Source organism: Pseudoalteromonas sp. SG45-5 (assembly GCF_014164085.1).
Taxonomy (GTDB): Bacteria; Pseudomonadota; Gammaproteobacteria; order Enterobacterales; family Alteromonadaceae; genus Pseudoalteromonas; species Pseudoalteromonas aliena.
In genome coordinates this window covers 1-42,685 of record NZ_JACJEM010000045.1, presented here as the reverse complement: position 1 = coordinate 42,685, position 42,685 = coordinate 1, and the positions used below count along the sequence as shown (strand labels likewise).

General features: G+C 38.9%; 30 protein-coding genes and 2 pseudogenes. 27 read left to right on the top strand and 5 right to left on the bottom strand.

Translation table 11 applies throughout. The features are described from left to right. Window positions 1-200 precede the first annotated feature (200 nt). The gene (locus tag H5119_RS14645) at window positions 201-746 is read left to right on the top strand and encodes a TIGR00645 family protein (RefSeq protein WP_182702788.1); all 546 of its coding nucleotides are present in this window, start codon (window positions 201-203) and stop codon (window positions 744-746) included. A gap of 54 nt (window positions 747-800) precedes the next feature. Here H5119_RS14645 and H5119_RS14640 read toward each other — a convergent pair whose 3' ends face one another. Further along, window positions 801-2,423 (bottom strand): alpha-glucosidase family protein, encoded by a 1,623-nt coding sequence (locus tag H5119_RS14640; RefSeq protein WP_138584547.1) that lies wholly within the window; start codon window positions 2,421-2,423, stop codon window positions 801-803. Window positions 2,424-3,087: 664 nt separating this feature from the next. Between H5119_RS14640 and H5119_RS14635 the strand changes: the two genes are divergently transcribed. The 11 genes and pseudogenes from H5119_RS14635 (at window position 3,088) to H5119_RS14590 (ending at window position 19,298) form a co-directional block, all read left to right on the top strand. Beyond that, a complete protein-coding gene (locus H5119_RS14635) occupies window positions 3,088-5,871 on the top strand; it encodes a TonB-dependent receptor (protein ID WP_182702787.1) in 2,784 nt (927 codons plus the stop codon). 109 nt (window positions 5,872-5,980) lie between these two features. Further along, complete coding sequence (locus tag H5119_RS14630; protein ID WP_182702786.1) at window positions 5,981-7,477, top strand: tryptophan halogenase family protein; 1,497 nt, start codon at window positions 5,981-5,983, stop codon at window positions 7,475-7,477. Then, complete coding sequence (locus H5119_RS14625) at window positions 7,477-9,321, top strand: glycoside hydrolase family 13 protein (protein ID WP_182702789.1); 1,845 nt, start codon at window positions 7,477-7,479, stop codon at window positions 9,319-9,321. The genes H5119_RS14630 and H5119_RS14625 overlap by 1 nt, the downstream gene beginning before the upstream one ends. Window positions 9,322-9,414: 93 nt before the next feature. Beyond that, window positions 9,415-11,274 carry an alpha-amylase family glycosyl hydrolase gene (locus H5119_RS14620; RefSeq protein WP_182702785.1) on the top strand — a complete coding sequence of 620 codons (1,860 nt, stop codon included), beginning with the start codon at window positions 9,415-9,417 and terminating at the stop codon, window positions 11,272-11,274. Then, window positions 11,267-12,763 carry an MFS transporter gene (locus H5119_RS14615; RefSeq protein ID WP_182702784.1) on the top strand — a complete coding sequence of 499 codons (1,497 nt, stop codon included), beginning with the start codon at window positions 11,267-11,269 and terminating at the stop codon, window positions 12,761-12,763. Before H5119_RS14620 ends, H5119_RS14615 begins: the two co-directional genes overlap by 8 nt. Window positions 12,764-12,772: 9 nt before the next feature. Beyond that, the gene (locus tag H5119_RS14610; RefSeq protein ID WP_182702783.1) at window positions 12,773-15,181 is read left to right on the top strand and encodes a glycoside hydrolase family 15 protein; all 2,409 of its coding nucleotides are present in this window, start codon (window positions 12,773-12,775) and stop codon (window positions 15,179-15,181) included. Window positions 15,182-15,437: 256 nt separating this feature from the next. Next, window positions 15,438-15,875: a GNAT family N-acetyltransferase gene (locus tag H5119_RS14605; protein ID WP_182702782.1), complete on the top strand. Its 438-nt coding sequence runs from the start codon at window positions 15,438-15,440 to the stop codon at window positions 15,873-15,875. 224 nt (window positions 15,876-16,099) lie between these two features. Further along, the gene (locus H5119_RS14600; RefSeq protein ID WP_182702781.1) at window positions 16,100-16,468 is read left to right on the top strand and encodes a GNAT family N-acetyltransferase; all 369 of its coding nucleotides are present in this window, start codon (window positions 16,100-16,102) and stop codon (window positions 16,466-16,468) included. A 278-nt stretch (window positions 16,469-16,746) separates the two neighbouring features. Further along, window positions 16,747-16,950 (top strand): annotated as a pseudogene (locus H5119_RS20785) (GNAT family N-acetyltransferase); the annotation flags it as partial. A gap of 1,355 nt (window positions 16,951-18,305) precedes the next feature. After that, window positions 18,306-18,722 (top strand): GFA family protein, encoded by a 417-nt coding sequence (locus H5119_RS14595; RefSeq protein ID WP_182702780.1) that lies wholly within the window; start codon window positions 18,306-18,308, stop codon window positions 18,720-18,722. A gap of 204 nt (window positions 18,723-18,926) precedes the next feature. Then, entirely contained in the window at window positions 18,927-19,298 is a 372-nt protein-coding gene (locus H5119_RS14590; protein WP_259399628.1) for a GNAT family N-acetyltransferase, read from the top strand. Between the two features lie 49 nt (window positions 19,299-19,347). On the opposite strand, the gene H5119_RS14585 is transcribed toward H5119_RS14590, so the two are convergent. After that, complete coding sequence (locus H5119_RS14585) at window positions 19,348-20,364, bottom strand: LacI family DNA-binding transcriptional regulator (protein WP_077537995.1); 1,017 nt, start codon at window positions 20,362-20,364, stop codon at window positions 19,348-19,350. A 296-nt stretch (window positions 20,365-20,660) separates the two neighbouring features. Here H5119_RS14585 and glk point away from each other — a divergent pair, with 296 nt between their 5' ends. The 6 genes from glk to H5119_RS14555 all read left to right on the top strand — a co-directional run bounded on the left by glk (window position 20,661) and on the right by H5119_RS14555 (window position 27,891). Beyond that, window positions 20,661-21,653 (top strand): glucokinase, encoded by a 993-nt coding sequence (gene glk / locus H5119_RS14580; RefSeq protein ID WP_182702778.1) that lies wholly within the window; start codon window positions 20,661-20,663, stop codon window positions 21,651-21,653. 38 nt (window positions 21,654-21,691) lie between these two features. Continuing rightward, window positions 21,692-22,708, top strand: a complete 1,017-nt coding sequence (locus tag H5119_RS14575) for a LacI family DNA-binding transcriptional regulator (protein ID WP_182702777.1) — start codon at window positions 21,692-21,694, stop codon at window positions 22,706-22,708. Between the two features lie 330 nt (window positions 22,709-23,038). Then, complete coding sequence (gene edd / locus H5119_RS14570) at window positions 23,039-24,889, top strand: phosphogluconate dehydratase (protein ID WP_182702776.1); 1,851 nt, start codon at window positions 23,039-23,041, stop codon at window positions 24,887-24,889. Window positions 24,890-24,922: 33 nt separating this feature from the next. Further along, window positions 24,923-25,543 (top strand): bifunctional 4-hydroxy-2-oxoglutarate aldolase/2-dehydro-3-deoxy-phosphogluconate aldolase, encoded by a 621-nt coding sequence (eda, locus tag H5119_RS14565; protein WP_182702775.1) that lies wholly within the window; start codon window positions 24,923-24,925, stop codon window positions 25,541-25,543. 9 nt (window positions 25,544-25,552) lie between these two features. After that, complete coding sequence (gene gap / locus H5119_RS14560; RefSeq protein ID WP_182702774.1) at window positions 25,553-26,557, top strand: type I glyceraldehyde-3-phosphate dehydrogenase; 1,005 nt, start codon at window positions 25,553-25,555, stop codon at window positions 26,555-26,557. A gap of 209 nt (window positions 26,558-26,766) precedes the next feature. Next, on the top strand, window positions 26,767-27,891 hold the full coding sequence (locus tag H5119_RS14555; protein ID WP_138585962.1) for a sterol desaturase family protein: 1,125 nt from the start codon (window positions 26,767-26,769) through the stop codon (window positions 27,889-27,891). 86 nt (window positions 27,892-27,977) lie between these two features. On the opposite strand, the gene H5119_RS14550 is transcribed toward H5119_RS14555, so the two are convergent. The 3 genes from H5119_RS14550 to H5119_RS14540 all read right to left on the bottom strand — a co-directional run bounded on the left by H5119_RS14550 (window position 27,978) and on the right by H5119_RS14540 (window position 34,036). Then, window positions 27,978-28,691 carry a YebC/PmpR family DNA-binding transcriptional regulator gene (locus H5119_RS14550; RefSeq protein WP_182702773.1) on the bottom strand — a complete coding sequence of 238 codons (714 nt, stop codon included), beginning with the start codon at window positions 28,689-28,691 and terminating at the stop codon, window positions 27,978-27,980. Window positions 28,692-28,842: 151 nt separating this feature from the next. Then, window positions 28,843-31,881, bottom strand: coding sequence for a TonB-dependent receptor (locus tag H5119_RS14545; protein ID WP_182702772.1), 3,039 nt, complete (start codon window positions 31,879-31,881; stop codon window positions 28,843-28,845). Window positions 31,882-32,254: 373 nt separating this feature from the next. Continuing rightward, a complete protein-coding gene (locus H5119_RS14540; protein WP_182702771.1) occupies window positions 32,255-34,036 on the bottom strand; it encodes an ABC transporter ATP-binding protein/permease in 1,782 nt (593 codons plus the stop codon). A gap of 103 nt (window positions 34,037-34,139) precedes the next feature. On the opposite strand from H5119_RS14540, the gene H5119_RS14535 reads away from it, so the two are divergent. The 9 genes and pseudogenes from H5119_RS14535 to H5119_RS14495 all read left to right on the top strand — a co-directional run. Further along, window positions 34,140-34,601, top strand: coding sequence for a hypothetical protein (locus H5119_RS14535; RefSeq protein ID WP_182702770.1), 462 nt, complete (start codon window positions 34,140-34,142; stop codon window positions 34,599-34,601). Window positions 34,602-34,709: 108 nt separating this feature from the next. Next, entirely contained in the window at window positions 34,710-36,548 is a 1,839-nt protein-coding gene (secD, locus tag H5119_RS14530) for a protein translocase subunit SecD (RefSeq protein ID WP_182702769.1), read from the top strand. Beyond that, window positions 36,541-37,476 (top strand): protein translocase subunit SecF, encoded by a 936-nt coding sequence (secF, locus tag H5119_RS14525; RefSeq protein ID WP_182702768.1) that lies wholly within the window; start codon window positions 36,541-36,543, stop codon window positions 37,474-37,476. Before secD ends, secF begins: the two co-directional genes overlap by 8 nt. Before the next feature lie 181 nt (window positions 37,477-37,657). After that, window positions 37,658-38,134 carry a GreA/GreB family elongation factor gene (locus H5119_RS14520; RefSeq protein WP_182702767.1) on the top strand — a complete coding sequence of 159 codons (477 nt, stop codon included), beginning with the start codon at window positions 37,658-37,660 and terminating at the stop codon, window positions 38,132-38,134. A 32-nt stretch (window positions 38,135-38,166) separates the two neighbouring features. Continuing rightward, a pseudogene (locus H5119_RS14515) lies at window positions 38,167-38,694 on the top strand (transposase); the annotation flags it as partial. A 506-nt stretch (window positions 38,695-39,200) separates the two neighbouring features. Continuing rightward, the gene (locus tag H5119_RS14510) at window positions 39,201-39,452 is read left to right on the top strand and encodes a Rho-binding antiterminator (protein WP_182702766.1); all 252 of its coding nucleotides are present in this window, start codon (window positions 39,201-39,203) and stop codon (window positions 39,450-39,452) included. A gap of 265 nt (window positions 39,453-39,717) precedes the next feature. Further along, on the top strand, window positions 39,718-40,254 hold the full coding sequence (locus H5119_RS14505; RefSeq protein WP_182702765.1) for an Eco29kI family restriction endonuclease: 537 nt from the start codon (window positions 39,718-39,720) through the stop codon (window positions 40,252-40,254). A 149-nt stretch (window positions 40,255-40,403) separates the two neighbouring features. Continuing rightward, entirely contained in the window at window positions 40,404-41,552 is a 1,149-nt protein-coding gene (locus H5119_RS14500; RefSeq protein ID WP_182702764.1) for a DNA cytosine methyltransferase, read from the top strand. A gap of 357 nt (window positions 41,553-41,909) precedes the next feature. Next, window positions 41,910-42,685 (top strand): transposase (locus tag H5119_RS14495; protein WP_182702763.1); only part of this gene is annotated, 776 nt, incomplete at its 3' end.

Sequence of the window (42,685 nt, the reverse complement as noted above, 5' to 3'; positions counted from 1 at the left end):
AGAGATTTTCAGTGAAAACAAGGCGAACTTACGCGTCAATAGCTGGCCTATTGCAAGTAAATTCAACGTAGTTAGCGCTGAAAATAGCTGCTCGAGATAGATTTATTATCCAGAGTTCAGGTTACATAGCTATTTGTACATCTATTTGTGTTGAATTGCTATATAGGCTAAGGTCGCTTTTTTTATAAAAAGATGAACCAATGTCACTACACACACCAGATACAAAGCCGCGTCATACAAATAAAGTAGAGCACGCATTAGAATCCTTTATTTTTAAAGGGCGTTGGTTACTCGCGCCGTTTTTTGTCGGTTTATTATTTGCTGTTGTACTACTTTTGATAAAGTTTTTTAAACAGCTTTATTTAATGGGTCTAGCAACGTTTACATCTACTAACCAAGAGCTTCTCGTTGGTATTTTAACGCTAGTGGATACCGCGTTATTAGCTGGGTTACTTTTAATCATTATTTTTAGTGGTTACGAAAACTTTGTCTCTAAGCTCAATATAGACAATCATGAAGACAGACCTTCGTGGATGGGAAAGGTGGGCTTTTCAGGTTTAAAAATGAAATTGATCAGTGCCATTGTTGCTATTTCAGCTGTTGAACTGCTAAAAGTATTTATTAACTCAGGCGCGCATCCAAACGATGAATTACTATGGAAGGTGATTATTCATGTAACGTTTGTGATGTCGGGTGTTTTATTTGCATTAACAGATTACCTGAACAGTAAAACGCAAAGCCATTAGTACTAATACAAAAAAGCCCAAGTTTATGCTTTGGGCTTTTTTGCGGCTAACTAATTAGCACTTAGCGTAATAACAAGCGTAAGGCTCAAGAGTTAGTAGATTATTGCTAAGCTTAGCATTATGGTGGCTAAGCTCTGTGTATTGTGTAACAACTGATACTGGCATATTGATGCTTGCTTGCTGCGAACTTAAGTTAAATACACACAACATTTTTTGCGAGCCCAGTGTTCTATAAAAGGCAAGTGCAGGCTCAGGTGTTTCAATAAACTCAATATCACCTTCAAGTAAAACGGCTTGGTTTTTGCGCCAAGTCATAAACTCACGATATGCATTTAAAATTGAGTTACTGTCATTTATTTGTATTGCGACTGACTGTTGTTTATGTGCATCATCGACCGGAAGCCAAGGCTTTGCCTCACTAAAACCAGCGTGGTGCGATCCAGTGTGTTCCCAAGGCATTGGCGTTCTGCATCCGTCGCGTCCCTTAAAATTAGGCCAAAACGTTATGCCGTAAGGGTCTTGCAAGTCTTCAAAGGCAACACTTGCTTCACCTAACCCTAATTCTTCCCCTTGGTACATACAGACACTTCCGCGAAGAGAAGCAAGTAGGGCAGTTAACATTTTACATTGCTGAGGGTTAATTTCGCCATTTTCACTCCAGCGGCTTGCTACGCGCTCTACGTCATGATTACTAAATGCCCAGCATGGCCAGCCCTCAAGCATACGCTGCTCAAGTGTTTGAACCGTAGTTCTAATATATTCACTTGAATAATCATTTGTTAATAGCTCAAAGCTATAACCCATGTGCAGCTTATCGCCGCCTTGGGTATATTCTGCCATCGTTGCTAATGAATCTTCTGACGATATTTCCCCAAGCGATACAGTACCCGGGTATTTATTAAGTAATGCACGAATATCTTGCATAAATGCAATGTTTTCTGGCTGCGTATTATTATAGTAATGGTACTGAAACGCATACGGGTTATCTTCACTAAAACCACGCCCTTGGCGTTTTTCTTTTGGTTTTGCTGGATTATCGCGAAGTAATGCATCGTGGTAGCAAAAATTAATGGCATCGAGTCTAAATCCATCAACGCCTTTTTTAAGCCAAAACTCTACATTATCAAGCACCGCTTTTCTTACATCTGGATTATGAAAGTTAAGATCCGGCTGTTCGGTTAAAAAGTTATGCAAGTAGTATTGCCCGCGACGAGGTTCCCACTGCCAAGCCCCCCCACCAAAAATAGAAAGCCAGTTATTAGGTGCTGTTCCATCTTCTTTGGCATCTGCCCATACATACCAATCGGCTTTGTCGTTGGTTAAATTATCGCGGCTGTCTAAAAACCATTGGTGTTGATCAGACGTGTGGCTTAATACCTGATCTATAATTATTTTTATATTACGATCATGAGCTTGGCTTATTAGTTCATCAAAATCGTTTAAATCACCAAAAAGCGGGTCAATGTCGCGATAATCACTAATATCGTAGCCAAAGTCTTTCATTGGCGACTTAAAAAATGGTGAAATCCAAATAGCATCAACACCAAGGCTTTTAATATAATCAATACGATTAATTATTCCTTTTAAATCACCAATGCCATCGTTGTTGCTATCTTGGAAGCTACGCGGATAAACCTGGTAAATAACCGCACCTTTATACCACTGCTTTTGGGTCATGCTTTACTCCGTTATTCTATACAGTATTTAAACTATTCTTCTGTGATTAGGCTTAATCACGTTATTTGCAAAAAGCATACGTGAAGCCTGTGACCCTGTAAAAAGCTTGCATACGTATGCACATAAATAAGCGACTCTAAAGCACCTTATTTAAGTGCTAAACAGCATATGGAATCACCTTAATTAGCAGTAATATTACTTACCAATTATGGATTGTCTTATACTTATTTAGCTTTAGATGCTTTAAGTTAAAGAAATATAAGAAGTTATTATAAGTTAATGCTTTATTATTAATGGTCTTACCAATTTATCTTTTAATGATGGTGCGATTTTTAAATGAATAAAAAATAAATCCGCTTTATTTCAAACTATTTACATGCCATTAAATTAATCATTTTGATACAAATAAGTTGGGCAAGCTAGTGTTGCTTAAAGAATAGGCTTAAATAGATTTATTATATTAAAAACAGTTTGTTATGGGTTTTCTTTGTGAATTTGATGTTAATATATAAGCGGGCGTTAATACTGAATACGTATGCATAAAGTTGTTAATAAAATAAACCAAGCGTTAATATCCGTCCTGACAACAAAATTAGCTCGCCTTGTTTGACTATCACTCAAGCACTATATGCGGGTATCACACTATGGGTAACGGGAAAACATCATGTCTATGTTCAAACCAAGTATATTAACTTTAGCGTTAACAGCGGCAGGCATATCTAGCTTTGCAACAGTAGCTGCTCAAGAAAATACAATAAAAAAAGATGACGTAGAGGTTATCGAAGTTAAAGGCTTTCGTGGCAGCTTAATTGAATCTATAAACACTAAACGCTTTTCAACACAGGTTGTAGAGTCTATTTCGGCAGAAGATATTGGTAAATTACCAGATTCATCTATTGCTGAGTCGATTGCGCGTTTACCAGGTTTAACAGCCCAACGTTTAGATGGCCGAGCGAGTCGTGTGAGTGTTCGTGGTTTCAGTGAAGATGAAAGTGCGACCACTTTTAATGGCCGTGAGCAAGTGTCTATTGGTGACAACCGAGGCGTAGAGTTTGACCTTTACCCATCTGAAATTATGAACGGTGTCACTGTTTATAAAACACCTAATGCCAGTATTGAAGCCGAAGGCATCGCTGGTGTTATCGATATGCAAACGGTTAAGCCTTTAAGCAAAGGCGAACGTGTTGTTATGTTTAATGGTCAGCTTGAAAAAACAAGCTTTGATAAGTTAAACCCAGATGGCGATAACCAAGGTTTCCGTGGCACTTTTTCGTATATTGACCAATTTGCAGACGACACGATTGGTGTGGCATTCGCGTATAACAAAATGAGTTCACCAAACCAAGAAAAGCGTTGGAACTCGTGGGGTTACCCAGAATTTACAAATAATGGTAAAGATTATTCAATTTTAGGTGGGGCTAAACCTTATGTGCGTTCATCTACATTAGATCGTGACTCAGCAATGCTTGTTATAGAAGCATCTCCGAATGATCGTTTGAATATGACATTTGATGCATTATATGTTGATTTTTCTGATGAAAGAATTTTACGCGGTATTGAAATTCCATTCGCATGGGGTCAAGGCAGTATAGATCCAAACAGTGTTACTGTAGACGAAGAGTCCGGTTTTATTACGAGTGCTAAGACGCAAGGGCAACGTGTTGTTGTTCGAAATGATTATGAAGAACGAAATGCTGAACTAAAGCAATTCGGTTTTAATACAAAATACGATATTAATGATGCATGGTCTGTAGAGTTTGATGCAAGTGTATCTGAAGTAGAACGTCAGCTTTGGAGTATAGAGAGCTACTCAGGAACTGGTCGCGGAGACAGTAATGGTGTTGCTGATAACTTAGGTTATACCTTTAATGGTGGTAATACTGGTGCGCAATTTACCCATGAACTTGATTACAGTGACTATAACTTAATTCAATTAGGTGGGCCGTTATCTTGGGGCGCAAGCTCTGCGTTAAATGATAGATACGGTCTAAATGATACGCCTTACCAAAATACAGCACAAGATGGCTTCATCAACGCACCAGAAATTAATGATGAGCTTCAAACATTAAAGTTAGCTGCTAGCAAAGTGCTTGAAAACGATTATATAAGTGCTATTAAATTTGGTCTTTCGTACCGTGATCGTGAAAAAACTAAAAAGTCAGAAGGTTATTTTATGACTCTGAAAGATTTTTCACTTGATAATCCAGGTATGGTTTCAGTACCTGAAAAATACCGTTTGGGCACTGCAAGTTTAGACTTCATTGGTATGGGTAATATGATTGCTTATGATACTAATGGTCTGGTTAAAGACGGTTACTACAACCTACTACAAGAAAGCTTAACAGATCAAAAACATAAAACGCAGTCTTGGACAGTACAAGAACAAGTAACGGCTTTATTTTTGCAAGCGGATATTAATACTGAACTAGGGTCGGTCCCAGTTTCGGGTAATATTGGTGTGCGTTATGTGAAAACTGAACAATCATCACAAGGCTTTGCTGCGACGACCGAAAACGGTTTAGTTGTGGTATCTCCAACAGACATTAGTCATGATTACTCGCATGTTTTACCAAGCTTAAACTTATCATTTGCGATAGATGAAGAACAAACCATTCGTTTTGGTGCTGCTAAAACTATTTCTCGTGCTCGTTTAGATGAAATGAATGCCTCTGTTAACGCAACATATAGCCCAACTCAAGATTCTAATGGTAATAACTGGAGTGTCTCAGGTGGTAATCCGCAGCTTGAACCTAAAGAAGCCACTGGTTTTGATTTAAGCTATGAAAACTACTTCCATGAGGAAGGTTACTTTGCTGCAGCGTATTTCTATAAAGATATTTCTACTTGGATTTTTGACGGTAACTACGCAATAGATATGACCGGTGTCGCTAATCCATCAACAGGTGAAATACCAGCAAATAGTCAAGGTTCGGGTTCAGGTAAAGTCAATGGTGGCGGCGGTAATCTTTGGGGTTACGAGCTATCTCTTTCTTTGCCATTGAGTATATTTAGTTCATCACTTGAAGGCTTTGGTTTAATTGCTAGCCATACTGGTGTAGAGCAAGATATTGAAGATCAAAATGGGACTGAATATAAACTGCCTGGTTTGTCAGAGAAGATCGATAGCTTAACTTTTTATTACGAAAGAAATGGCTTCCAAGCGCGTACAAGTATGCGTAAACGCTCTGACTTTAAAGGTAATGTTAACGGGTTAGGGCTTGCGGCTACGCAAGTTGATATTAAAGGCGAAACAATTTGGGATATTCAAACCGGATATGATTTCGCAGAGTCTGGTATACAGGGCCTTGAAGGGTTATCTGTTACATTCCAAATTCAAAACTTAACGGAAGAACCATTTACTTCTCTTTCGGGAGATAACAATTTACAAGTACGTGATTACCAAGATTACGGTCGCACTTACTTGTTAGGTTTTAGCTACAAGCTATAATAAAAATTGTGTGTAGAAGCCCTTGTAATTTGTTTTACAAGGGCTTTTTTATAGCTAGTTTACCTAACTTTTTAATCATACTTTGATTTAATAAAACGTGGATAATAAGATGAGACCAATAAAACACGTCGTGATTGCAGGCGGTGGCACCGCAGGTTGGATCACTGCAGCACTGCTAAATAAAGTGTTAGGTAAAGTAATTAATATCACATTAATAGAGTCATCATCTATTGGTACAGTGGGAGTGGGCGAAGCAACCATACCGCCTATTATCCAGCTTAATAATGCATTAGGCATTAACGAACAAGAGTTTATCAACGAAACCAACGCAACAATTAAACTCGGTATTGAATTCGAAAACTGGAAAACACCAACGCACAGATATATGCATGCGTTTGGCTCGATTGGAAAAAACTTCCCGTTTTGTGACTTTTATAATTTTTGGTTAAAAGGGCATATTACAGGTTGTGAAGACGAGTTATGGGATTTTTCACTTAATTACCAAGCTGCTAAACAACATAAATTTGCGCCTTTAAATACAATTCCTAATACCCAACTACCAGGGCTAAGTTATGCGTATCATTTTGACGCCACACTTTACGCTGAATATTTAAAAAAGCTGACAATATCGCGCGGTGTAAAACACATTGATGCCAAAATTAGTGATGTAACGCAATGCTTAACAACGGGTAATGTAGAAACACTCATACTCGATGATAATAAGCAAGTCAACGGTGATTTATTTATAGATTGCACGGGGTTGCGCGCGTTGCTTATCGAGAAAACACTCAATACTGGGTTTGTAGATTGGTCTCATTATTTACCATGCGACAGTGCCATTGCAGTACAAACAAAATCAAACGATGAATTAAAACCTTATACGCAATCAATTGCGCACAGTGCCGGTTGGCAATGGCAAATTCCGCTACAAAGTCGAATAGGCAACGGCTTGGTTTATTGTAGTCGTTATTTATCTGATGAAGACGCAAAGACGTTGTTACTTAATAACTTACCCGCAGATCCAATAACAGAGCCACGATTCATTAAATTCAAAACAGGGCGACGCATAAAACAATGGCATAAAAATGTAGTCGCGGTTGGTCTATCAAGTGGCTTTTTAGAGCCATTGGAATCTACAAGCATTCATTTAATTCAAAGCGCAGTTACGCGGCTGATTAAATTATTTCCGCACTACGGCATTAGCGATACGTTAGTTAACGAGTTTAATAAACAAAGCGTGACTGAAATAGAACATATTCGTGATTTTATTATTTTGCATTACAAACTTACTGAGCGAGAAGACTCCGCGTTTTGGCGTCAATGCATGCAAATGGACATACCGGATTCACTGAATCATAAACTTAATTTATTTAAGCAAACAGGCAAGGTTATGCGCGAAGACGATGAGCTATTTGCCGAAATAGCATGGCAACAAGTGATGATTGGGCAAGGTTTGATGCCTGATGATTACAGCACAATTGTTGACTCGTTAACGAATGAGCAGTTAAGTGATTTGTTTATTAGTTTAAAAACATTAATAAATTCGACAGTTGAAAAACTGCCTACTCATAAAGAATTTTTAGCCAGTATTAAAAGGGCGTCATGATGCGATTTATACAGCAAGTACTCTTACTCTGTTTATGTACTATACCAAGCATATCTTATGCACTGAGCGTTGAGCCTGCTAACTGGTGGGTGGGCATGAAAAAAAACACAATTACGCTGATGTTGCATGAACAAAACATTGCAAACACCCAGTTTAAGCTTTTACCTTATCAAGGAGTTGAGCTAACCAATACGACGCGCACCGAAAACCCTAATTACGTATTTTTACATGTAACCATTAGCGATACAGCCCAAGCTGGAACATTAAAATTTAATAGCAGTGATAATAATAATTTCAATTTCTCTTTACTTGAGAGAACAAAAAATAGTGCTGAGCGAGAAGGTTTTAGCAGCAAAGATACAGTGTACTTAATTAACCCTGACCGTTTTGTAAATGGCGATAAACAAAATGACACCGTGAGCGGTATGTTGGAGAAAGTAAATCCAACATTTAAAGGAGGGCGTCATGGCGGTGACATTCAAGGTGTTATTAATGCATTGCCTTATTTAAAAGATTTAGGTATTACACAGTTGTGGTTAACGCCGGTGCTTGAAAATAACATGCCTGATTACTCTTATCACGGTTATGCTATTACTGATTTTTATAACGTAGACCCACGCATGGGTTCTAACTCACTTTATAAATCGCTTTCAATAAAGGCCAAAGACCAGGGGATTGGTCTTGTTATGGATATGGTGCTTAATCACTTTGGTGCTGAGCATAAATGGATGAAGGATAAACCGAGCAAAGATTGGATCAATTTTAATGGTGAATTCAAAAATGGTAAAAATGCGACAAGCCATGCCCGCCAAACAATTCAAGATCCACACGCAAGCGAGTACGATAAACGTCAATTTAGCGATGGCTGGTTTGTAGCCAGCATGCCAGATTTAAATCAGCGTCAGCCACTTTTGAGCGAGTATTTAATTCAAAATGCGCTGTGGTGGATCGAATATGCTGATTTAAGCGGGATTCGTGTAGACACTTATTCTTATTCAGATAAAGCATTTTTAACAGCGTGGACAAAGGCCATTATGGATGAATACCCACACTTTAATATTGTTGGTGAAGAATGGACCTCAAACCCCGCTATCGCGTCATATTGGCAGCGCAAAAAGGTGAATCAAGACGGCTATACGTCAAGCTTACCGAGCGTTATGGATTTTTCATTACAAGAGGCGTTAATTCAGGCGCTAAATGAAGAAGAAAGCTGGAGTACAGGCTGGGTTAAAGTATACCAATCGTTGGCCAATGACTTTTTATACCCAGATACAGATAACATTATGGTATTTGCTGATAACCATGATATGAGCCGTGTTTACACCGAACTTAAACAAGATTTAGCCAAAACAAAAATGGCAATGACTATGTTATTGACGACACGGGGTATTCCACAAATTTACTACGGTACTGAAGTACTACTCGATAACACCCCAAGTAAAGATCACGGAGATATACGCATTGATTTCCCCGGTGGATTTGAACACCAACAGGCAAATGCATTTACAGGTGAGGACTTAACAGCTGATCAACACAGCATGCACACAATGATGTCTGCTTTACTTCATTTTAGAAAAACCAGCCCAGCGCTCACTAACGGTAAATTAACTCACTTTAGCCCAAAAAATGGCGTGTATAGTTATGCACGACTTAGCGACGAGCAAACAGTTTTAGTGTTTTTAAATAAAAATGCTCAAACCATTAACCAAGAACTTGATTATATGAAAGAAGTTTTACCACATAATGCAAAAGCTAAAGACATACTAAGTAATGAAACGCATATGCTTAAAAGTAAACTCACACTAAAACCCATGAGCGCAACCGTATTAGTTATTAACAAATAATGAATTAGCTCCTGAATACGTATGCAGCTACTGTATGGCGGCTGTTGTTATCTTTAGTATAAAGCTATCACTGACATAGAAATGACACACATAATGAAAAAAACAATGTATGCACCTGTACTGCTTTGCAGTGCGCTTTTTATAAATGCATGTGCAGATGATGAAGTTACGCAAATGCAGGTTATTGCACAAAAGCAAAATGAATTAACTAAGCCTGTTGTTTATCAAGTTTTTACGCGCTTATTTGGTAATACGCATACTACAAACACGCCTTGGGGAACGATAGAGCAAAATGGCGTAGGTAAGTTTGCCGACTTTAATGATGCCGCTCTCAAAGGTATAAAAGAGCTGGGAACAACGCACGTTTGGTATACCGGCGTATTACATCATGCTCTCGTTGGAGATTACACCGAGTACGGTATAAAGCAAGATGACCCTGACGTTGTAAAGGGACGAGCAGGTTCGCCGTACGCAATAAAAGATTATTATGATGTAAACCCTGATTTAGCGATTAATGTAGCCAGAAGACTCGATGAATTTAGTGCTTTAATTGAGCGCACTCACAGCCACGGTATGAAAGTGGTTATTGATATCGTGCCTAATCATGTGGCACGTAATTATCACTCTGTTGCCAAGCCTAAAGGTGTCAAAGACTTTGGTGAGCAAGACGACACCAGCAAAGCGTACGATAAAAACAATAACTTTTACTATGTACCTGGGCAGTCTTTTCAAGTGCCTGCATCGGCGACTTATCAGGTATTAGGTGGTAACAATCATCCATTAGCAGATGGTTTTTTTGACGAAACACCCGCCAAATGGACAGGTAATGGTGCTCGTTCTCCAAAACCAGATATGAACGATTGGTACGAAACAGTTAAAGTTAACTACGGAGTAAAGCCCGATGGGAGTTATGACTTTCCTACATTGCCTAAAGAGTTAGCAAACCAAGATTACCGCGCCCATTTTGCCTTTTGGCAAAATAAAGAGTTACCTAATAGTTGGTATAAATTCAGAGATATCACCCTTTACTGGCTTGATAAAGGCGTTGATGGTTTTAGGTACGACATGGCCGAAATGGTGCCGGTTGAATTTTGGAGCTTTTTAAACTCATCAATAAAAATGCAAAAACCTGATGCATTTTTACTTGCCGAAGTTTACAACCCACAAATGTACCGTGCTTATATCCATCAAGGTAAAATGGACTATTTATACGATAAAGTCGGTTTTTACGATACCTTAAAAGCCATTATGCAAAGCAAGCAACCAGCAAACACTATTTTTGACGCGCAATCACAAGTGGCAGATATTGAAGCGCACATGCTGCACTTTTTAGAAAATCACGACGAACAACGTATCGCAAGCCCAGACTTTGCAGGCGAAGCTGTGTGGGGTAAACCAGCCATGGTGGTTTCAAACCTGATTAGCCGTGCACCCACCTTATTATATTTTGGCCAAGATGTAGGGGAAGATGGATCTGAAAATGCAGGCTTTGGCTCACCAACCCGCACCAGTATTTTTGATTACATTGGCGTACCAGCGCATCAAGCATGGATGAACAATGGCAAATTTGATGGCGCTAACCTTACTATTGAACAGGTCAATCTTCGTCAATATTACAAATCAATTATGGCGCTTAATGATATACCTGCGGTTGTTGGCGGCGATATGCATCCGCTAAACGTGGTTGGCAGTGAAGCTGTGATGGGTTTTTCACGTTCGTTAGGTAATCAATCAATTTTTGTTGTTAGTAATTTTAGTGAACAAGCGCAAACCATAACGGTTACTTTAAATAAAAATCAAACAAGTAAAGTAGATACAGCGGATGCTTTACACGATTTACTTGAAAATAATAACGGTATTTTAGTATCAAAAAATGCGAATGGCGCTTCATTCACCCTCACTTTAGGTCCACTTAGTAGCGCGGTATTAACGAATAAGGCAAAAAATGAATAATAATTATGACAGCAATAAACCAAACCTAAGTTTTTGGCAAATATGGAATATGTGCTTTGGTTTTTTAGGTATTCAATTTGGTTTTGCTCTGCAAAACGGTAATGTGAGCCGTATTTTTCAAACCCTTGGCGCACAAGTGGATGATATTCCTATTTTGTGGGTAGCAGCGCCACTAACCGGTTTAATTGTGCAACCTATTATTGGTTATTGGAGCGATAAAACGTGGTGTCGTTTTGGTCGTCGTCGTCCATTTTTCTTTATGGGCGCAATATTAACAACCATTGCATTGTTTATTATGCCACATTCGCCAACATTGTGGATTGCAGCTGGTATGTTGTGGATTATGGATGCATCTATCAATGTCACAATGGAGCCATTCAGAGCGCTTGTAGGCGATAACTTGCCAGAAAAGCAACGTGCGACAGGGTATGGTTTGCAAAGTTTTTTTATCGGTATTGGTGCAGTTTTGGCATCAGCACTGCCATGGATGATGACCAATTGGTTTGATGTGAGTAACACCGCAGCCATTGGTGAAATACCCGATTCAGTTAAGTACTCGTTTTACTGGGGCGGCGTTGTTTTACTAGCCGCCGTGTTGTGGACTGTTGCAAAAACTAAAGAATACACCCCTGAGCAATTAGCTAAATTTGAGGCACAAAAAGGGCCAGTTGTAACGGCTGAAATTGCTGATATTAACTACAATAAAGGCGGCATTATATTTGTTGTATTAGGCCTTGCAACACTTGCCCTAGTGATGGGCTTAGCGCTTGAAAAAGAACTTTATTTATTAGCGGGTGGCTTACTTGCCTTTGGCATTGTGCAGTGGATAGCTGGTTTATTAAAAGCTAAAAATCACACTCAAGGGGGCTTTTATCAAGTAGTGCAAGATGTATTTACAATGCCAACTGCGATGAAGCAATTAGCTTGGGTGCAATTTTTTAGTTGGTTTACCTTATTTGCGATGTGGATTTATACCACGTCGGCAGTAACAAGCTTTCATTATGGGAGTAGCGATACAACATCAAAAGCGTTTAACGATGGCGCTGATTGGGTCGGTATTTTATTTGCGGCTTACAATGGATTCGCTGCTATTGCCGCAATGTGCATTCCATTCTTAGTTAAAAAAATGGGCTTAAAAGGCGCGCATTGTTTTAACTTATTACTAGGCGCACTAGGCCTTGCTAGCTTTATGTTTATAACAGACCCCAAAATGCTGCTTATTCCTATGATTGGTGTTGGTTTTGCGTGGGCTTCAATATTGTCACTGCCTTATGCAATGCTAAGTAACTCATTACCGAGTAATAAAATGGGTGTTTATATGGGAATATTTAACTTCTTTATTGTTATTCCACAGCTACTTGCAGCCAGTATTTTAGGGCTTATTTTGAGTCATGTGTTTTCTAATCAGCCCATTTACGCTTTGTTAATTGGTGCTGCGTCATTTGTATTAGCAGCCATTGCTGTTATGCGCGTTAAAAATTCTAATTAAGAGTAAAAAATGAAAAACTATAACCTAATTACTATTTCATTATTAGCACTTGGATTAACTGCATGCGGTGCTCAAAATACGAATCAGTCACAAACAGCACAAACATCTAAAACAACTGCGCCTGGTGCACCAGGTAACGATCCATTTTGGTCATACGCAGGTAAAACAGGGATTGGTACATCGTACGAGCAATACCAAAATGGTCATTACACAAATGATGCACCAACAGGTGTAGTATCAAAAGTCTGGTTTTCAATTGCTAAAGGCATGATCACCGAAACTATGTTTGGCCTTATTCATCAAGCGCAAATAAAAGATATGCAATTTGTGGTAACAGGAAAAAACTTTACTGTTAGCGAAGCAGACGATCTTGATGTCACGATTGATTATTTATACAAAGACGAGCAAGGCCGTCCGTTATCACTTGCTTATAAAATAGTAAGTAAAGATAAACAAGGCAGATTCACTCTTGAAAAACACGTATTTACCGATCCTGATGGGCAAAGTTTATTTGTTCGTAGCGTGTTTAATACCAACCTTAAAGACGTTAAAGCCTATGTTGTGGTAAATCCATATATTAATAATAACGGCCTTGATGATTTTGCAAAAACTACCGAGCAAGGTTTAGTGGCTTGGCAAGATGATAACTACTTAACATTGCAAGCAAGTACTGAGTTTGGAGCAAAAACGGTTGGCTTTACGGGTGTAAGCGATGGTTTGGATGAGCTCAAAAAGTCACAATCATTAAATACCAGTTATAGCAATACTGGTGAGCAGTCAGGTAATGTCAGTCTGCTTGCTGAGCTTGGTAGTATTGAAAGTAATACCACGTTTGATTTAGTACTAAGCTTTGCACGTAGCGAGCAACAAAGTGCAGAGCAGGGCGCCCAAACATTAGCAAAAGGCTATCAAAGTGTACTTGATAGCTACAATGGTAAAGGTGCGGCATTTGGTTGGCAAGATTACCTACAAAGTCTTACACCTATTAATAAAATGACTGAGCAAACGGCCGATAACGGCAAGTTACTTTATACCAGCGCAATGGTATTAAAAGCACAAGAAGATAAAACGCATGCCGGTGCACTTATTGCGTCGTTGTCTAACCCGTGGGGCGAAACCGTATCGGCTAAAACAGGCTCAACTGGTTATAAAGCCGTGTGGGTACGAGATTTCTACCAAGTAGCTATGGCATTTATGGCACTGGGTGATACAGCTACGGCAAAAACAGCATTCGAATACCTTGAAAAAGTTCAAGTTAATAGCAAAACGCCAGGTAACAATGGCGATACAGGCTGGTTTTTACAAAAAACACATGTTGATGGCGAACTTGAATGGGTGGGTGTACAGCTTGATCAAACTGCGATGCCAATTATGCTCGCGTGGAAATTACACCAAGCAAATGTACTTAGTGATACAGAGCTTAAAGACTGGTACGCACGTATGTTAAAACCTGCTGCGGACTTTTTAGTCGAGGGTGGACGCGCGAAAATTTTATGGAATGATACACAAATCACACCACCGGCAACCCAACAAGAGCGCTGGGAAGAGCAAAGTGGCTATTCGCCTTCAACTACTGCTGCGGTTGTTGCTGGTTTAATTAGCGCCGCAGATATCGCGAATATGGCAGGTGATACAAAAAATGCAGAACGTTATTTAGCAACGGCAAAAAGCTATAACGCTGACATCGAAAAAGTGATGTTTACCACCCAAGGTAATTTAAAATCAAAAGCCACCGATGGCGAATATTTCATCCGTATTGGTCAAGATGAAAATGCTAACTCCAATACCACAATTAACGCAAACAACGGTCGAGAAGGTTTTAATAAAAAACAGATTTTGGACGGTGGCTTTTTAGAGTTAGTACGCTATGGAGTACGTGATGCACTTGCACCAAGCATTGTAAAAACGCTACCAGAATACGATGACGAAACACTCGCTGACAATCTGCAAGTAAAATATAGCTTTAACTTTAGCGATGGTAGTGGCTCATTTGCAGGTTATCGTCGTTATGGCAACGATGGCTATGGCGAAGATGAAGTAACCGGTACAAATTACGCTGAAAATGGAAGTAACACACCAGGCCAACGTGGACGTGTATGGCCATTTTTTACAGGCGAACGTGGTCACTATGAAATAGCAGCAGCCAATGCCAGCAATACATTCAATGACGTAAAACAAGCTGAAATTAAAAACAGTTACGTTAAAGGGCTAGAGCAGTTTGCCAATGAAGGCATGATGTTACCAGAGCAAGTATGGGACGGCGTTGGTGTAAACAAAGCAGGTTATACACTGGGCGAAGGGACTAATTCAGCAACTCCGCTGGCATGGACTCACGCTGAATATATTAAGCTGGTACGTTCATTAAGTGACAAGCAAGTATGGGATCATTATCCCGTTGTTAAACAAGCGCTAAAATAGCATTTATTTATATTCTTAAGCAAAAAGCCACAGTGTAGCAGCTGTGGCTTTTCTGTTCTTAAAGCCTAGCCACGTCTTAAAATAGATTGTATGTTAATAAACCTCCTTTTAAAAACAATAAAAACAACAACTAAACGCCTTTAAAATGGCGATAAACAAAGGTATCGATTGAATCACAACAACAACTCAGTTAAAGTTTCTAGATAAGTACATCTGAACGAATAACTCTATATGCTCGTTAAAGTTAAGGAAGATCATGGATATATCTCTAAAAGAAGTAGATAGTTCAAATTATGAATCTGTCTGCGAGTTGGATGTTTCAAAAGAGCAAGAAGAATACGTAGCGTGTAATATGTGGTCGCTCGTCGAGTCTCATTATAACGACGGCTACACTTGTAAAGCGATTTATCATAATAACACCCCGGTAGGTTTTTTTATGTGGGTTCAAGAAACACCAATAAAAATATCTATTTGGCGTTTCATGATAGACAAAGAACAGCAAAACAAAGGTATCGGAAGAGTAGCCTTGAAGCTTGCCATTGAAACCATTAAAAGCACCGTAAACCTAAAAGAAATTGAAATTTGCTACAACCCTAATAATCCAGTTGCAAAAGAATTCTATTGTAGCTTTGGTTTTCAAGAAGTGGGCTTAGATGCTGATGGTGAAGACATGCTCGCGCTCATTAAGCTATAATGCTGATCCGCTTAAATATGGGCTATTTAGTTCGTTAAATTGTTCAAATACTTATGCAGATAGTATAAATTTTTTAAACACCTCTTATGAATGCTCTGTGGGCATAGAACGATGTTTTAGAGTGTTTGGTTTTTATCCATTTAGCTCATTTTTTATTAAACTTAGCGTTTTGAGATTGTTTTTATAATGTATAGGCTCTTCAATAAATTATATAGGTGCGTGGCATGCAGTGGTTATCTAGTATTGAGTTAAAGGGGGAGTTTGTTACGCTTGAACCGTTAAATAAAACTCACATTGAGGGCTTAAAACAAGCTATTTTAGATGGTGAATCTTGGAAGCTGTGGTTTGCCAATGTTCCATCGCCTGACGCTATGGCAAGGTATGTCGAAGAAGCTGTTAAAGCAGGAACAAAGGGTGATATAGCGTTTGCGGTAAAATGCAATGATTCCGATGAAATAGTAGGTACGACTCGCTTTTATAATGCAGACCAAATAAATAAACGGGCTATGTTAGGGTACACGTGGTATTCATCATCGGTTAGACGAACCCCTGTTAATACCGAATGTAAATTACTTTTATTTAGGGCCTGTTGACCTTTCAGGATTAAAATTTGTTCAATCTAGGGGCGATTTAATCGCGGCGAGAGGTTTGTAACCTAGTGGGCTAAGTAAAAACCGAGCAACAAAGAGTAAATTGCCCCTAGGTAGAACCCTTCGGGCAGCGCATGTTTGGCATTTATTCTGTGTTATCGCCTATTTATGGGGAATAACCACACTACATAGGCTCTGCCTTGCCTAAATACCAAACAGTCTGCTGCAAATTTAACCTCGAAAGATAAACAGGCCCTAATCACCTTTTTGACACCCATACAGGCTTAGCTGTTGAGTTTAGAACACATTCTTTTAATTAAGCTTCTAGAAATGCCATAAAAAGGCTTGGCGCAAAGCAAGATGGTATTCTTCGAAATCATCAAATTTTAAAAGATGGAAGCATAAGGGACACGGTTATTTACTCAATAATTAACACTGAGTGGCCAGCGGTTAAAAGTGATTTACAAAACAAAGTCTATTCATAAATTAGTGAATTTAGAAGTTCGACATTTTAAGACCTTAAATACTGTGCTGCTTGCTAAGAGAAAATTAAGCTTGCAGCTTATTTATCTTAAAATCGATTATGATAAATTATCCATCGTTTCGGTTTAATACTACGCCTTCTTTAATTAGATCAGAATATGAAGCATAGAATTAAAACGGCTAAAGCATTATCTGGTGTAATGCTATGTAATAACACTTCACACTGATCCTTCCTATTCTTTTCTTGCAAAACATACTTAATGAAGTAGCGACGTAAAAAATGAGTAGTAGTTAGCTTCGTTAAGATTCTATAACGTCCAAGCAAGGATAATAACTATGTGTAGTCAAAATAACGAGATAGTACCAGATCTAACAAATGATTCATCATGTGCACTCGCAACGCCCGAATCCGAACAAATGCAAACATTGGAATTCCACCCATCGACGGTAGCTGCACAGATTTCAGCTTGTGTTTCAGCAAGTTATGAAAATGGTAAAATCTGTGTTCAGTTTCCTATTGTTGGAAAAATATGTTTTTCTGTCTCCCTACCGATCCCAAGTGGGACATCAGTTAAGGTATGCATGGCGACATGTGGCTTTCGATTTGGTGTTCCTCCGTTTAAGGGGATTAAAGCAACGGTGTATGCAAATAACAGCGCGCTATGGTCTGGCACAATTTGGGGTTCTTGTTAACCCACTTATATAATTATAGCCACTTATGTAGTTCATAAGTGGCTAATTTATTAGTTATAGGTACATTAGCCTTGTGCCCATCAAAGGAGCTATTAAAATTAAAAAATTTCATAGCCTAAAGTATGAAACGTTATTTCGTAACTGCTTACTTAATGTCTGACTCATTGTGATATTTAAATTTATTTTCTCTAGCCAGAGTTTCTCAGTGAAAACAAGGCGAATTGCGCGTCAATAGCTGGCCTATTACAAGTAAATTCAACGCAGTTAGCGCTTAAAATAGCTGCTTGAGATAGATTTATTATCCAGAGTTCAGGTTACTTATTATGACTGAAATTTTAAATAACAAAAAAGCGACAAAAAATAATACTGAAATGAATGACTAAGATTGTTTAGCTGTAAAATCCACTTAAACGCGTTAATATTTCTCCAACTTTAATAAAAACCCACCAAACCTACCGTTATACCCCACTACAAACAGAGGAAAGAATTGAACCAAAATAGGAACCAAGTTATGGTTTGTAAAATAAAAAGTAAATCGCTGATTTTAGTCGTTATTTAAACTTATTTTAAGTTATTAATATAATTCACTTAAAACATAGTAGCAGATGCTTGTGCTTTGCTAACGCTACACCCACTATTTTATTTATTACGTAAGGTCTTATTAATGTCTCAGTACAAAACAAACTGTCTTTGCAGGGCGGTACAAATAACTGCAGAGGAAATTAATCCTAAGTTTACGGTGTGTCATTGCCAATCCTGTAGGACTTGGGGTGGGGCTCCATTTTTTGCTGTAAAATGCGGGACTAACGTCAAAATCGAAGGAATAGATAAAGTTAAAATGTACGAATCTTCAGCTTGGGCGTCTCGCGGTTTTTGTATTGAATGTGGCACTCATTTGTTTTATAAGTTCAAAGCAACAGGCGAGTACAATATGCCTGTGGGTATGTTCCCTAATTTGGAAGGCTTAGAAATGGATATGCAGTATTTTAGTGACATACGACCTAGTTATTATTGTTTTTCAAATGAAACTAAAGAAATGACTACTGCTGAAATAACGACCTACTTTGCGGCTAAAATATAATAAAGCACTTAACGTTTATAATTACAGCTTACAAATTTCTAATTGATTTGCTTACTTCAAAATTCTTAATGAGGTTTACTTTTTTATTATAAGTTGTGTGACGTTCTAACAGTAAAGTGAGGTGCGTCATCATTATTTTTTATATAATTATTAGAGAGTGAATACACCAAAATGCAGATATGCAAAATATCATCTGAACAAACAATGTTACTACGCCAACGTGTATTGTGGCCAAACGAAACTACTGAGTTTTGTCGTGTAGATGGTGATGAAGATGCGAGCCATTTTGGTGCTTTTATAAACGACAATTTAGTGTGTGTTGCCTCTGTTTACTTGACGCAGGGTAAAGCACGCTTACGTAAATTTGCAACCGACACGGATTATCAAAACCAAGGTGTTGGTTCAGAAATGTTAAACCATATTATCCAGTCATTAAAAAGTACAGAAGCTAACCTTTTTTGGTGTGACGCGAGAGAATCTGCTTTAGGTTTTTATAGACGTTTTGGCATGACTCCGTACGGAGTACGTTTTTATAAGCAGGGTATCCCGTATTTTAAAATGAAGCTTGCTTTATAAAAACAACACAAGAACTTTGCCTAGTAAATGCTAGCTTTACATATTTACATTAACTTGAGCCTCGGGCAATTAACAGCGGGGGTAATAAGGTACTTTGCACTTCTTGTCCGCGTATAAGTTTTAACAGATTTTCCACCAACATTTGTCCTGCAACCGTTGTATTTTGCTCTATAGTCGTAAGTGGTGGGTTTACGTAACTTGCTATGGCTATATTATCAAAGCCAACAACCGCAACGTCTTTAGGCACACTAATGCCTGCTTCTTTGAGCGCCCGTATTGCGCCAATAGCAATTAAATCACTGGCTGCAAATAATGCATTAAATTTAATATTATTTGCAATCAAAGAGCGGGTTGCATGATAGCCAGACTCTTCAGTGGATATTGCGTTTGCCATTTTTCGCTCATTTAAGGTGACATTATTTTCAAGCAGCTCATCTTTGAATCCTTGAAAACGAGAGAAAAATTCTGGGCTATGATCCGATGCATCACCAATAAATGCGCAATCAGTACGACTATGGGCAATAAAATGGGCAGCAGCTTGCTTACCTCCACCGTAGTTATCGCAGCAAACGGTGAGATCTGGACGGTTATCAACTTCTGCACCCCAGCATACAAATTTAGTATTTTGCTCTAGTAAGGTATTAAATTTTGGTTGAAAATCGATGTAATCGCCATAGCCAAGCAAGATAATTCCATCGGCTCTGTGGCTGTCTTCATAGTCAGCTTGCCAATCGGCGCTAGCAGATTGAAACGAGACTAAAAGATCGTAACCTTCTTTTGCACACGCGCGGGTAATACTGCCGAGCATAGCTAGAAAAAAGGGATTAATTTGCGAGTCATCTGAGGTTGGATCTTCAAACAAAAGCAGGGCGAGTGTGCTACTTTGCTGTGTGCGAAGGTTGCTGGCATTTTTATCTACTTTGTAATTAAGTTTTTTTGCTATGTCGTGAACACGTTTGCGGGTTTCTTCGTTAACAAGTGGACTATTACGTAAAGCACGAGATACAGTTGATTGAGATACCCCTGCATAATGGGCAATGTCAAATGATGTAGCTTTACCTTTCATTTGTTACAACTTAATTGAAGTGATAAATAATTGTGCCATTTTCGTTTATTAATTAATTTTTTCAAGCTTTTTGTGTTTAAACGCATTTATTTATTGATTTGGTAATGACACCGGTGTCATAATGTGGACGTTTTATCATTTTGTTGTCAAAACGTATTAGCTGCCTATGTTTGTTTTATAGGCAGTACTTTTACTGTGATAGCTGCCTTGGGGTGATAGCCCAAAGTAAATAAATATCAATGGTTTACCATTGTAGAATAATAAGCATGAATCGCTTAAACAAAAGAGATAACACCATGAGTTTACACTCTTCTACTCAATTTGACCCTATTCTAGTTGCTGATGTTGGCGGCACGAATGCGCGCTTTGCTCTTATAACGTCTTTTGATGATTCAAAAAATCAATTTACGATAGAGCACAACAACACATTCCCCAGTGCTGATTTTGGTTCGCTCGAAAAAGCGTTAACGCTTTATTTATCGACAGTTTCTCATATTAAACCTAAACGTGCATGTTTAGCGGTGGCAGGACCTATTAAAGCAGGGCAAGTGCATCTGACTAATTTAGGGTGGCACTTTAGCGTCAACGAATTTAAACAGCATTTTGAGTTTGAACAATTAGACGTTATTAATGATTTTGCAGCGTTTGCCTATGCGTCGCCGTATTTAGATCCTCAGCAAAACGTAACCATTAAAACGGGCCAAGCTGATGAAAATGCAAACATTGGTGTTATGGGACCAGGCACTGGTTTTGGCGCTGCATGTTTGGTAAGAACCTCACATTCTACATCGGTGTTAAGTTCAGAGGGGGGGCACATATCCCTTGCCGCTGTTAACGAATTAGATGTATTGCTTATAAATGAGTTACGTAAAGAGCATCCTCACGTGTCAGTAGAAACCGTTTTTTCAGGCCCAGGCATAACGCATTTATACAAAGCGATGGCTGCGGTTAAGGGAATTCCTGCCAAAAATTTAGATGCCGCACAAATTAGTAGTTTAGCAAATAGTGGTGAGTGTGCGGTATGTGATGCAACGTTAAACCAATTTTGTGATTGGATAGGCAGTGTTGCTGGCGATTTAGCATTAGCCTATGGTGCTTTAGGCGGTTTGTTTATTGGTGGTGGTATATTGCCGCGTATGCAATCTCGTTTACTTGAAAGCCGTTTTGTTGAACGATTCTCGCAAAAGGGTATTATGTCGCAATACGCAGGGCAAATTCCTGTCACGCTGGTAACGCAAGATAATATTCCACTAATTGGTGCTGCTGCGTGTTTACACAATAGCAAATAGACTTTTAGCCTTGTTGGTTGTATTTGGATAATGGATAGATGAAAAAAGTAACCATAAATAGTGTAGCAAGTCATGCTGGTGTTTCTAAAAAAACCGTCTCGCGCGTTTTAAATAACGAGCCAAATGTGAGTGCAGCGACTCGTGAAAAGGTGCTTGCGGTATTTAAAGAGCTCGATTATACACCCAATCCAATAGCGCGTGGGCTTGCTCAAAATCGCAGTTTTATTATTGGTTGCCTTTACGATAATCCAAGTAAAAGTTATATAACGCGTGTACAAACCGGTGCCTTAGCCGCTTGTAGAGAAAATAATTACAACCTTTTGATACACCCTTGTGAATTAAGAGGGGATGCTTTAATTAATAATATTGAACAGTTGTTACAAACATCGCGTTTAGACGGCATCGTGCTCACGCCCCCGTTTGGTGATTTTGCTGAGTTGGTCAATCTTTTAAAAGCAAAAAAAATACCGTATGCCAGAGTGGCATCTGCGGTATTACAAGATGACTCGATTTCTGTACGCAGTAACGACGAACAAGGCGCTTTTGAAATAACGGAGCATTTAATTAGTCTTGGCCATAAATCAATTGCATTTATTAAAGGTCATCCTGATCACAGTGCGACGCAACAACGTTTTAAAGGATACAGACGTTCGCTTGCAAACCATAAAATTGAATTTGATGAGCGACTAGTAGAAGAGGGTAACTTTAGTTATCACTCTGGTGTGAATAGTGCGCGTAGCATTTTAGATTTATCGCCAAGGCCAACGGCAGTTTTTGCCTCTAACGATTACATGGCAGCTGCGGTACTTAAATTAGCTACTCAAAGAAATTTAACCGTACCGAATGACATTTCTATAGCGGGCTTTGACGATGCACCCATTGCTCGCCATATTTGGCCTGGCCTGACAACAATAGCGCAACCAGTTGAAGAAATGACGAAACTTGCTGTAAGCGAGTTAATTTCACATATTTCACAACCTCAAGAGCAACCATGTCAAGTTACTCTTGAATCTCGATTAATAGCACGTGAATCAACCGCTCAAGTAAAAATTTAATATAAAATATTTTCACAGTAGCCCGAATATGAGTGACGCTTATTCGGGCTTTTTTGTTTAAAACTTGCTTAAATTGGTCTTGTACACAAAAATCAAAGCGTTCATTATTTAGTCATGTTAAAAAGTTAAGCTATTTTTAACAACTACAGTTGACACCGGTGTCATGTTCATGCGTTAATACCCTGACACCGGTGTCAAGGTTGTTGTGAGAGGCTCCTTGGTAGCGTACCTTTGAACGGGTAAGTCAAAGATGCTCAGTGCAGTTATTTACGTGGAGTCTGTAATTGCTACTGAGCCTTTATCCTCTAACTAATAGAGATGAGTTAAATTATGTTACATCCTCGTATTCAAGAAGTTACCCAGCGCGTTATTGAACGCAGCAAAAATACCCGTCAAGATTATTTAGATCGTATTTCGCACGCAAAAAAACAAACAAGAGTTCGTGCTGGATTAGGTTGCGGTAATATAGCCCATGTTATGGCTGCTTGTAGCAGCGATGATAAAGCGCGCTTGAAAGCTGATGAACAGCCAAACCTTGCCATCATAAACTCATACAACGATATGCTGTCGGCTCATGTGCCGTATAAAGACTACCCAGATTTAATTAAAGACATTGCTACAAAGTACGATGCTACAGCACAAGTTGCCGGTGGTGTACCTGCTATGTGTGATGGTGTTACGCAAGGGCGTGACGGCATGGAACTTTCACTTTTTTCTCGCGATGTAATTGCGATGTCTACGGCAATTTCGCTTTCGCACGACGTGTTTGATGGCGTTTTTTGTTTAGGCGTTTGCGACAAAATTGTCCCTGGTTTATTAATTGGTGCATTGTCATTTGGTCATTTACCGGTGTTCTTTTTGCCAGCAGGGCCAATGCAATCAGGTATTCCTAATAAAGAAAAAGCCCGTATTCGCCAAAAATTTGCACAAGGCTTAGTAAGTCGCGAAGACTTATTAGAGGCCGAAAGCGCCTCTTACCACAGCGCAGGTACTTGTACGTTTTATGGCACAGCAAATTCAAACCAAATGTTAATGGAAATAATGGGTTTGCACCTTCCAGGTAGTTCATTCATTAATCCTTATACTGAGCTTCGTGATGGTCTTACAGGTAATGCTGTAGAAACCATGCTCAAGCAACTTACAGACGATAAAGAAAGCCCGTGTTTAGCTGATGTGATCAGCGAAAAAACAATTATAAACGGCTTAGTGGGTCTTTTATCAACAGGCGGCTCTACAAACCATGCAATTCATATTGTTGCTATTGCTAAAGCTGCGGGCATTCAGGTTATGTGGAAAGACATGTCTGATTTATCAGAAGTTGTTCCACTGCTTACGCGTATTTACCCGAATGGCTCAGCAGATGTAAACCACTTTCAAGCAGCCGGTGGTATGGGGTTCTTAATGCGAGAGCTAGCAAGCGCTGGTTACTTACATACAGACGTTAAAACAATGTTGGGTGATGGCCTTGCGCCTTACATGACAGAGCCTCGTTTAGATAAAGACGAAAGTTTGATTATGAGCAACTCAACCGGGCCGACTAAAATTAAGTGGGTAGATTGCCCAGCAAACTCACATGACGAAGAAGTACTTCGCCCAGTGAGCAACCCATTTAGTAAGCAAGGTGGTCTGCAACTTTTAACGGGTAACTTAGGTAAAGCTGTTATAAAAGTGTCAGCTGTTGCTATTGAACATCAAGTGGTTACTGCGCCAGCAAAAGTATTTAGCTCACAAAGTGCACTTCAAGATGCGTATTCACGTGGTGAATTAAACCAAAACTTTATTGCTGTGCTAAAAGAGCAAGGCCCTAAAGCGAAAGGCATGCCAGAGCTACATAAACTCACCCCCGTAATGGCAACGCTTCAAGATGAAGGTTTTAAAGTCGCCATTGTCACGGATGGTCGTATGTCAGGTGCATCAGGTAAAGTACCTGCAGCAATTCACTTAGCACCAGAGGCAGTAGAGGGCGGCATTATCGCTAAAATTCGTGAAGGCGATTTAGTGACGCTTGATGCGCCAAACGGAATATTAAAAGTACATGTTAGCGATGAAGAGCTCGCTAAACGTGAAGCAGAACTTAGCCAGCCAAGTGCAACATTTGGTACAGGTCGCGAATTATTTACAGGGTTTAGAAATATCGTAAGCAGCGCCGATTTAGGCGCGAGTGCTTTTGGACTTGAATAAATATTAGCCATACTGGGTAATGAGGAACAAGTAATGAGTATTGAAAAAATCTTAGCATCGGCACCCGTTGTGCCAGTGGTTGTAATCGAAAAATTAGAAGATGCAGCACCACTTGCAAGAGCGTTATTTAACGGTGGCCTAAAAGCCTTGGAAGTCACACTGCGTACGCCCATTGCAGCAGAAGCTGTAAAGCTAATGAAAGCAGCAGTGCCAGAAGCTTATGTGGGTACAGGTACTGTGGTTGATAAAGCGAGCTTTGATGCATCAGTTGCCGCTGGTGCAGATTTTATGGTGAGTCCAGGCGTGAGTGATGAGCTTATTGCTTTGGCTAAAACATCAGATATACCATTTTTACCAGGTGCTGCGACGGCAAGTGAAGTTATGCAACTTGCATCGCATGGTTTTAAATATTTAAAGTTCTTCCCTGCAGAGGCCGCAGGCGGAACAGCGATGCTTAAGTCAATCGGAGGTCCATTACCTCATATTACTTTTTGCCCAACGGGTGGCATAAGCTTAGCAACAGCACCTAACTATTTAGCGCTTAACAACGTTATATGTGTTGGTGGTACATGGATGCTAGATAAACAACTTATAGAAAATAAAGACTGGCAAGCCATTGAAGCGCTTGCTCGCCAAGCAAGTGAACTTAAATAGGAGTCTAAAATGATTAATGTAGCAATTAACGGTTATGGTCGTATCGGTCGCAATGTATTACGTGCACTTTACGAGTCAGCTCAAAACAACGAAATTAAAATTGTCGCAATTAATGATTTAGCACCAGCTAATGTTAATGCACATTTAACGCAATATGATTCTGTACATGGTCAATTTTCTAAAAAAGTAACACTTGAAAACAATACCATGTTAATTGGTGATGACGTAATTACGTTAACGCAAGAGCGCGACCCTGCAAACTTACCGTGGAAAGCGCTAAACGTAGATATCGTTTTAGAATGTACTGGCTTTTTTACTGCGCGTAATGATGCTGCAAAACATATTGAAGCAGGCGCTAAAAAAGTAATTGTTTCAGCTCCTGGTAAAGATATGGATGCAACAGTAGTACATGGTGTAAACAGCGACGTAATTAATGCTGATAGCAATATCATTTCTAACGCTTCTTGTACTACTAACTGTTTAGCGCCAATTGCAAAAGCAATTAACGATACCGTAGGTATCGAACAAGGCAGCATGACGACAATCCATGCCTACACGAACGATCAAAACTTATCTGATGTGTACCATCCAGATCTATACCGTGCGCGTAGTGCAACTCAATCTATGATCCCAACGAAAACGGGTGCAGCTGCTGCGGTAGGTTTGGTATTACCAGAGCTTGCTGGTAAATTAGATGGTATGTCGGTACGTGTACCTACAATCAATGTTTCTTTAGTTGATTTTACGTTTATCACTAAACGCGATACAACGGCAGAAGAAATCAATGCAATTATGAAAGAAGCATCGACAGGTTCGATGAAAGATATTTTACAATACAATGAGCTTCCGCTTGTATCTATCGACTTTAATCATAATCCAGCGTCGTCTATCTTTGATTCAACGCAAACTAAAGCTAACGGTAAACTAGTTAAAGTCATGGCTTGGTACGACAACGAATGGGGTTTTTCAAACCGCATGTTAGATCAAGTTAAAGCATTAGGCGCGTTTTTATAATTGACCTTGTAAAAGTTTTTGCTTTATCCAACCAAGCCACGCATTGCGTGGCTTTTTTGTGTTTGGATTATACGAATACTTGCTAGCAGAGAGGTAGGGCGTGATCTAATTGTATTTTTTATACCCCAAATTTTGTTAATATAGCGGTGTGTAAACCAATGGAAATTTCGTTGTACTCAATCAACTCAACGACGCAAGGAATAACAACAATGATCAAAGTTTTATCACGAAAGATATTTCGCACAAATCATCTTCAGATAGGTGAGGGCAACATAAGCGGTTACGTAGCCTGCTTTTTAGCAATATTAAGTTGCTTGGGCGTACTAGCATTTCACTTTCCTGAATATTTAACCACGCCAGAGCTACGTAAAAGCTACAGCGTCGACTTTTTGCGTCAGCTTATGTTCGCAGCATTATTACTTTCGGGCAGTTTAGGATTACTTAACTTTGTACGTAATACCAATAAGCGCTTAGGGGCTACAGCGTGGTTTTTTATTTTACTCGCTATTATGTTTGGCGGACCAAACGTTGAAGTAAAAGAGTTTGCCAGCGATACACCTTATATAGGGCTTGATTGGTTTATTTTAGATTTACTCGGTTCAACACTTATATTTATTGTGATTGAGAAGTTATTACCTCATCGTAAAGATCAAAAAATATTACGTAGTGAATGGCGAGGCGATTTAAATCACTTTTTTGTAAATCATTTGATTATTGGCTTTGTATTACTCGTTACTAACCACTTTGTGCATTATGGCTTTGGGTGGGCTGTATCATCTACAGTACAAGGTTATATAGAGCAAACATCCTTTTTAGTGCAGTTGTTTTTAATAATACTTGTGGCCGATTTAATGCAGTATTGGGTGCATCGTGCTTATCATGAAATCCCTTTATTATGGCGTTTTCATGGCGTACATCACAGTGCTAAAGAAATGGATTGGTTAGCGGGCTCTCGCCAGCATATTCTTGAAATACTCGTTACTCGCAGCTTAGTGCTCACGCCTATATTTGTACTTGGGTTTTCACAGCAAATAATTAGTTTGTACGTAATAATTGTGGGTTTACAGGCGGTGTTTAACCATGCAAATGTACGTGTTAAATTTGGTTGGCTAAAATATTTTATGGTTACACCGCAGTTTCACCATTGGCATCATGCGTCAGATAAAGCCGCGATTGATCGTAACTACGCTGCACATTTTTCGTTTTTAGATTACGCGTTTGGTACTGCTGTTAAAGGCCAAAAAGAGTGGCCACAAGCGTATGGTGTAGTCGGGGATTACATGCCGGTAGGTATGCTTAAACAACAGGTTTACCCGTTTAAGCGCACTAAATAAATTCGAATGATCGAATAAATACACAATATAAACTAAAAGAGAGCAACGCGTTATACGTTGCTCTCTTTTTTATAATTATTTGACGTTTAGAATTGCGCGTTATGGTAAACGTTTTGTACGTCGTCGCAATCTTCTAACATTGCTAAAAAGCGTTCCATAACTTCAACGTCTTCGCCTTCAATCGGCGTTTCAATTTGTGGCACAAAGCTAATTAGGTCTTCGTCAAATTCAGTCACGCCCATTTCTTCAAGCGCTGTACGCGTATTGTTGTACTCTGTGTGAGGAGCAAAAACAGTAATTTTACCGTCATCTACTTCTACGTCAGTTACATCAACATCAGCCATCATAAGAGCTTCAAGTACTGCTTCGTCGTCATCACCGTCAAATACAAAAATAGCAAGGTGGTCAAATAAATGTGAAACAGAGTTTTGAGCGCCAATTTTAGCATTTGCTTTGGTAAAACAAACACGTACATCAGCAAAGGTACGTTTGTTGTTGTCTGTTAAACAGTCAACAATAATCATACAGTTACCTGGGCCGTAACCTTCGTAACGTGTTGCTGCGTAGTCTTCACCACCGCCGCCTTTTGCTTTATCGATTGCGCGGTCAATAACGTGTGCTGGCACTTGGTCTTTTTTAGCGCGTTCAATTAAACGACGTAATGATAAGTTACCATCTGGGTCTACACCGCCGTTTTTAGCACAAATATAAATTTCTTTGCCGTACTTAGAATAAACTTTAGTTTTAGCACCCGCAGTCTTAGCCATTGAATCTTTTTTGTTTTGGTAAGCTCTTCCCATCTGCGTTTCGCCTTAATATATGTAAATAATAGAATAAAATTATAGCGCGTATTCTAAAGGTAAATGCATTCAAGGGCTAGTAAGTATTATATACAAATAAAAAGAGCACTAACTAAGTTAGTGCTCACAGGGAGAATGATATTAAATGGATTTAAAAGTTATACCTAGCGGTAAAGCGAACGCTTCTTGGAGCTTGGTAGCCTGTTGGTGCAAGGAAGTTTGGATTTACGTCTGTACTTCCTTGAGACTTATCTTTTGTTTGATTATATTCAGTTACTTTATCTACATTAAATAAGTTAAATACATCCACTTTTAAAGTGAGCTTATTATCTGCCCAATCTGGAACATACGTTACACCCGCATCAAGCATATAACTCCAGTCAGTTGTTCCATAGTCACCACGGTTAGTTAGTTCACCACCACAATAGAAGCTAGAGGCACCGTAACGTTTAAAATTAGGCTCATCATAAATAGTGTTGCCATCACCTTTTTTCATATCATCAGTTGGAATATAGCCAGTACAGCTAAGAGGAGTACCTGACATAATATTCATATTTGCTGTTAAAGTAATTTCTTCAGTTACTTTATAAGCACCATAAGCTTTAAACTGGTGGCGACGATCGTTTGGTAAGTATCCATCAGAGCCATCTTGGAACTTTTTATGATCAAAATCTTGAGTTGCGCCAGCATCTTCTTGTCCAAGAGTTGAATTTACATAACCTTCTATATTACCTTCACTTTTTGAATATACGTAAGAAATATTTGTATACCAACCATCTGAAAATGCTCTTTCTAATGTAAATTCTAGGCCTTTATAACTTCTTTTGTACTTAGGAAGATCAAAGTATTTATTTGAAACTGTTTGCTCAGTTACTTCTCCATCCCCATTGAGATCCATAAACACTTTTAGATCTTTACCAGGATTGATTAGCAGACAACCAGCTGTTGACTTCACATCAAAGCCTCCTTCAGGCGTTACCCAGCCATTCGCTTCGTTTGCAACTGGAATACCCTCTGCTTCAGCCCATTTGAAAAAGCCATCATGAGAGCACATATCGTCCATACCATCTTGAACTTTTCGGTACATAAATTTGACACCAGCGGTCCAATTATCAGAAACTTGCTGTTGATAACCTAGAATAAATTCATCTTGATGCATGGGATCTAAATCAGCGACCGCGATGGTTCTAGGATCGGGGACTTGTAAATCGTTATAGCCGGTACCAATTTCTGCACCTAGGTTTATTGGCTCTCCAGTGGCAGGATTAAAACCGTCAACATAATAAAAATGCTCTGAAGAGGATTCTAAACGTGTTGCTCTAATATTGGTATTACCAGCGATAGGAATATAATAGCGACCTAAAGTACCGTAAAGTTTTTTAGATGAATCACCGTCTATATCCCAAGAGAAACCAGTTCTTGGTGCGATTAAGTCATCAGCTTCTACGAATACTTCACCATTCGCGGCATAGTTAGTGAAAGTTTCATTACGGATACCAAAATAAAGAAGTAGCTCGTCGGTTACTTGCCAGTTATCTTCAATATAAAAAGCAGTGTTTTCTACTTTAAAACTACCAGATTGAGTGTCATTAGTACGTACACGAACTGCCTTAGTACCAAGTGGAAGTTCAACGCCATTTATACCTGTAGATGAATAACCCCCTTCACTAACATCAATGTAGCGATAGTAATTACTACCAGTATAAGAAGTACCTATTGTAAATGAAGTATATTCTTCATTGTTATAACCCGCTCTAATATTATGATCGCCTAAGGTATAGTCTAAATCTATTTTGTAGCTTTTACGTTCATCACGGTCTGAATCGGCATCAAGAGCACCTATTTCAGTTTGTGATGGATTAAAACAACCAATATTTTTACGTGCTGAAAATGAAACGCCAAAGGTATCATAGGCTAAAGCACATAGAGCCGCTTCTGGATCAGGGTTACGTGGGTTTTTATTCTCTTCTTTATTTTCAAGTTCGCCATACATCAAGCTTAATGAAAGGTTATCTGTTATGTGGCCATTATAATTTATAATGAATATATCACCGCCATTTTCTTCAGTATAACTTGACGTTTCATCGCCATGCTGACCTGTGTAAAATTGATCAGTAGGGTTAGTATAATACGTTCTGTCTATTTCAGTTTCATTTTGGATGTAAGTACCTGAGAGGATATGGTTATCGGTAATATACCAATCTAGGGTCACAATACCATTTGGGTTTGTAATAGAGCGGTTATTACTTGTAGAACGATTATAATAATCTCGTTCATCGTCTTGAAATTCTACATTAGCGTATATAAAAAGCGCGTCTTGAATTAATGGACCGCCAACTGAAAAGTTATAACTTAAACTATTTCTATAATTATCAGAGTTATACCCTGCATATACTGTATCATCACTAGGAGTACGATCAATGGTGTCTATTCCTGGTTCTCTCAGGCTATCTGGAGAGTAATAAACGGCTCCACCAAACTGCCATTCGTTAGTTCCTTTTTTAGTAATTACATTTGTTATACCGCCAAGCGAACGGCCAAACTCTGCACCGTAACCACCCGTTTTAACTTGTGTTTGTCCTATAGCATCGAAAGGTAACTCAGCAAAGCTTAGTAAAGTACGTAAACTTGTTACATCAAAACCATTAATGTAAAAACCATTTTCACCAACAGATGAACCACCAAAAGAAGGTAGGTTACCAAAATCGTCATCGCCAGGGACTGTACCTGGTGTTAAAAGTGCTATGGCAGTTGAATCTCGGCCTATAGGTAATAACTCAACCTGTTCTTGAGTAAAAACCATCGTTGATTCAACAGAGCTTGTATCTATAGCACGTATTTTAGAACCAAAGACTTGAATTACCTCAGTGCTTTGATCAAAAAGAACGGCGCTACCAGTACCTAGTGTAACTAAAATTTCTCGGGAAATTCCATTACTGCTTGTCACTATATATTTACCTGGAGGCACATCTTTAAAGTTAAAACGGCCGTCAGCGCCAATAACAACTTTACGACTTAACCCTGTAGTTTGGTTTTTAAATGTGACAGTTGCACCAGTTTTTGCTTGTCCATATATTGAACCAGAAGTGTTTGATGCGGCTAATACTGTAGGTGCTGTTATCGCCATTGCAGTCGATATAGCTAATGCAGATAAAGATCGCTTAAAATTTTTATTAATTATTTTTTTCATATTTTATCCCAAAATTGAAAAGTTATTATTATTAATACAGTCTATGTATCTATTTTACACACGTTAATTTACATGTCATTAACTATGTTTGCAATATGTTATTTTTTTGTGTTTATTTTGGTTTGGGTTGTTTATTATTGGTGTGTTCGCTGTGGTTCAGTTTTTTATAAAAACTATTAGGATTTATTGGATTGTGAGCTGTTAGGCGCTATTGAGCTTTCAGAGTTAAAACTTATTCAATCTAGGCTCTTTGTATATTAAAAAACGAGTGCGGAAAATTTACCTCAAAGCAGTTACCTAATTTATATGTTGTATAATTTTAAGGTAACGGCTTCGCTTTTGAGTTTTTGAGCCTTTTAAAAACGTAATTTTATTAATTTTTTTGTTGCTGTAATAACCACATTTGTGAGTATTGGCCTTTGTGTCTTAATAGCTCGGCGTGAGTACCTTGTTCGACTAATTCGCCTTTGCTAAATACCAGTATGTTATCGGCATCGGTAATAGTAGATAACCTATGGGCTATAACGACACTTGTATGATTTTGTGCAACTTCACGCATTGCCGCGAGTATTGCTTGCTCAGAATGAGAGTCGAGTGCAGAAGTTGCTTCATCAAAAATTAAAATAGGGGACTGTTTCAAAATAGCGCGTGCAATGGCAATACGCTGTTTTTCGCCGCCGGATACTTTTAAACCACGTTCGCCAACCAGTGTTTTATCGCCTTTATCAAGTGTTGCTATAAAGTCTTTTAAGTGCGCCATTGCAATGGCTTCGTCAATTTCAGCATCGCTTGCTGATGGCCTGCCGTAAGCAATATTTTCACGAATAGTAGTGTTAAACAGCACGGTGTCTTGCGGCACTATTGCAATGGCTTTTCGTAAACTATTAAGTGTCACTGAGTTTATTGCTTGATTATCGATACTAATTTCACCAGCGTTTACATCATAAAAACGATAAAGCAGTCGGGCTAATGAACTTTTACCAGCACCACTGGCACCAACAATGGCTACTTTGCTGCCTGCTTTAACGCTAAAGCTAAGGTTATTAAGAATAGGGCGGTGTGTATCGTAACTAAAGCTTACATTGTTAAATGTTATCTCACCTTGGCTAATAGTGAGCTCTTTAGCATTAAGTGAGTCGGTTATTTGTGGTTTTTTGTTAAGTAGTCCAAGCATATTTTCAAGATCAGTTAGCGCGCGTCTTATTTCGCGGTACACAAAACCTAAAAAGTTAAGCGGTAAAAATAGCTGAATCATGTAAGCGTTAATCATTACCAGTTCACCAATAGAGAGCGTACCTGCGACTACTTCGGTTGAGCCCAACCACATTAACGCGGTAATAGCACAGGCAATAATGAGTGCTTGGCCTGAGTTGAGAGCGAGCAACGACATTCTATTTTTTAAACGGGCTTTTTCCCAGTTTGCTAAAAATGTGTCGTACGTTTTTGCTTCAAACTGCTCATTGTTAAAATACTTTACCGTTTCATAATTAAGTAGGCTGTCTATGGCGCGGGTATTACTTTGATTGTCGGCAGCATTTGCTTCTCTAATAAAGCGGTTTCGCCACTGAGTAACCACCACCGTAAAGGTAATATAAATAGCAACTGCCAGTAATGTAATCAGCGCAAACCAAACAGAAAACAACGTGCCAAAAATAATCGCAACGGTCAGTATTTCAAACAAAGTAGGTACAATGTTAAACATTAAAAAACGCATTAAAAAGCTTAACCCGCTAGTACCGCGTTCTATATCGCGGCTAATACCGCCAGTTTGCCTGTCTAAATGAAAAGCCAGCTCAAGTGAGTGCAAATGCTTAAATACCTTTAAACCAATATCGCGCATGGCGTGCTCGGTAACGCGAGAAAATACAGCATCTCTTATTTCACCTAAAAATACGCTAGCAAAACGCAGTCCACCGTACATCAATAACAATAAAGCGGGAACAACCAACAGTGGGTTAATCGACTTATCTACCGAGTCTATAATTTCTTTAAGCGCCCAAGGCATTAACAGCGTGGCACCTTTTGCGCCTATAAGCGCCATAAGTGCAATAAAAACACGGCCTTTAAATTTTGTAAGGTAGGGCCACAGTGTTTTTACACTTTGGCGTAAATTCATGGCGTCTGGTCGTTTTTCACTGCTTTGTCTGGGGCGCATTAAAAGTCTCAGTAAAATTATATAGTAAATAGCTAAGGGCTATTGTATTTCAAATACTAGCCCTTATATACTACGCATCCCTTATTTTAGTTTTAAAACGTGAATGTTTAAATTTAGAGTGTTTTTAACTGCCTTTTTGCTACTTGCTGCACTTTTTAGTGTGCAAAGTAATGCTATGGGCGCCTCACAAAATTTAAATATTACTGTTAGTACGCAGGTTCCGCTTACTGATATTGCCGATTTAACTAAAATACAGCCTATTAGTAAGTCTGTAGATACTTCGCAACATAAAAAAACGCATCAAACCGATTTTGACGCGCACCAACCAAGATTAACTGCCAATAATTCATCTTTGTTTTTGCACACTGTGCAAAGTGAGCCAGAATACGATGTGGTTTTTGAATTTTTTGCTCAAAATCTTGTTAGGCATATATTCTTACGACCGAGAGCCGTTAACCGTATACAACCTTGGTATACGCTTGTAACTAATAGTAAAAAGTCGCGCTTAAGTGGCTGGAAAGACGTTAACTTACTCTACACTGCCGTAACTACCTACCGCGCTTAATTTTCCTTATTTAATTTTATTAGGTTTTAACTTTTAAAGTTTTAGCCTGCAGATTAATTGTGCTTTTAAAAAGTACGTTGCTAGCTTTGCTGGCAATAAGGATTCAACATGTTAAGTTTTAAAAAAGATAAAAAGCCGTCTACGGCTAAGTTCAAGTTAAGCTATATAGCCATGCTAATAGTATTGGTTTTATTAGCTATTAGCGCATTACCAAATTTATACCCAAATAAATCGTGGTTGCATATCAGTGCCGCCCCGCACAGCGAAACACAATTTTTACCGAGCAATAAAACGCTAGTTACTTTTTTAAATAATCAAGGGCTTGAGGTTGAACAGGGCTTAGATAAGCAATCAACTATTAATGTACTTTTAAACGAGCCAACTAAAAGCGCTCAGGCGCAAGCGGCTATAAAAGCGCAATACCCAAACACGCAAGTTAAAATTGTTGAGCATGCAACCAGCCCTACATGGTTACAAAATTTTGGTTTATCACCAATAAAGCTAGGCCTTGATTTAAATGGCGGTGTGCTATTTGTATTAGACGTAGATTTAGACAAAGCCGTTGATGAGCAATTAGTCAGTGCGTATCAACAAGCTAAATCAATCATTATTAAGCAAAAAGCACACGGCGTAAAAGCGCAGCAAACTCAGCACGGGTTTGAAATAAACGCATTGCCTAATGCAACCGACAAGTTAGCCCCCGTTATTGAAGAGCTACAAAGCCGATTTGCTAATTTAGCCGTTGTAACAAGCAATAACGGCATCGTTAAAACTGCCAAATTTAGTTATTCAGAGCAAGGCCGCATCAGCTTTGATAAAGAAGTAATGGGACAAACACTTACAACCCTTCGTTCGCGTATTGAAGAGTTAGGCATTACCGAAGCGGTAACACAGCAACAAGGCAAACATCGCATTCGAATAGAGCTACCTGGCGTGCAAGATCCAACCGAAGCTAAGCGTATTATTGGTGCAACAGCATCGCTTGGTTTTTATCAATTAAAAGAAATTGGCGGACAAACATTTAATATGCAATCGGGCGGAACCATAAAGCTCGATCCTGTGCCCATTTTTACAGGCGATCATATTAATAATGCAAACATAGGCCGCGACGATTGGGGTAAACCACTGGTACAACTAAGCCTAGACGGCCAAGGCGGCGATGCAATGTCGGCGTTTTCAAAAGCCAATATTGGTAAGCCAATGGCGACGGTTTACTCTGAGTACTCTCAAAATGCTAAAGGCGAAGTAGTTAAAAAAAGCGAAGTTATTAACGTTGCCAATATTGCTCAGCATTTAAGTTCGCGTTTTAGTATTACCAATATAAAAAGCCAACAAGCGGCAGCCGATCTGGCATTGTTACTCCGTGCAGGATCGCTTACCGCGCCCGTTACAATTGTGCACGAACAAACAATAGGGCCAAGCCTCGGCCAAGAAAATATTAGTAATGGCTTAGCCGCGCTTATGTTAGGCATGGGTATTACCCTTGCATTTATGGCGCTTTGGTATCGCCGTTTAGGTCTTATTGCAAACGTGGCACTTATATTAAATTTAACGTCGCTTGTGGGCTTAATGTCATTATTACCAGGAGTTGTGTTAACGCTTCCGGGTATTGCAGGCTTGGTGCTAACCATAGGTATGGCGGTAGACACTAACGTAATAATATTTGAACGCATTAAAGAAGAACGTCGCCAAGGCCGTGCACCATATCAAGCTATTCAAGAGGGTTATAAACAAGCCGCAAATACAATATTTGATGCCAATATAACGACCATGATCACCGCACTTATCTTATACGGCATAGGCTACGGGCCCGTTAAAGGTTTTGCCATTACACTCGCACTGGGGCTTTTAACGTCTGTATTTACAGGTGTGTACGTATCAAAAATATTAAGCCAAACGTTGTATTTAAAAATGGGTAAAAAAGCAGGAGTAAAAGCACATGCTTAACACTTTTTTAAAAGGTGAAAAGGGTACACGTTTACGCTTTATGGGCATGCTTTTAAGCGCCATTTTAGTGCTGCTATCCGTATTTACGCTTACGCAAAAAGGTTTAAATTTTGGCCTAGACTTTACTGGTGGCTATTTAACAGAGTTTACAACTAGCCAAAGCGTTGAACTAAAAGAGCTTCAATCGTTTATTGCTAAAAATCACAATGGTGAGTTTGAGCTAACCGCGCAAGGAAATAGCCATTTTCAATTAAGAGAAGCGCCAAGTACATCAAAAACAGCTAATAACCTTGATTGGCAAAGCGCCGTTACACAAAATGATGATATAAACGCACAGGTTTTATCGTCGGCCTATATTGGCTCACAAGTGGGCGATGAGTTATTTGATCAAGGTTGTTTAGCAATGTTTGCTGCCATGATTGCGGTAATGATTTACCTTGCAGTGCGTTTTGAATGGCGATTAGCGGTTGGCTCTGTGGTTGCGCTAGTGCACGATTTAATACTCGTACTTGGGTTATTTTCACTATTACAAATTGAGTTTAATCTAACCGTGCTGGCTAGCTTACTGGCTATTATTGGTTATTCACTTAACGACTCAATAATAGTAGGGGATAGAGTACGCGAGCTTTTACGTGTTCAATCAAACAATGTACTTAGCCCAGCGACTATTATTAATAATGCGATTAAAAGTACGTTAACACGCACTTTAATAACGTCGGGTACCACACTTGCAACGGTTGCCAGCGTTTGGTTACTTGCAGGCGCACCACTACAAGGTTTTGCTATTGCATTATTTACCGGCATTGTAGTGGGTACGTTCTCGTCTATTTGTATAGCGGCAACCTTGCCGGAGCTATTGGGTTTAAGCGCTAAAAACTACGAAGTTAAAGTAGATGCCCACACGCAAACATTATTAGATATGCCATAAGGTTTTTAATAAAGCACAAGCAAAGAGCTGCACCAACCAACCGCTATTTGCTTGTTTAATGCTAATTTAAGCCCCGCTAGTATTCCCACCAAACTTGCGGGGTTTAAAACAATGGTTTTAAGCCTAGCAAAAATGTTAAACTAGCGGCCTTATTTTTACAGCCTGTATTGTATTAATCCCCATGAATAAAGCCCACGTTATCGAACATCTTCGCTTTGCGCTAGAAGCGCAGCTTACAACAGCAAAAGTAGCGGCAAAAACTGCGCACGACACCGCCACACATGAAGAAAACATAGCCGAAAATAAATACGATACCCTAGGGCTCGAAGCCGCTTATTTAGCACAAGGCCAAGCCCAGCGCGTAAACGATTGCTATAAAAGCATAGAATTGTTCGAACCTGCCTTTAACGAAAAACCAACCGACAAAATAATAGTCGGGTCGCTTGTATGTTTAGAAGATGATAAAGCAGCCCAAAAATGGTTTTATTTAGGCCCAGCAGCAGGTGGATTAACAGTAAATGTTAAACAGCACTCCATTGCTGTTGTAACACCGGGCGCTCCTATGGGTAAGCAGTTATTAAATAAACGGATTGATGATGAAATTACGTTAACAATTGCAGGTAAAGCCCACGAATACTTGGTGGTAGAGATTTTATAAGGTTTGGTTTTTTAAGCGAAGCGCCATCCAGCAGATCAAATAAAGAAGATAACTGCACTTTCAGGTTTTGGGAGGGACGATTTAGTTCGCAAGCATTATTAGATGAAGCCGCATTGGCGGCCTGCATGGCGTATGTAGATTTAAACCCCGTTAGAGCCAAAATGGCAAAGACACCAGAAGAATCAGACCATACCAGTGCTCGAGTACGGCTAATATGCGCAAAAGAAGGCAAGCAGTCAAAACAATTACTCCGCTTTGCAGGCATGCCACGTCAAACTATGCCAAAAGGGCTCCCATTTGAGCTTAAATCGTACCTTGAACTTGTTGAACTAACAGGGCGTTGTATACGAGAAGGCAAACGAGGGTATATCGAAAGTACACACTTACCCTTACTCGAAAGAGTGAATATTTCTCCCGAAAATTTGTTAAAACTCACCACACAATTTACACGCGTATTTCACGGCGCAGTAGGCAGACCAATATCACAAGCAAGTTACTGTGAAAACTTAAACAGAAAACGGCGAGCCAATATCAGTAATTGTAAAAAGCTATTAACATAAACCTTAAATTACTCAGTAGAAAAGTTGAAACTGCATCATGCAGTTATTTTTATGCGTGTAATTTAGATTTAAGAGTGATAATTGCTTATTTACTGGGTGAAATAAAAGTAACCGAGTAGTAAAAGATAAATTCTTAACCTACAAATTAAATTTAATGGCAACGTTCTGTTTGTTTAATTAGAGTGGCTGTCTAGTTTAACTTCTGTAGTTTAACTCTGCGTTTATGATTGCGTCATTTATAACCTTGGTCGCATTACTTACCTTGTTTGCCAGCAACCGCTGGTGGCGCAATTAGGGGGCTTTCTAATTATTGGTAGCGAGCAAGGTATAATTAAATACTTTGTTGTAGTGCCTTTGTATCTGTTTTTATTTTATAAAGACAAACTGATCGACAAATAGCACGGAGTTTTAAATTTTATACACGTTGCTATGGTTTTACGGTGGATTGGCTGGTTTGCTGTGTTATTGGGCTTAGGGTTATTTTAAAATAAAACAAAGGATCTTTTATGATTAGTTGCGACCAACACGATTATGTTGAAATAGCCTGTATGAACCGTTTACACGTTGAGATTGTTTTAAAAAGTGGTGACACTGTGCGTGGTATAGCAACTGACACAAAACGTAATGCTAATCGAGAGGAGTGCATAGTCGTTAACGTCAATAGCGAGCTGCAACTCATTGTGCTAACAACAATTAGCGTGCTTAAATCGTGCACACAAAACCGATACTTTGACCAAGTGAGTTTTGATTCGAAGTAAGTGATTCACTCAATTTAATTTATGAAGTATTTAGCTTATTACTTATAGCTTAAGTAGAACTCAGCTTAGCCATGATGATGTTTGTAATTAGATATCTAATTACAAAAATTTACTTAATTTATATTTAGTAATAAAAACATAATAAGAGCTAACGCGGGGATATTAGCTAGTTAAATTATAGACGGAGTTAGTCTATTCATATTGTAGAAAAAGTCCTTGTGTTATAAGGTTCACATGAATTTTAATTAAATTATGGATAATTTAAATGACAATCAATGTCTTGTCTCAAACATTTCAATCACATCAACTTGTTCAACTCGCAAATGAAGCTGCACGATTCCTTGAATCCACACCAAAGCATCAATTACCTATAAGTAGTCAATTTAATGGTTCGGGAGTTTATGCACTCTATTACAGTGGTAAAAACCCTAAATACTTAGCTCTATCAGGTAAGCCTATTTATATTGGAAAAGCTGTCCCTACTGGAGCTAGAACTGGTACGTTCGTCGCACGTGAAGAACCCAAGTTGAAAAACAGACTTAACGAGCATGCAAGAAGTATCAAGCAAACATCAAATCTTAATATAATGGATTTTAAATGCAAATTTATGGTCATACCTATAGAAATGAGTGCAATTATCTCTGTGGTTGAATCAGTCCTTATCAATAGATACCAACCAATATGGAATACAAAAATAGATGGCTTTGGAAATCATGATCCAGGTAAAGGTCGTTACGAGCAGGCAAAATCTGAATGGGATAAAATACATCCGGGGAGAGCTTGGGCTGAAAAATTAAAATAGTAAAGTGAGAGTTAGCAGAAAGTAAGGCCGCAGGCCTTGCTTTCTTTGAATAAATTAGGATTAAGAAGTATAAAGGCAAAGAAGATTTACACTGAAATAAGTAGTAAACTTGAGAACAATAACATGAAAAATACGGTTTTAAGGTTTCTATGAATTCAATTGAGCTTTTTTCTGGTGGCGGGGGGTTGGCGCTTGGTTTGGTTAAAAGTGGCTTTCATCATAAAGCCATTGTTGAGTTGAACAAAAATGCTTGTAAAACAATTAGACTCAATAGTGCATTTGATTTCGGAAAATGTGTGTATGAATGCAGTGTCGTAAACTTTGATTATACAGCGATTGATGCTGATATCGATTTGATATCGGGAGGCCCACCTTGCCAGCCTTTTTCTTTGGGCGGTAAAGCGAAAGGAAATGAAGATTCTAGAGATATGTTCCCTCAAGCAATTCGCGCAATTCGTGAAAAAAGACCAAAAGCTTTCATATTTGAAAATGTTAAAGGTTTAATGAGAAAGTCATTCTCTGATTATTTTGAGTATATTACTTTACAGCTTCAATATCCCTCGTTAAACAAAGCTATTGATGAGCCTTGGCAGCTACATAAATCTAGATTGGATCACTATCATGCTCAAAGTGATCACATGCAATTAGAATATAAAGTAACTTGTAAGCTTGTTAATGCAGCTGATTATGGTATTCCTCAAAAGCGAGAACGCATTTTTTTTATTGGCTTTCGATCGGATATTGACCAAAATTGGGAGTTTCCTACACCGACTCACTCAGAAGAATCTTTAATTTGGGATAAGTGGGTTTCAGGTGAATATTGGGAGCGGCACAATCTGCCTGTGCAAATTGCGCAAGAAAAAATGTTAAAAAAAGTGGATAAGATTCGCCAGAAATATCGCTTATCAACGCCACAAAGCCTGCCTTGGGTAACAGTACGTGATGCTTTATCTGGTTTACCCGACTGTGAACATGAAGATGCAAAAAATTATAATCAACATGTGTTTAAAGGTGGAGCTAAAATCTACCCAGGCCATACTGGTAGTTATATCGATGAGCCTTCAAAGGCTCTTAAAGCAGGAGCGCATGGCGTGCCTGGTGGAGAAAATATGATTCGTTTTGAGGATGGTAGCGTTAGATATTACACTGTTCGCGAAAGTGCAAGAATACAGGCTTTCCCAGACGATTTCAGTTTTGAAGGTTCTTGGGGGGAAGTGATGAGGCAGTTAGGCAATGCAGTTCCAGCTAAGCTTGCAGAACAAATTGGCTTGTCAATATTCACGGCGCTAAAGAAATAAAAAGTTGATACCTAAAAGTTTAATAAACTTCACGCAAAACCTAAGGTAGAAAAGATAAATTGTTACCTTAGGTTTTGTTGAAATTAGGATGACAGCCATCCTAATTACTACAAAATTACTACAAAAACTGCCAATTAAATCAGGGCGAAAAATCCAGTTTATAAACAATGAATCATACAAAAAAACAACTCTCTATAGATAGAATAAAAATTTAAACTGACAGTCTAAAAACAATTTTTATGAAAAAGGGCAAATAACAACAATAACAATCAATAACAATGACACCCATTCTAATTTTTGCACTTTGTGAAACGAAGTACTAGTCTTTGTTTAGTACAAAAACCAGCAGGGTGTCACATGGCTATCGCAAGAAAGCGTCAAGTAAGTTTGGTTGATACAAAGTATTATCACTGTACATCACGTTGTGTTCGGCGTGCTTTTTTGTGCGGTGAAGACTATTTTACTGGTCAATCTTACGAACACCGCAGAGGGTGGGTTGAAGGCAAACTGCTTGAGTTAGCTAAGATATTTTGTATAGACGTCTGTGCTTATGCTGTTATGAGTAACCACACCCATTTAGTCCTGTATGTTGATGATAAAAAAGCGAATCGGCTGAATGATAAAGCGATTGTTATTCGCTGGCACAAGCTGTGCAAAGGCACATTGTTAACGCAAAAGTACATACAGGGTGAAAGGCTAAGTAAAGTTGAACTTATCTTTTTTAATCAAACAGTAAAGGAATATCGAGAGCGTCTATCAAGTATTAGTTGGTTTATGCGGTTGTTAAATGAAGACATTGCGCGCAGGGCAAATAAAGAAGATAACTGCACTTTCAGGTTTTGGGAGAGACGATTTAGTTCGCAAGCGTTATTAGATGAAGCCGCATTGGCGGCCTGCATGGCGTATGTAGATTTAAACCCCATTAGAGCCAAAATGGCAAAGACACCAGAAGAATCAGACCATACCAGTGCTCGAGTACGGCTAATATGCGCAAAAGAAGGCAAGCAGCCAAAACAATTACTCCGCTTTGCAGGCATGCCACGTCAAACTATGCCAAAAGGGCTCCCATTTGAGCTTAAATCGTACCTTGAACTTGTTGAACTAACTGGGCATTGTATACGAGAAGACAAACG

Excerpts from the sequence above, each read along its gene's own strand:
- secD (WP_182702769.1), top strand. The coding sequence starts at position 34,710 with ATGTTAAGTTTTAAAAAAGATAAAAAGCCGTCTACGGCTAAGTTCAAG.
- glk (WP_182702778.1), top strand. The coding sequence starts at position 20,661 with ATGAGTTTACACTCTTCTACTCAATTTGACCCTATTCTAGTTGCTGAT.
- H5119_RS14645 (WP_182702788.1), top strand. The coding sequence starts at position 201 with ATGTCACTACACACACCAGATACAAAGCCGCGTCATACAAATAAAGTA.
- H5119_RS14520 (WP_182702767.1), top strand. The coding sequence starts at position 37,658 with ATGAATAAAGCCCACGTTATCGAACATCTTCGCTTTGCGCTAGAAGCG.
- eda (WP_182702775.1), top strand. The coding sequence starts at position 24,923 with ATGAGTATTGAAAAAATCTTAGCATCGGCACCCGTTGTGCCAGTGGTT.
- H5119_RS14615 (WP_182702784.1), top strand. The coding sequence starts at position 11,267 with ATGAATAATAATTATGACAGCAATAAACCAAACCTAAGTTTTTGGCAA.
- gap (WP_182702774.1), top strand. The coding sequence starts at position 25,553 with ATGATTAATGTAGCAATTAACGGTTATGGTCGTATCGGTCGCAATGTA.
- H5119_RS14600 (WP_182702781.1), top strand. The coding sequence starts at position 16,100 with ATGCAGTGGTTATCTAGTATTGAGTTAAAGGGGGAGTTTGTTACGCTT.
- H5119_RS14640 (WP_138584547.1), bottom strand. The coding sequence starts at position 2,423 with ATGACCCAAAAGCAGTGGTATAAAGGTGCGGTTATTTACCAGGTTTAT.
- edd (WP_182702776.1), top strand. The coding sequence starts at position 23,039 with ATGTTACATCCTCGTATTCAAGAAGTTACCCAGCGCGTTATTGAACGC.
- H5119_RS14575 (WP_182702777.1), top strand. The coding sequence starts at position 21,692 with ATGAAAAAAGTAACCATAAATAGTGTAGCAAGTCATGCTGGTGTTTCT.
- H5119_RS14545 (WP_182702772.1), bottom strand. The coding sequence starts at position 31,881 with ATGAAAAAAATAATTAATAAAAATTTTAAGCGATCTTTATCTGCATTA.
- H5119_RS14625 (WP_182702789.1), top strand. The coding sequence starts at position 7,477 with ATGCGATTTATACAGCAAGTACTCTTACTCTGTTTATGTACTATACCA.
- H5119_RS14630 (WP_182702786.1), top strand. The coding sequence starts at position 5,981 with ATGAGACCAATAAAACACGTCGTGATTGCAGGCGGTGGCACCGCAGGT.
- H5119_RS14605 (WP_182702782.1), top strand. The coding sequence starts at position 15,438 with ATGGATATATCTCTAAAAGAAGTAGATAGTTCAAATTATGAATCTGTC.
- H5119_RS14585 (WP_077537995.1), bottom strand. The coding sequence starts at position 20,364 with ATGAAAGGTAAAGCTACATCATTTGACATTGCCCATTATGCAGGGGTA.
- secF (WP_182702768.1), top strand. The coding sequence starts at position 36,541 with ATGCTTAACACTTTTTTAAAAGGTGAAAAGGGTACACGTTTACGCTTT.
- H5119_RS14635 (WP_182702787.1), top strand. The coding sequence starts at position 3,088 with ATGTCTATGTTCAAACCAAGTATATTAACTTTAGCGTTAACAGCGGCA.
- H5119_RS14590 (WP_259399628.1), top strand. The coding sequence starts at position 18,927 with ATGTTACTACGCCAACGTGTATTGTGGCCAAACGAAACTACTGAGTTT.
- H5119_RS14505 (WP_182702765.1), top strand. The coding sequence starts at position 39,718 with ATGACAATCAATGTCTTGTCTCAAACATTTCAATCACATCAACTTGTT.
- H5119_RS14540 (WP_182702771.1), bottom strand. The coding sequence starts at position 34,036 with ATGCGCCCCAGACAAAGCAGTGAAAAACGACCAGACGCCATGAATTTA.
- H5119_RS14535 (WP_182702770.1), top strand. The coding sequence starts at position 34,140 with ATGTTTAAATTTAGAGTGTTTTTAACTGCCTTTTTGCTACTTGCTGCA.
- H5119_RS14500 (WP_182702764.1), top strand. The coding sequence starts at position 40,404 with ATGAATTCAATTGAGCTTTTTTCTGGTGGCGGGGGGTTGGCGCTTGGT.
- H5119_RS14550 (WP_182702773.1), bottom strand. The coding sequence starts at position 28,691 with ATGGGAAGAGCTTACCAAAACAAAAAAGATTCAATGGCTAAGACTGCG.
- H5119_RS14510 (WP_182702766.1), top strand. The coding sequence starts at position 39,201 with ATGATTAGTTGCGACCAACACGATTATGTTGAAATAGCCTGTATGAAC.
- H5119_RS14610 (WP_182702783.1), top strand. The coding sequence starts at position 12,773 with ATGAAAAACTATAACCTAATTACTATTTCATTATTAGCACTTGGATTA.
- H5119_RS14620 (WP_182702785.1), top strand. The coding sequence starts at position 9,415 with ATGAAAAAAACAATGTATGCACCTGTACTGCTTTGCAGTGCGCTTTTT.
- H5119_RS14595 (WP_182702780.1), top strand. The coding sequence starts at position 18,306 with ATGTCTCAGTACAAAACAAACTGTCTTTGCAGGGCGGTACAAATAACT.
- H5119_RS14555 (WP_138585962.1), top strand. The coding sequence starts at position 26,767 with ATGATCAAAGTTTTATCACGAAAGATATTTCGCACAAATCATCTTCAG.